Consider the following 49,146-nt stretch of genomic DNA (forward strand, 5'->3'; position numbering starts at 1 on the left):
CGCCCAACGACTCCGCCAGGAAACCCTCACCACCCCCGGCCCCAACCAACTCGTCCCCGAACTGGAAAGACTCACCGCCCACCACCGCGACACGGCGGGCTGAGGCCGGGCGCGGGCGATCAGACGACGTGGACCTCGGGCACGTACAGGATCCACCTGCCGCCCGCCTCACGGAAGGCGCGCTCCTTGGCCATGATCTCCTCGGCGTGGTTCCAGGCGAACAGCAGCGCGTAGTCGGGGTACGGCTCGGCGAACGCCGAGGGCTCGCGGACCGGGATGTGCGATCCGGGGGTGAGTCTGCCCTGCTTGGCGACGGTGGTGTCGCAGACGAACGGGACCAGCTCCGGGCCGATGCCGCAGTAGTTGGTCACCGTCGCGCTCTTGGCGGTCGCCCCGTAGCCCACGACCCGCTTGCCGTCGTCGCGCAGGTCGCGCAGCAGGGCGACGAGGTCGTCGCGGATCCGCTCGACGTTGCGCGCGAAGCCCTTCAGCGTGGGCATGGCCGCGAGGTTGCGCTTGTTCTCGTCCGCCAGCAGCTCGGCCACCGCGGCCGTCGGCGTCCTGGTGCCCGCGTGGGCCAGCGTGTAGCGGACCTCGCCGCCGTGCACCGGGAGCCTCTCGACGTCGACGAGCTCCAGGTCGAAGCGGGCGGCCATCGCCTGGACCGCGCGGACGGTGAAGAAGTAGAAGTGCTCGTCGTAGATCTGGTCGAAGGACGTGCGCTCGACGATCTCGGAGAAGTAGGGGTCCTCGAACACGAAGACGCCGGTCGGGGCGAGCAGCGCGGTCACCCCGCGCAGGATCGACTCGATGTAGGGGATGTGGCACAGGGTGTTGGCGGCGTAGATGACGTCCGCCCTGCCGTCGACGGCGAGGATGTCCTTCGCCGTCGTCTCCTCGAAGAAGTCCTTGCGGACGCGGATACCCTTGGCGTGCGCCATCTCCGCCACCCCTCCGGACGGCTCCACCCCGAGGTGCCTCACCCCGGCGTCGGCGATCGCCTTCAGCATCACCCCGTCGTTGCAGCCGAGTTCGACCACGAACGGGTCCTCGCCGGTCAGCTCGGTGGCGAGCAGCCGCCTGGCCAGCTTCTCGAAGTGCGCGCGCATGACGGCCGACCCCGAGGACACGTACGGGTAGTCCTCGTGGAACATGCGGTCGCGGGGGATCTCCTCCATGAGCTGAACCATCGTGCACGCCTCGCATATCCCGACGGCGAGCCGCACGAAGAATTCGTCCGCGAAATCGCCTGGGCGGACGAACGCGTCGGAGAGCGGCTGGCGCCCGAAGTCGAAGAATTCAGCGAGGGATCCGGCGCAGACACGGCACCGCGACGTGGCAGACATACTTTGCTCCTCGATTCTGGATGGCACGGGGTGAATCAGCTGTAAATCGCAGCGCGGCCCGCCGCCTGCGTGCGAAACAAAGAGGCGCGGCAGCGTTTTATCAGGGCACGGGGACGCGGCCGGCGGCCACTTTCCTCGCTTTTCATGTTCATATCGTTATCCGCCGGGCCCTCTCGCGGATCGCGTCGACGAGCTCGGCCTGGGCGAGGGCCGGCTTCGTGTGCTCGGCCTGCCCGTCGCCCTCCCGCACGGATCGCGCGAAGGACTCCAGGATGTTGACGAACTGGCGGTCGGCGGCGAGCGTCCGCTCCTGCACGAGGTCCTGCCGCTCGATCCGCACGACGGGGCGCATCGAGTCAGGAGGGGTGTAGGCGCGGTCCAGCAGGATCGACCCCTCCGAGCCCCACAGCGCGTACGAGCTGCGGTAGGAGTGCTCGAACCCGAACCTGATCTGCGCGGTGACGCCCCCGGGCGAGCACAGCAGCGCGCTTCCCTCGACGTCCACCCCGCTGGCGGCGTCGTAGCGCAGGAACGCGCCGCAGACCTCGAGGTCGTCGCCGAGGAAGAGCCGCGCGGCGCGGATCGGGTAGACGCCGACCTCGAACAGGGCGCCGCCGCCGAGTTCTGGCCGGTAGCGGAAGTCGCGGGGGTCGCGCGGGGGGATGCCGAAGTCGCCGGTGAAGGAGCGCAGCCGCCCGATCGTCCCGTCGTCGAGCAGCCGGCCCACCTCCTCGTGCTGGGAGTGGTGCGGGAAGACGAGGTTCTCCACGAGGAGCAGGTCGCGCTCCTCGGCGAGGGTGAGCAGCCTCTCGGCCTCGGCACGGCTGGTGGCCAGCGGTTTCTCGGCCAGCACGTGCTTGCCCGCCCGCAGCGCGCGGTCGACCCACTCGGCGCGCAGCCCGGTGGGCAGCGGGATGTAGACCGCCTCCACGTCGGGGCGCTCCAGGAGGTTTCCGTACCCGGTCACCGCGTCGCAGCCGAAGCGCCGGGCGAAGGTCTCGGCCTTGGCCGCGTCGCGGCTCGCGACCGCGACCGGCAGCACGGCCGGGGCCTCCGCCATCGCCGGGAGCGTGCGCCGCCAGGCGATGTCCGCGCAGGAGAGCACGCCCATGCGCACGGGTGAGGTCGTCGTCAACGCTCTCCTCCCCAGAGTCCCTGCAGGCAGGCGACGAGCGTTCTGGCCTGGACGTTGAGGTAGTAGCTGTGCCGCAGCAGCCCGGACAGCTGGCCGACGGTGACCCAGGTGTAGTCCTCGGGCACCTCGACGGGGAAGTCGTCGTCGGCCTCGATCACCAGGTATCTGATCACCGCGCCCATGAAGCGCCCGCCCTCCTCCGACAGCAGCGACTCGAAGCGGATCCGGGAGCGGTCGGCGTTCAGCACGTAGTCCATGAAGTACGGGCGCCGGTCGGCGGGCACCCCCTCGTAGCTCTCGGGCGCGCACTGCAGGGTGGCGGCCAGCTCGACCATGTCCGGCAGGCCGCCCTCCATCCTGGCGTGGACCAGCACGTGCAGCACGCCGTGGATCCGCTTGACGACGAAGGCGACCACACCCTGGCCCACCGGCACGAACAGCGGCTGGCTCCACGAGCCGACCTCCCTGCCGGCCCCGCTCACCGCGACCGCGGCGACCGTGAAGTACTTTCCCTCCTCGTGGGCGATCTCGTCGCGGGACCGCTTCCAGCGGGTGACCTGCTCCAGGTTCACGCACCAGCGGTCGACGAGCTTGCTGCTTCTCGCCGCGGTGAACCAGCTCAGCAGGCTGGAGGTGGTGTGCAGGGCGGCCCCGCCGCTCACCACCGAGCGGCGCAGCGCTCCTACGAAATCCTCGCAGTCCTCGCCGCTGCCGCCACCGTCGGCGAGGATCGCGCCGTCGAAGGGAACGCACGCGAGCACGGTCCTGGAGTCCATGTTGACGAGGTTGTCGACACGCAGCAGTTCCTGCAGCTGGCCGATGGTGAGCCAGCGAAAGCCGTCGCGGACCTCGATGTCCTCGGTCACCTCGACGACCATGTTGCGGTTGCGTTTGCACCAGAACCAGGAGCCGTGCTCGGACTGGAGCACGTCGACGAGCACGCTGCCGGGCCGGGGCCGGGTGAAGTACTCCAGGTAGGGCACGCCCGCGCCGCGGTGCACGCCCACGTAGTTGCTGTGCGTGGCCTGCACCGTGGGCGACAGCTGCACGGAGTTGACGTTCCCCGGCTCCATCTTGGCCTGCATGAGGAAGTGGACGACGCCGTCGATCTCCTTGGCGAGGATGCCGAGGATGCCGATCTCGGACTGGTTGATGATCGGCTGCGACCAGCCCTCCGCCGGGTCCGAGCGGGTGCTGACCCGCAGCCCCTCCACCGAGAAGAACCGTCCGCTGCGGTGGACCAGGTTGCCGCTGCCCGGCGTGAAGCTCCAGCCGTCGAGGTCGGCGAAGGGGATCCTGGTGACCTCGGCGCGCTCCGTGCGGTGGCGTTCGGCGAACCACTCCCTGAACTCGGCGAGCGGCAGGACGGCGCTGTCCCTGGCCATGGACGATTTAGTGAGGCGGGCTCTGAATTCGTTATTCTCCCGGCGCAGAGAATGTGATATCTGGGGGAGGCTGGTCATATTCCGACCCTCCGGTCTTTGGATCGCACGGCCTTCGCCGGAGAGTAATTATATAAATCTCGTTAGTCCATTGCATTCGTTCTTCCGGAGGGCTTCCAAGGCGCCGAGAATCACTTGACCGCCGGGTTCTCGAAAAATAGCGTTTGTCCCGCTGGCGAGACGGGACGGGGCGGAACGACCCCTCGTCCGAGGGAGGGTGGAGGCTCGATGAGTTCTTCGGTGAACGGCGGCGAGGACCTCGCGGTCGGCAGGGTCGAGCCATGCCGCCTCGTCGAGCTTCCGGAGATCGTCGACCCTCGGGGCAGCCTGTGCGTGGTCGAGTCCGGCAAGGAGATCGACTTCGACGTCAAGCGGGCCTACTACATGTTCGACATGCCGCCGGGCACCCGGCGCGGCGGGCACGGCCACCGCCGCCTGCGGCAGCTGATCATAGCCGTGCACGGCCGCTTCGAGGTGAAGGTGGACGACGGCTTCAACCGGCGCACGTTCGTGCTCGACCACCCCCGGCTGGGGCTCTACATGACCCCGATGGTCTGGCGGGACATGGTCGACTTCGCACCGGGGACGGTCGGTCTGTGGCTGGTCTCCGAGCCCTACGACGAGGGCGACTACTACCGCGACTACGACGAGTTCCTGCGAGACGCGCGGAGCGGGGCGTGAAGGTCCCCTTCCTCGACCTGCGGGCCCCGTACGAGGAGTTGCGGGACGACCTCGACGCGGCGCTCCAGCGGGTACTGAGCTCGGGCTGGTATCTCATGGGTCCCGAGGTGGAGGCGTTCGAGGCGGAGTTCGCGGCCTACTGTGGCAACGCGCACTGCGTGGCGGTGGGCAGCGGCTGCGACGCGCTGGAGCTGTCCCTGCGCGCGATGGGCGTGGGCCGGGGCGACGAGGTGATCGTCGCGTCCCACACGTTCATCGCGAGCTGGGTGGCGATCTCCAGGGTCGGCGCGCGACCGGTGCCGGTGGAGCCGGACGAGCGCACCTGCACCCTGGACCCCGCGCGGATCGAGGAGGCGGTCACCCCCCGCACCAAGGTGATCATGCCGGTGCACCTGTACGGCCACCCCGCCGACCTGGGGGCCGTCGAGAAGATCGCGGCCAGGCACGGCCTGCGCGTCCTGGAGGACGCGGCACAGGCCCACGGCGCCCGCGAGCACGGCCGCCGGGTGGGGTCGGGCTCCGCCGCCGCGTTCAGCTTCTATCCCGGCAAGAACCTCGGCGCCCTCGGCGACGGCGGCGCCGTCGTGACGGGGGACGCGGAGCTGGCGGCGCGGGTGCGGCTGCTGCGCAACGTCGGGGCCCGCGAGAAGTACCGGCACGAGGTCGTGGCCGCCAACTCCCGGCTGGACGAGATGCAGGCCGCCACGCTGCGGGTCAAGCTGGCGTCGCTGGACGAGTGGAACGACCGCCGCCGTGCCGTGGCCGCGCGCTACCTGGACGAGCTCAAGGGCGTGGGCGACCTGCTGCTGCCCGTGCCGGCCCCGTGGGCCGAGCCGGTCTGGCACCTGTTCGTGGTGCGCACCGCCCGCCGGCGGGAGCTTCAGGAGCGGCTCGCCGCCGCCGGGATCGGCACGCTCGTGCACTACCCGATCGCGGTGCACCGCTCCCCCGCCTACGCCCGCGAGGGGTACGCGCCCGGATCGCTGCCGCTGGCCGAGCGGCTCGCCGACGAGGTGCTGAGCCTGCCGATCGGCCCGCACCTCGACGACCGGGCGGTGGACGCGGTCGTCGCCGCGACCCGCGCGGCCTGCCTCTGAGCGGAGGCGCCCGGCACCGGTCGCGCCCCGAGCCCGCGGCGCGAGCGATACTCCCCTGGCCCGCCATGAGCCTGCGCCATGAAGCCGCGGCCGATCGTCAGACGGTCCGAGACCGGCATCCTCGCCAAGGAGCCTGTGCCGTACCGCGACCATGGCCGCGCCGGCCCCTCACGGACCGGCGCCGCCCGGCCGCCGGTCAGCTGGAACCGCTGTCGGGCTGCTCCAGCCACCAGGGGTTGGCCCGCGCCCAGTCGATCGTCCTGGCCAGGCCGTCCCGCAGGGTGGTGGTGCTGCGCCACCCGAGCACGGCGAGCGCCTTGGAGGTGTCGGGAACGCGCCGCGACAGGTCCTGGTAGGCGTCGCCGAAGCCGTCGCGCGGGTCGACGGGGACCGCCTCGTCCCCGCCCGTCAGCTCGACCACGAGCTCGATCACCGCGCGGATGGTCGTCTCGACGGAACTGCCGATGTTGAAGCACTCCCCCAGCGCCGCGGCGGCGGTGCCCGCCTCGATCGTGGCCTCGATCGCGTCGTCGACGAAGGTGAAGCAGCGCGTCTGCCCGCCGCCGTCGTACAGGATCGGCGGCAGGCCGCGCAGGGCGCGGTGGACGCTGCGGCTGACCACGAAGCCCGGCCGCTGGCCGGGCCCGTAGACGTTGAAGTAGCGCACGATGGTGGCGTCGAGCCCGCGCTGGCGCATGTAGGCGAACGTCAGGTGCTCGGCCAGCGCCTTGCTCGAGGAGTAACTCCACCTGTCGGTGGCGGTGCTGCCGAGGACGCGGTCGTCGTCCTCGGCCCACGGGACGGCCGGGTTCTTGCCGAACACCTCGCTGGTGCTGGCCAGGACGACCCGGGCACCGGCCTTCTCGGCGAGTTCCAGGACGTTCTTCGTCCCCGACAGGTTGATGTCGATGACGTCGAGCGGCCGGTCGATGTAGCGGTCGACGCCGACCACGGCGGCGAGGTGGTAGACGGTGTCCACGTCGCCGGTGATCGCGCCCGCGAGCGCCTCCGCGTCCCTGATGTCGCCGCCGACGTGGCGGGGGGCGCCGCCGTCGCGGCCGGGCGGGGGCGGCCCACCGTCGAAGACCGCGTCGAAGACCGTCACCTCGTCCCCGCGCCGGGAGAGCGCGTCGGCGAGATGACCGCCGAGGAAACCGAGACCGCCGGTGACCACCACGTTCGCCACGGCCCCTACCTCCCGATCCCGCGGTAGGCGAACCCGGCCTCGCGCAGCAGCTCTATGGTCTCGCGCGGATAGTAGGCGCGGCCGTCGACCACCGCGCACGAGGGGGCGACCCGCTCGCGGAGCGCGGCGAGGTCGATGTCCTCGAACTCCCGGTGCCAGGCGAGCACCGCCAGGCAGTCGGCTCCGCGCACGGCCTCCTCCAGCGAGGAGGCCCTCGGCAGCCCGAAGAGCTTCTCCGCCTCGTCGCCGTCGACCAGCGGGTCGTACAGGCTCACCTCCGCGCCCGCTTTGCGTAGTTCCTCGACGACCGGTCTGACCGGTGTCTCGCGCAGGTCGCCGGTGTTGTTCTTGAAGGCGAGCCCGAGGACCGCCACCTTCGCGCCCACCGGCGACCTGCCGAGCTTGGCCAGCTCCTGCACGATGAGGTCGCTGGTGTAGTGCGGCATGGAGTCGTTGACCTCGCGGGCGGCCGGGATGGTCAGCAGGTCGATGCCGCGCTGCCTGGCGGCTCGCCAGACCATCCAGGGGTCCTTGGTCAGGCAGGAGCCGCCCACTCCCACGCTCGGCAGCAGGATGTTGACGTTGCCGTTGCCCTTGGGGATCGAGTTCGCCGCGGAGATGATGTCGAGGACGTCGACCTCCAGCGCGGCGCAGAGCCGGGCGAGCTCGTTGGCCAGGGCGATGTTGTGGTCGATCCACCAGTTGTCGGCGAGCTTGACCATCTCGGCCGCCTCCAGGGAGGCCACCGGGATCACCTCCACCCCGACGGCCCGGCGCCAGAACGCCACCGCCGCCTGTGTGCTGTCGGCGCACCAGCCGCCGACGATGATGGGGAAGCTGAGCAGCTCGCGCAGCGCGGTCCCCTCGGAGAGGCGCTCCGGGCAGAAGGCGAGGCCGAAGTCCGCACCGCAGACCAGGCCACCGCGCTCCAGCAGCGGCAGGGCGAGCGAGCGGGTCACCCCCGGCGGGACGGTGCTCTTGAACACCAGGAGCTGACCCGGCCTGATGTGCCGGCCCAGTTCCTCGCAGGCGCCGCGCAGCTGGCTCTCCTTCATCACCCCGCGCTCACCGGTGGGGGTGCCGACCGCGACGATGACGACGTCCGCCTCGGAGACGCTCTCGTAGCTCGTGGTGACGCGCAGGCGGCCGGTGCCCGCGTGGCGGGCCACGAGCTCGGGCAGCCCGGTCTCGCTGAACCGGCAGTGCCCGGCGTTGAGCTCCTCGACGAGCACGGGGTCGGTGTCCACCCCGATCACGTTCACGCCGCGGTCGGCCAGGACGGCGGCGACGCACGAGCCGACGTATCCCAGGCCGAGGACCGCGGCAGTGATGTTCTCCCGATCAGGCAGGAAACGCATGTCATCTCCAATGGTCTCGGCTTTACCGGGTGAGGACACGGCGCAGGCGCCAGACGCCGAGGGCGAACAGGACGGCCGCGTAGCAGCTCAGGACACCGAACTGGGGCAGGATGTCGACGATGGTGCCGCCGTTCCTGACCAGCTCGGCGAAGGCCTCGTAGGCCCAGGCGTGCGGGGTCAGGTGGGCGACGACCTGCATCACGCCGCCGAACGACTCCAGGGGCAGCATGGAGCCGCCGAGCGCGGCGAGCCCCAGTCCGAGGATCATGGCGACGGAGATCGCCGCTCCCGGCGTCTTGAACGCCGATCCCAGGAGCATGGCGGCCCCGCTCCCGACCAGGGAGAAGACGACGACGAGCGCCGCCGCCGCCAGCGGGTCGCCCCAGTCGACCCCGAAGATCAGCGCGGAGCCGAGCATGATCAGCAGCGCCTGCGTCAGCGCGATGACCATCCGGCCGAGCGCCTCTCCGGCGACGATGGCGCGGGCCGAGATCGGGGTCGCGTACATCCGGCGCGCCACTCCGAGCAGCCGGGTCTCGACGAGCCCGATCGCGGCGGTCAGCGAGGTGAGGAAGGTGAACAGCAGCAGCAGCGGCGGAGCCGAGGCGGCGAAGGGGTTGAACCCCTCGGGGAACAGGCTCCGGCCCGTGGTGGTGACGCGCACCTGGACCTCGGCGACGCTCGCCTGCCCCGCCCTGCTCAGGCTCTCGTCGAAGCTTCCCGCCCCCTCCTGCTGCCCGAAGCGGGCGGCCCGCAGCAGGGCGGCCTGCTGGGGAACGACGGAGCGGACCCAGGTGCCGATCTCGGCCGCTCCCGGATCCTGCTGCCGGGTCAGGTAGCGCACCTCGACCTGGCCGCCCTCGCGGATCCGGGCGTCGTAGTCGGCCGGGACGACCACGCCGGCCCGCAGCTCGCCGCGCTCCACCGCGGTGCGCAGCGCGGACTCGTCCCCGATCCTTTCGACCGTGACGCGCTCGCCGGAGCCCAGCGCCCCGACCAGCTGCTGCGTCAGCGGTCCCGAACCGCTCACCACGCCCAGCCTCAGCTGCTGGTCGACGCCGAACATCTGCCCGAGCACGAAGACCATCAGGAACGGCGCGACGATCACGAAGAAGATGTTGGTGCGGTCGCTGAAGACCCGGCGGAGGTTGACCATCCCTATGGCGAGGGCCTTCACGCGTGCACCATCCTTCCGACACGGGACAGGGCGAGGGCGCCGCCCAGTACGGCGAAGCCGAGCAGTGCCGCGACCGGGACCGCCACGGCCTGCACCGACCCTCCGCCGGCCAGGTCGGCCAGCCCCTGCATGAACCACTTGTGCGGCGTGAGATAGCCGAGCGCGGTGAGCCCGCCGAGTTGCGCGCTGGGGAAGAACACCCCGCCGAGGATGCCCAGCACCATCGCCACCACCGACTGCCAGTTCGACGCCTGCTCGGCGGTACGGGCGAACGTGGCGAGCGCGGCCATCAGTCCGGTGGCGGCGAGCACGCCGGAGATCACCAGCGCGGCCACGCCGAGCGGATCGCCCCAGCGGGCACCGATGACGAGGGTGGTGACCACGACGAGGATCGTCATGCTCACGATGCCCACCAGGACGCCGCTGAGCAGCTTGCCCAGCACGATCGCCGGCCGGGAGATCGGGGCGGCCAGCATCCTGGTCAGCGTCCCCGCCCTGCGCTCGTCGAAGACGCTGGTGATGCTGAAGACGACGGCGAAGAAGAGGAAGAACATCGCCATGCCGGCGGCGTAGTAGGTGGTGACGTCCAGCTGCCGCCGTACGGCGGAGGCGTCCTCGCGCACCGACACCGGCACCGGGAGCGCGCCGGCCCGCTCCGCGAGCCGGGCGGCCCGCTCCGCGTCCGGCGCCGTCCCCGAGGGGGAGACCACGGCCACGGCCAGCTGGACCGAGCGCAGCCCGGTCGCGTAGGCCTGCCCGACCTCGCGGGCGACCTGGACCGCGACGGGCGCGGCGACACTTCCGATGATCTCCAGGGTGGCGGCGCGTCCCGCCCGCACGTCGGCGGAGAAGCCGGCGGGGATGACGAAGGTGGCCTCCACCTCGCCGCGCTGCGTCAGCGCCCGTCCCTCCTCGGCCGTCGCCACCGGCCGCAGGGTCACGATGCCCGAGTCGCGCATCGGCTCAAGGACCTGCTGGACGAACCCGCCGCCGGCGGCGCGGTCGGCGTCGGCCACCGCGTAGCGGGCCGTGAAGCCGCCGCCCGTGCCGCCCAGGACCGCGTTGAGGATGAACGCCATGCCCAGCGGCAGCACGATCGCGAAAACGATCAGGGTACTGTCCTTCGCCCGCTGGCGCAGGTCCTTCAGCAGGATGATGATCATTCCACGCACCGTAGGCCCCGTCCCACTCAGTCCCGAAGCGCCTTACCGGTGAGGTGCAGGAAGACCGCCTCCAGGTTGGGTTCGCGCACCTCCGCGGACCGGATCGCCGCGTCCTGACCGGCCACGGCCTCGAAGAGCCGGGGCAGGATCGCCCTCGCCCCCTCGACGAGCAGTTCGATGTGCGGGCCCTCGCCGCTCACCTTGCGGACCCGCGGCAGCTCGGCGAGCGCGCGCCTCACCCGGTCCAGGTCGCCGTCCACCTGCAGGATCACCTGGTCGTTCTCCCCCACCATGTCCACCAGCTCGCGGCGGGTGCCCTCGGCCTTCATCTGGCCCTCGTCGACGATGCCGACCCGGTCGCAGAGCCGCTCGGCCTCCTCCATGTAGTGGGTGGTGTAGAGCACGGCCACCCCCTCCCCCGCCAGGCGCCGCACGCTCTCCAGGATGGAGTTGCGGCTCTGCGGGTCGACTCCGGCGGTCGGCTCGTCCAGGATCAGCAGGCGTGGCCGGTTCAGCAGCCCGATCCCGATGTTGAGGCGGCGGGCCATGCCTCCCGAGTAGGCGGAGACCGCCTCGTCGGCGCGGTCGGCCAGCCCGATCGTCTCAAGCACCTCGCCCACCTTGCTCCTGCCCTGGCGTCCTCGCAGGCCGTACAGCTGCCCGAAGAACCAGAGGTTCTGACGTGCCGTGAGATCCTGGTAAAGCGCGAGCTCCTGTGGCACGTAACCGATCAGCGCTTTCGTCTTCGTGTTCCGCGCGTCGTGCGGCTGCCCGTCGACGAGAACCGTGCCCTCGTCGCGCTCGACAACTCCGACAATCATCGAAATCGTCGTCGTCTTTCCCGCCCCATTCGGACCGAGCAGGCCGTAGACCTCGCCCTCCGCAATGGAAAAACCGACTCCGTCGACCGCGACCATCTGGCCATAACGTTTACGCAGTCCTTCGCACGCCAGAATGATGTCGCTCATGGGGCCCAATTGAACACGGCCCCTTCTCGAGGCACAAGGCGAGAGAAAATCGGAAAGGATCGCGGCGCGTTTTGCCGTCTCATCGGCGGTCGCGCGGCCCGTCACGGAGTGTGGTGCCCCGCCTCGGGGAGGGCACCCGGCGCCCGGCCGCGAGATCCGCGTCCACCGGGTGTGCCGGTGACCGCGAACGCGGGGGGAGGCACGAGACCGCCCCCCGCGAACACGGAGGAATCAGCAGGTGCTGTTGCTGATGGTGCTACTGGGGAGATCGGCGTACTCGGGTGCGACGTCGATCTCCTGCAGCTCAAGAATGTTGGACAGGTCCATTAAGACACCTCCTTCGAGGGCTCGAAAGTCAGACCGGCCGTGTGGCGGCCCCGGGCCGGCCGGGTCTTCCTCTCTGACACACCGCCGCCCTCGCCGGCTTCGGAGGGTGAACCGCGCGCATTCCACGGATTTCACGGAGTCTGCACCGTGACACCTGCACCGAAAAACGATGACGAGCGAAAGCGCCATAAAGGCGTTAATCCCGGCCGTTCCGCTGACGAAACATAGTTATGGAACCCCGGAATGCGCAACGGCCTGTCCTAAAACGGCCATCCCCGGCGTTTCCATAAGTCGGAAACGACGACGGTCCCGAGACTTTAGCCATGACATTATATTTTCATGCGCCACGCCGATACAAACAGCAGCGAGGATCGGATAATCACACCACAGGAACTGCGTGAAGTGTTTTCCCGGATGGCGGAGAGCCGGTATCGGGAAGTCCTGGTGGTGCTCTCCGACGATCCGCTGGGGCGCTTCCTGTCCGGCCGGGTGGGAGAGCTGCTCGTCGAGGGGAATTGCCCGGTGTCCGTCGTGCGCGCCGGGGGCGGCGAGGAGAGCGAACCTCTCGCGGCCCCTTCCTTCGATCCCCGGCACGCCCGGACCAGGACGCTGCCTTCGGTCCCACTGTCGGCGGTGATCGCCGACCGGCGGGTGGCGCTGCTGAGCCTGCGGCCCCCACCGGGAGAGGTGGCGCCCGTGACCCTGGTGACGCGGGCCGGTCACCTCTCCACGCTGCTGGCCATCTTCGGCCATCTGTGGGGCACCGCGCACGTTCCACCACCCCAGGAGACCGGGGCCGGGCAACGGCGCGGCGCCGTGCTGAGCCTCCTGGCCGAGGGACTGACCGATGGCGGCATCGCGGCCCGGCTGGGGGTCGCGGAGCGGACGGTCAGACGCGAGGTGAACGGGCTGATGCGCTCGGCGGGCGCGACCAGCAGGTTTCAGCTGGCGTTGCGGGCTCAGGAACTCGGCTGGCTGCCCCGTCCCGCCGGCGAGACAACGCCGGATAACGATTCCGCATTTCACGGGCGCGCCGCTTTCTCATAGCCGCGGATAGCGAAACGTTGACGACCTGGGAACGCCAAACCTAGTGTCCAGATATCGACGAGCTCAGGACGGTTCGATCCCCACGGGACCATCGGGTCCGGAAACCATCGCCGCCGAAAGAATTCAAGGTGACACAGTCGTGCTCATTCCCCATGTCGAGACTCAGCGGACGGCGCTCACCATCGCCGACCCGTCGGACGGGGTCGCCCTCTACGAGCTCCTTCTCGGCCTGGGACTGCACAGCATGCCGCCGCTCAAGGTATTCGTTGACCAGCTGAAAAAGCAGGACATCTCCGCGATTTTCGCGATCAGGCTGCGGCACAGCGGGGAGACCGTCGGATTCGGGACCCTGCACGAGATGGACCCGGCCGGACACATCCAGGTCGGTATATTCACCGACACCGACAAGGCCAGATACGGCCTCGGCGGCGAGGCGATGATGCTTCTGGTGAATTACGCGTTCGCCACCTGGGAAGACATAAGAAAAGTATATTTCGTCACCACGGACGCCAGTATCGACCGGATCGGCTGGGTCGGTGACCTCATTCCCAAGGAGGCGACCCTCCCCAAGCACATGTTCTTCCGGGGATGCCTCTGGGACGTGCATTTCTACGCCATTTATCGGCATATGTGGGAAAAGCAGGGCGCGGATGTTCTCACCCGGCTGGTCCGGGGGCCGGAGGCCGAGCGCCCGAGGGGCATCAGGGCGCTCATCCACCACCTCAGGTGGCTCGTCACCAGGCCGAAGCCCGCCCCGAGCCCGAAGGAGTACGCGCGGTGACCGACACACCGGCCGACCGCCGGCCCCCCGAGTTCGGCGGCGAGCGCCTGCTCGTGATCGGTACCGGCGCCATCGCCGCGATGTACCTGCCGTTCTGGCTCAACTGGCTGATCACGGCGTACCGGGACCTTGAGGTGCAGGTCGTCCTCACCCCGAGCGCGGAGCGCTTCGTGAGCGGGGAGGCGTTGAGCGTGCTCGTCCGCCGGGAGGTCGTGCGGGACCGGTGGCCCGAGGAGGCGCGGTCGGACGCCCTGCACGTGCGGCTCACCGAGTGGAGCGACAGCGTGATCGTCTATCCGGCGTGCGTGAACTTCATCTCCAGGCTCGCGCTCGGGCTCGCCGACACCCCCGCGCTGCTGTCCCTGCAGTGCACCTCCGCCCCCATCGCGGTGGCGCCCTCGCTGCCCCCCGGGGCGATGGACAACCCGACGCTGCGGGGGCATCTGCGGACCCTCTCCGAACGGCGCAACGTCGTGGTGGCGCCGGTACGGGCGACGAGGAGCCTCAGCACCGGACGCCAGGACGCGGCGGGCGCGCCCCCGCTGTCGACGATGATCGGCCTTCTGGAACGACTGCGCGGGTCCCTCTCCGCCGACGGCGAGAGCGACACGGACGGCGGAAGCAACGGGGACCGCGAGAGCAGAGCGGACGGCAGGAGCAACGGGGACCGCGAGCGCGACAGTGGCGGCGGGGACGGCGCGGGAGCGACGAGCACGGGCGAGGAGCACCACGCGTGCAGGACATGATGCAGATCTACACCCTGGCCGACCCCCTCTTCTTCGAGGAGCCCACCCGCTGGTCGGGCGGGGTGGGCTTCATCCGGGACCACGCGTTCACCGTGTCGGGCACGGCCGTTCCCGAGGGGTGGGTGCGCAAGGAGCGCGGGGTCTGGGTGTCCCTGCGCCCACAGGGCCAGACCACCGCCGAGCAGGGCTGGAAGGTCCACCTGTCCGCGACGCTGGAGAACGCCGACCGGCTCTGCTCCGCCGCCTGGGACTACTGCGTCGAGCGCGGCATCCCCTTCAAGCACCTGCGCGACCGCAACATGCTGCTCGTCTTCAACGCCAAGTACTCGCCGCGCGGCTCCAGCGGAAAGCTGGTCACCGTCTACCCGCGCGACGAGGAGGAGTTGCGGGCCGTGCTGACGGACCTGTCGGTGGAACTGAAGGGCGAGCAGGGTCCGTACATTCTCAGCGACCTGCGCTGGGGCGACGGTCCGCTGTACGTCCGCTACGGCGGTTTCACCGAGATGACGTGCGTGGACGAGCACGGCGAGACCGTCTTCGCGGTCCGTCACCCCGACGGCACCCTGCTGCCCGACCGGCGCAGGCCGTTCTTCGACCCGCCCAAATGGGTGGAACTGCCCGGCTTCCTCCAGCCACACCTGGACTCCCGTCGCGACGGTGCGGGCGCCGAGCTCCCCTACCTGGTGCGCCGGGCCCTGCACTTCTCCAACGCCGGGGGCGTCTACCTCGCCACCCGCCGCACCGACGACAGCCAGGTCGTGCTCAAGGAGGCCCGCCCGCACGCGGCGGTGGACGCCAACCATCACGACGCGACGACGAGGATGGAACGCGAGAGCTGGGCCCTCACCGCGCTGCGCGGCATCCCCGGGGTCCCCGCCCTGTACGACGAGCTCGACGTGGCGGGGCACCGCTTCCTGGTCGAGGAGTACGTCGAGGGGCAGCCGCTGAACGTGTGGTGCGGCACCGCCCATCCCTGGGTGGTCATGGCCGAGCCGTCGGCCGAGGACATCGAGTCCTACACCCGCAGGGCCGTGCGCATCACCGACCGCGTCGAGGCGCTGATCGCCGAGATACACGCCCGCGGGGTGGTCTTCGGCGACCTGCACCTGGGCAACGTCATCGTCCGGCCCGACGAGACGGTGGCCCTAGTCGATTTCGAACTGGCGTTCGATGCTGCGGACACCGACTGGCGGCCGGGACTGGCCGCGACCGGTTTCGCCGGCCGGAACACGAACGGTGTGGCCCGCGACCTGTACGCCCTCGCCGCGTTGCGCCTCACCGTGTTCCTGCCGTTCAGCAAGATCACCGCGCTGCGGCCCGACCGGGTCCACCGGCTCGTCCGCACGATGTGCGACAACTTCCCGGTTCCCGCCGGCTGGGCCGAGACGATCCTCTCCCACCTCGCTCCTTCGCGAGGACTCCCGGACTCCCCCGCCACCGAACCGGTCGAGGTGGAGGTGGGGCCCGCCGGTCCTGACGCCCCCGCCGTGGACTGGCGGGCGGTGCGCGAGTCCCTGGCCAGGGGAATCCTGAGTTCCGCGACCCCCGAGCGCGAGGACCGCCTGTTCCCCGGCGACGTGCACCAGTTCGTGTCCGGCGGGCTCGGGTTCGCCTACGGCGCCGCCGGGGTGCTGTGGGCCCTGGAGGTGACCGGCCACGGCAGGCATCCGGAGCACGAGAGGTGGCTGCTCGACGCCGTGCGGCGCGACAGACCGCGCCGCCCCGGCTTCTACGACGGGACCGCCGGCATCGCCTACACCCTCGACCACCTGGGATACCCGCAGGAGGCGGCCGAGCTGCTCGACCGGCACCCGGTGCCCGATCGCGCGAACATCTCGATGTTCTCCGGGTACGCCGGCATCGGGGCGGCGCTGGCGCACCTCTCGGGCACCCAGGGCAGGCCGGAGCATCTCACCGCGGCGCTCGCCGTCGCCGACCGGCTGGCCGACGCGGTGGAACGCGGAGACCCCGGCACGGCACGCGGCCCGGGGCTCCCGGCCCCCACCCGGCCCCTGGAGGCCGGCCTCATGCGGGGCTGGTGCGGAGTGGCCCTCTTCCTCGTCCGGCTGTTCGAGCGGACCGGCGACCCCGCCCTCCTCGACCACGCCGTCCGAGCCGTCGGGCTGGACCTCGACCGGTGCGTGACGACCGCGGACGGCTGGCTCGTGGTCGAGGAGGCGGGGGTGCGCACGATGCCCTACCTCGACGTCGGCAGCGCGGGCATCGCCCTCGTCGCCGCCGAACTCCTCGCCCACCGCGAGGACGACCGGGTGCGCGCGAGCCTTCCCGGCCTGCTGCGCGCCTGCCGGACGCGCGTCTCGCTGCAGGCCGACCTCTTCCGCGGCATGGCCGGGCAGGTGGCCGTACTCTCCCGGCTCGCGAACGGCACACCCGACGGCGGGACGGACGACATGACGGGCGACGCGGCGGAGGACCGGCGGCTGCGGGACCTGTGCGAGCACGCCGTCTCCTTCCAGGGGCACCTCGCGTTCACCGGCACCAGGGGCTTCCGGATCTCCATGGACCTGGCGACGGGTGGCGCGGGCGTCCTGCTCGCCATGTCGCAGGCCACCGGGAGCACCGGGGGCACTGGGAGCACCGGGGGCACTGGGAGCACCGGGGGCACTGCCCCCTTCCTGCCGTTCTTCTCCCCTCGCGGGGGGCGGTGAGGTGGACGACGGCGCGGCGGTGTCCGTGAGGGGACTGCGCAAGGAGTACGGGAAGATCGAGGCCGTCAGGGGCGTCGACTTCGACGTCGCCCCCGGCGAGGTGTTCGGCCTGCTGGGTCCCAACGGGGCCGGCAAGAGCACGACGATCAACATGTTGTGCACGCTGATCCGGCCCAGCGGGGGCAGCGCGACCGTCGGCGGGCACGACATCGTGCGGCGGCGCGACGAGGTGAGGCGCGACATCGGCCTGGTCTTCCAGGAACCGACCGTCGACGGATACCTCACCGGTGCGCAGAACCTGAGCTTCCACGCCGAGCTGTACGGCCTGCCGAAGAACGCCATCGACGACCGGATCAGACGGGTCCTGGACATCGTCGGCCTGTGGAAGCGCCGCGACGACCGGGTGCACACCTACTCCGGCGGCATGCGACGGCGCCTGGAGATCGCCCGCGGCCTGCTGCACTCCCCCCGGGTGCTCTTCCTCGACGAGCCGACGGTCGGGCTCGACCCGCAGACCCGCGCGGCCATCTGGGGATACATCACCGAACTCCGCGACCTGGAGAAGATCACGATCTTCATGACGACGCACTACCTGGAGGAGGCCGAGCACTGCGACCGCATCGCGATCATCGATCACGGTTCCGTCGTGGCACTGGACACCCCGGAAGCGCTCAAGGCCGCGGTGGGCAGGGACAGGATCCGCATCCAGACCGGCGACGACCCGGCCGCCACCGTCATGCTGCGGGAACGCCTCTCGGTGGAGGCCGTGGCACGCGACGGGGGACTCACCTTCTCCGTCCCCAGCGGCGAGGAGTTCGTCCCGCGCCTGTTCGCCGAGCTGGGCGTCCCCATCCTCTCCGTGCAGATGACCCGCCCCTCCCTGGACGACGTCTTCCTCTCCTACACCGGCTCGACCATCCGCGACGCGGAGGACACCGACGGCACCGACGCGGAGGACAGCGCGGAGATCGGGAGAACCGGCGGCCCCGGACAGGTCGGCGCGAAGGTCTCCGCGGAGACCGGGAACGACACGAACGGCGAAGCCGAGCACACCGTGAGCGCGAAGACCCCCTCTGAAATCGGGGACGACGCGAACGCCGAAACCGAGCACACCGTGGACGCGAAGACCCCTTCCGAGAGCGGGGACGACGCGAACGCCGAAGCCGGGCACACCGTGGGCGGGAAGGCCCACGACGAGGAGGTGCCGGCCCATGGTCGCGGCTGAGACGGCCACGCACCGCGTCCCGCTGCGCGGCGCCGCCCACAACCTGCGCGCGGTGAAGGTGGTGCTCCGCAGGGAGCTGATCCGCTTCGCCACCGACGGCAAGCGGGTCACGGCGATGCTCTTCCAGGCATTCATGTGGATCTTCATCATCGGCACGGGATTCGGGTCCCTGATGCCGGGGGTTCCCGACGGCGTGGACCTGAAGACCTTCATGTTCCCCGGCGTGATCTCGATGACGGTGATCCTGACGGCGATGTTCTCCGCCTCGTCGATCGTCTGGGACCGCGAGTTCGGCTTCCTGCGGGAGATGCTCGTGGCCCCGGTGAGCCGTACCGCGATCGTGGTCGGCAAGATACTGGGCGGCGCACTGGTCGCGACGCTGCAGAGCCTGGTGATCGTGGCCATGGCGGGACTGGTCGGCGTACCCTACGACCCGGTCCTCATCGTCTCGCTGGTCGGGGTGATGTTCCTGACCGCCTTCACCATGTCGGCCTTCGGCGTGCTGGTCGCCGCGCGGATGACGAGCATGGAGTCGTTCCAGGGGATCGCCCAGATGGCGATCATGCCGCTCATGTATCTGTCGGGGGCTCTGTTCCCGCTCACCAACCTGCCCGGGTGGATGAGCACCGTGACGCTGCTGAACCCTCTGACGTACGCGGTCGACCCCGCGCGCCAGGTCGTCTTCGCCCACCTGTCCGTCCCGCCCGAGGTGATGGCCGTGTACGGTCCCGGGGTGTCCTGGTCGGGATGGACCGTCCCGGTGGCGCTCGAACTCCTGCTGGTCGGCGGCGCGGGCCTGCTCATGCTCGCCCTCGCCGTCGCCCGCTTCCACCGGACCGGCTGAAACCCGCCGGCCACCTCCACCGGACCGGCTGAACCCGTCAGCCGGTTTCACCGGACCGGCTGAAAACCAGCTGAAAGGTTGTCACCCGCTCCCACCGAAACGCAGGAAAACCGGGGCCCGCGACCCGCGCCCCCGGTGGCGGCCGGGTCAGACGGACTGCGCGTCGACCGTGCCGAGCAGTTCCCCGAGCCGGTCCTGCTGCTCGGGGGTGAGCACGGAGAACAGCTCCTCGGCCACCCGCCTGCGCGCCTCACGCACCTGTTCGTACCGCTTCCTGCCCTCGCCGGTGACCGTGAGCAGGGTGGAGCGGCGGTTTGCGGGATCGACCTCGCGGCGGACCAGCCCGGCCTCCTCCAGCGCGTCGACCACCGGGGTCACCGAGCGGGGCACGATCCGCAGTCTCTCGGCGAGCTGCACCATCTTCAGCGGCGGCTCGGAGTCGACGATGACCCGAAGCGCCCGCGCCTGACCGGGGCTCAGGCCGAGCGGCCCGAGCCGCTCACCGTACCCCTGCCGCAGCCGACGGCCGACGCCGTGCACCAGGTCGGCCAGTTCCGTCTCCACAGCGCCGAACCTATCCCAGTGCCATAGGGAATGAATGTGAGTTAACCTCTGTTTGAGACTACATCAGAAAGGAGTTCCGTGGAGGAACAAACCAAAAGTGCCATACGGCACGAAACACCCGAGGTGAACGACGAACCTCGCGCCCCCCTACGACGCGTCATCGGTCTGTTCCGCCCCTACCGGGGCCGCCTCGCCATCGTGGGCATCCTCATCGGACTGTCCTCCCTCGTCTCGCTCGCCTCCCCGTTCATGCTCCGCGCGGTGCTCGACGACGCGATCCCGCACGGCAGGACCGGCCTGCTCACGCTGCTCGCGCTCGGCATGGTCGCGGTCGCCGTCGTCACCAGCGTGCTCGACGTCGTCCAGACGCTGATCTCCACCGGGGTCGGCCAGCGCGTCATGCACGACCTGCGCACCAGCGTCTACGGCCACCTGCAGCGCATGTCCATGGCCTTCTTCACCCGCACCAGGACCGGCGAGGTGCAGTCGCGCATCGCCGGCGACATCGGCGGCATGCAGCTGGTGGTCACCTCCACCGCGGCCTCGATGGTCTCCAATCTCACCACCGTGGTGGCGACGATCATCGCGATGCTCGTGCTGGACTGGCGGCTCACCATCGTGTCGCTGCTGCTGCTCCCCGTCTTCGTCGCGATCAGCCGCAGGGTCGGCAGGGAGCGCAGGAAGATCACCTCTGAGCGGCAGCGGAAGATGGCCGCCATGTCGTCGATGGTCCAGGAGTCGCTCTCCATCAGCGGCATCCTGCTGGGCCGGACGATGGGCCGCGGCCCCGAGCTCGCCGGGCGGTTCTCCGCCGCCTCCGACGAGCTCGCCGACCTGGAGGTCCGCTCCAGCATGGCCGGGCGCTGGCGGCAGTCCACCATCCAGATCATCATGGCGGCGATGCCCGCGGTGATCTACTGGGCCACCGGGCTCACCTCGGTCGTCTCCATCGGCACCGTCGTCGCCTTCACCACGCTGCAGATGAACCTGTTCCGGCCCGCCGTGTCGCTGCTGCGGCTCGGCGTCGACGTGCAGAGCTCCCTCGCGTTGTTCGCCCGGATCTTCGAGTATCTGGACCTGCCGGTGGACATCCACCCCGGCACCCGCACGCCGGAGACCGTACGCGGCGAGATCCGCTTCGAGCACGTCGACTTCGCCTACGGCGACACCCCGACCCTCTCCGACATCGACCTCACCGTCCCCGCCGGCACCACCCTGGCCGTGGTCGGCGAGACCGGCTCCGGCAAGACCACGCTGAGCTATCTGCTGCCCCGCCTGTACGACGTGACCGGCGGCCGGGTCACGATCGACGGGGTGGACGTGCGCGACCTCACCTTCGAGGCGCTGGCCGAGACGGTCGGCGTGGTCTCGCAGGAGACCTACCTGTTCCACTCCTCCATCGCCGACAACCTCAGGTTCGCCAACCCCTCCGCCACCGACGAGGAGATCGTCGCCGCCGCGCGGGCCGCGCGGATCCACGACCACATCGCCGCACTGCCCGACGGGTACGACACCGTGGTCGGCGAGCGCGGCTACCGCTTCTCCGGCGGCGAGAAGCAGCGCCTCGCCATCGCCAGGACCCTGCTGCGCGACCCACCCGTGCTCATCCTCGACGAGGCCACCAGCTCCCTCGACACCCAGACCGAACGCGCCGTCCAGGAAGCCCTGGACACCCTGTCGCGGGGCCGGACCACCATCACGATCGCCCACCGCCTGTCGACGATCCGCGACGCCGACCAGATCGTGGTCCTCGACCACGGCCGCGTCGTCGAACGCGGCACCCACGACGAACTCCTCGCCGCGGACGGCCCCTACGCCGCCCTCGTCAACCGCGACCGCTCCCTCACCTCCGCCTGACCCGAGCCGTGTTCGCCCCCGGAGCCCGCCAGGCCGGTCGTTCCCGCCTCGGTCACCACACCCGTTTCCGGCCTCGCGTGATCGGTCGAAGCCATCGGCCCCCAGCGGAAATCTTGCGACCAAAAAATGATCCGGTTGCCCCGGAATGACCGGCCGTAAAGGGCGACACACCATAACGAACATGCCGACAAGGGGCATTGTCGCTGGTAAGCAAGGGATATAGTCTGCCGCGTGTGGTGGAACGAGACGACTACGCGGCCATCCGTGACCGCATCACGGCTCTCGCCCGCGACCACGGTCTGCGGTGCGACTGGGCCGAGACGACCAGAAGGCAACGCTTCCTGCTGCTGTGGGACGTCGCAGGCCGCGTCGTGGCCCGTGCGATCGTCCCGCTGTATCCGGGCGAGACACCTCACGTTGTGGAAAATCTCGAACGAGGGCTCGCGTTCCTGTTCGGTGATGACTGGCTGGAGGACTGATGGGCGCCCAGGACAGCGTTGACGTTCATGTCACCAAGACCGGCGCGCTGTGGCTCGCGACCGTACAGGGCGTGGCGGGCGGCATGTCCGCACGGTCCCTGAAAGAGCTGCACGGCGACATCGCAGAAGGGTTTCCCTTCCTCTTCGCCGACCGCGACCAACCACCCGCCCCGGTGTTCCACTACACCCTGCCCGGTCTCACCGAAGACGACCTGAACGACTTCGCCGAGCTCCAGCGACGGGCCGCCGCGATCGCCGACGACTACACCAGGACGGCCAGGGCCCGTGTCGACCAGCTGGCCGGGCTCGGCCTGTCGGACCCCGACATCGGGGAGCTGCTCGGACTGAGCAAGCAGCGGATCCAGCAGATCCGCACGAGCAGGAACGAAGACCGCCAGACCGCCTGATGCCCCTTCCCTGCTCGTGACCAGGCAGCCGAAAGGTCACGCCTTGGCGGACGGGATCCGGTCGAGGGTGATTCCGAAGTGGTCGCGGTAGGCGGGGAGGAGTTCGGTCTCGTCCAGGTCACGTTCTGTGCGCTCGCCGTCCACGGTGTCGATCAGCTTGCGGTCGCGGAGCGTGATCCGGCCCTCGGCCGTGCGCATCGAGCAGACCGGCGCCTTGGTGAAGTGCGACTTCGGAGAGGTCTGCTGCCACCAGCACATCGGGACGAAGTCCGCCAGCTCGTAGGGCCGTACGGTCAGCCGGTAACCCGGGTCGCCATTGTGTGTGACGTCGAGGTCGCCGTGGTCGCCGGGGGCGAGCCCGACCAGGAACGCGCCACCGCCGTTCTTCTGCTCCGCGCGCCCGTCGAGCCGCAGCGGCTCGTCGGAGAAGTCGCCGAACCCGACGTCGACCAGCCACGGCTCGTCGAGATCGACGCGCAGCGCGAGGTGGTCGAAGAGCGGCCCCGGCACACCACCACCGCCGAAGACACGGGCGGCGAGCAGCGTCACGCGGTAGCCGAGCGCGGTCAGCAACTCGGCGAGCAATCCGTTCAGCTCGTAACAGAAGCCACCGCGACGGCGGATGACGATCTTGTCGTACAGAGCGTCAAGGTCGAGCGAGATCGGCTCACCGAGATGAATGCTCAGGTTCTCGAACGGCACCGCCCTGAGGTGTGCGAGCTGCAGGGTCCGCAGGCCCTGGACATCCGGCTCCGCGGGGCGGTTCGTGCCCAACCTGTCCAGGTAACGAGTGATCCGCGATTCGTCCATGGGGCAAGCAAACCACGCCGATACCCGCCAGATGCGCCACCGACGAACACCTGTCCCGGCGGACGGAGAACCGCTACCGGGCGAAAGAAGCCGTTACTTCGCGGGAAAGGATGCGCGCCCCGCGATATACGTCATCACTTATCCGACACTGGCATGACACCCCACCATGAAGTAGCGTTCCGAACATGAGCGACATTGGCGCCACCAAAAGAGTAATCCTGTCGTGCTCCGCGATTGTTTTCGTGTCGGCCTGCGCCGGGCAGGCGGGAGAGGGCGGCGGCCCTCGCGTGGCAGCAGATCAATGGCGAGATTTTCCATACGCACGCGATCCACGTCCAATAATCATCATTGATGATCTTCCCAAACGTTCGGGGAACGCCAAGCCGGTAACGCGCTTCACTTTACGGACGCAACTGTCCGACGAGCCGCCCAAAAAACAGGAGATCTCCCTCCACGAAGGCAGGGCAAGCCTTGCTCAGATATCGGCCGCAGATGCTTTCGACAGTCTATCCGAGCGGCTTCGGTCGTTACCCGGCGAGACCACGACCGTCGTCGGGGCGCGTCTAAATCAGTTGGAGTGGATGACGGACAGGGGCTCGCTGTCCCTTCCCTCGTGGAGCTTCTATACGGAAAGCGGAGAGTCGGTAAGCTGGCCGGCAGTTACCCCTGACGCATTTTGGCGCCTAGGTCAGACAAGGAGGTCGGCGGCGATCGGCAGCGTTTCCCTGGACGCGTCGAAAACCTCGCTTTCCTTTAAAGTTACCGTCGCTCCGAGTTCCTGCGATGGATCAACGGGCGACGATCCTTTCGAAGCCAGCCAACTCCAGTCCGCCGTGGTGATCCTTACCGGTGAATCAAATACCGCGCAGCCCGAATGCGATCGGCCGGCCTTCGCCATACTGAAGAGCGGAACCATACGAATAGATCGCCCCCTGGAGGGAAGGGTCGTCGTCGATCAGCAAGGTAACCCCGTAGCGGTTGAAACGTCGTGAGATCACCGCGGCCGAAGGGATTTCCCCGGTCGCGGTGATCCAAAGTAATCAGTAGGTTCGCATTTGTATCGGAAAGTCTGCCAGCGCGGTGTATATATCCTGGAGTATCAGGCCGGTGCCACCCCCGCCTGATCCAGATGTCACGCCGACCGGGTGAACCTGCCCGGCCGTGTCCGGGTAGAAAACCGGCCCTCCGCTGTCACCACCGCGCGACCCCTGTCCGTAGAGCTGATTGGTACGGAACAGGTCGTAGTAGCACTCGTAGTTACCGTACGCGTCGTTACCGCAGTAGGCGTAATCGCCGCTGGTCACCACCTGGTAGTTACAGACCGCACCGCTCGTCTGCCCGGACTGGCAGAGCCATTGTCCTTCGTACACGTGGTCCCAACTTACGATGCGCTTCGTGAACTCACCCGAGGTGTTCCACCCTCCCACCACTCCGCCGTCCCACATGTGCCTTCCCACACCGTTCTGGGCATGAATCAGCGCCAAATCGTGGTCGGCTCTTTCGAGGAGCGTTTGGCCGATGTAAACGGAGCCGTTGCCGTTTCGCCAGTTCGTATACATGCCGGTGCAGTGCCCCGCGGTCAGCAGGTACTGGAAACTGGGATTGCTTGTCGCCGTCACCGGCCATCCCGCGGTGCAGGCCGGGCCGTCGTCACTGACAATGCGCATTCCTCCGTAGAACGGCGCGGTGTCGTTCATGCGCCCGGCGGGAACTCCTCGCTTAGCGATCTTGATTTCAATGGGCACGGAAGAGTCGAGCGATCCGTATGTCTTACTGAGATCCGTCTTGGCCTGTGAGGCCTCGGTCTCGACGTAAACCCCACTGCCGTCGGACTCTACGCCGACAGCATGGAGTGGCCCGCTGGGGTTGTCGGCCAGCTCTTTCCTTATCGCCACTGCGGTTTCCCTGAGCTCCTCCCGTGAGAATCGAGCCGAACCCACCTTCACCTGAGCGTTCAGACGCGCCTCGGCAAGAACCGGCTCCACCTGAGCGGGAACATCTCCCCTCCACCAGACCTGAACGAAGTCGTCTTCCAGCTTGATCCCGGCGAACCCCAGGTCTTTCGTGCTGGAAAGCACAGCGTCCATGATCGGTTTAGCTGCCCGCCGAAGTGGTTCCTGCGCGTCCATTCTTTTCTTTGTCTCGGGCGAGAGGTAGCTGAAAGGCTCCTTCTCGACCTGCTCGCCAGGTTTTGGCGGATCGTCCGACGAGAGCGCCTGCGCCGAGGTAGCCGTATTGTTGAACGCGAGCGCGAGGACGAGCAGCAGCATCGAAAGTTTGGGTAATCGCACCGGAAACCTCGTTTCATGGGGATCTGAATGCCGATTCGATCACACTTCACAGAGATGATCAACAGATTGACACCATCGTTTCCTGCGATACCCTAGATGACTTTTTTATTTGGTCTCAAAAAACGGCCACATGTCGCGACGACGTCGAGAAGGTTGCGAAATCATGAATTCTTTCTCAAGTCTTGGATCTGATCGTCCCGGGAAGTCTGGTCTCAAAATCAAATCCGGTCACCGTGAAGCTCGGCATCGGGGTCTCACACGTCGTCGTCGGCGAGCGAGCCTGGCAGGCTGGCACTTTCACGGACGTGGCGCAGGGCCGTGGTGGCACTGACGGCGAAGCCGGCGACCAAATGTCGTCTGCCAGGGCAAGATCAAGCATCGCGTGGTTACGACATGTGAGCAGGCCCCTCAGGACGGGAGTCATTCCACGCGTAGGAAGCGGCACTTACTCGGCCGCGAAGCGACAGGCGGCGACGCGTGGCCGATCGAGTGGTCCTCGCGGCGATCGTGGCGTCTTCCCAGGAAGGCTCGTCGGCCATGCGGGTGGCGAACTCGATGCGCCAGCGGGTCTTCATCCGCTTGGACCTCGGGGCGGTGAGATATGCCTCGCAGCGGCAGGCGAAACCGGTCACCAGCCGGGTCCCACGCAGTCGAACATCAGGCCCTGCTCTCACACCCACTCGACCAGGGCGCGGTTCGCCTGGCGTCCGTGGTTGACGTAGGTCAGCATCGCATTACCGGCCCGCCGACAGCGTGCCCAGAGAGACCCGGCCGTTGCCCTCGACCGACTTCTCGGCGACGACACCGACCTCGACGTCCATCACGCCGACCATATCGACCACGTGTAGACGAAAGAAAGTGGGGTCGAAACCGGCGTCCCGCACGTCGAGCCGACTGTACAACTCCTCCATGAGCTCGTCCCGGACAGCGAACATGGCGCAGAACGGCGTGACCGCCCAAATGCCTGTGCAGTGCCGTTGTCTCGACCGAGGAGCCCTTAAGGATCTCCCCCCATACCTCCACGCGACTCTGGTTGTTCGTCTGCTGCTCCCGAGCGGCATCACTATGCCGTATCGAGCGGTGCCGGGTCGATGTCCCGCGCGTAAAGGCACCTCCCCGGTCGAGCCTTCCAGGCCTGAACGCGGGCCGCGCCACAGCTCCTGCCCTCCGGCCGATAGGTTCTCCTCCATGCCGGATCGCGACGTCTCCCCGTTGCGCGTGTCGTATTTCGTCCTCAACCGGAAGATGGGCCGACGCATCCCCGAGTGGGGAAGACCCAAAGGCTAAACGTCACGAACGTGGTCGTATCACTCCCCAGATCATCGACACCTTCATCGTGGCCAACCCCGACGCGCTCGCGACGGTTCGAGCGTGTCTTGACCGATGAACGTTCACTGGCATGAAACGTAGAGATGTTCATGCGGTGACTCGTGGCGTCGCCCACGCCATGGCCGGACTCAGGCCGCCGTCGCGTGTCTCACGGGGCGGAGAAGTCGAACTCCCCATCCTTGACACCACCGACAAACGCCTCCCACTCCGCACGGGTATAAACGATCACCTCACCATCAGGCCGATGACTATGCCGCACCGCGACCCGCCCACTACCGTCCCCCAACGGACCAGCCTCAACGCAATTCCCGCCGCCGTTCTCGCTTCTCGTACTGATGCGCCAGGCGACGCCGGCCAGATCACCGGAACCGAGCACCTCGTGCCCCTCCATCCCGTTCACCTCGGCTCCCTCCACTGTCGGTGAGTTTCCACGATGTCTCACGGGGCGGAGAAGTCGAACTCCCCGTCCTTGACGCCGCCGACGAACGCCTCCCACTCCGCACGGGTATAAACGATCACCTCACCATCAGGCCGATGACTGTGCCGCACCGCGACCCGCCCGCTACCGTCCCCCAACGGCCCAGCCTCAACGCAGCTCCCGCCGCCGTTGTCGCTCTTCGTACTGATGCGCCAGGCAACGTGGGCCAAATTCATGGAATCGGGCATTTCACACCCTTCCCTCGCGTTTACCGCAATAGCTCCTCTGCTATCGCGGAGATCAATACAGCCGACTCCTCGGGAGTCAAAGCCAGCTCCCGCAGTTCATCGTACGTCCGCACGAAACGCTGAGCATCTGGCGATTCAATATAAATAGCCCCTTTCGGAGTCTCCGCGTAGCCGACCTCAGGAAACGGCTTCTCCATCGTGAAAATCCGGAACGCACCGGCCGGACTGGCATGCGCCCCAGCGCTGAATGGCAGGACGCGGACCTCGATGTTGGGCTGAGCGGCATGCCTGGCCAGTTCTCCGAGTTGCTTCGCCAGGCATACGGCACCACCGACCTGCCTGCGCAGCACAGACTCATCGATGATCGACAGCAGACGGGGTGGGTTGTCTCCCGCGAGGATCCCTTGACGAGTCGTGCGAAGCTCGACCCAGCGGTCGATCTGCTCGCCTTTCGCGTCATACTCAGCCGCCGTGATCGCCGCCCTCGCATACTCCGAGGTGTGGAGCAGGCCGGGCAGCAGAGTGTTATCGAAAGCCCGGATCTCACGCGCCCGGGACTCCAGCCACACATAGTCGACGAACGCACCGGCGACCTCGGTGGCGTACCCGTCCCACCAGCCCTTCTGCCAGACCTCCTGGCTGAGCTTCATCAAGCTTTCACGCCGTCCGCTGTCCGCCACGCCGTACAGATCAAGGAGGGCGAGCAGGTCAGGGCGCCGGATCGGATACTCCCCCGATTCGAAGCGACCGGCGGTGGACGGATCTCGCTGGAGGTACTCAGCCACATCTTTGAGCAACAGAGAGTTGGCCTCACGTAGCTCACGGAGTTGCTGGCCGAGCCACTGAGCTCGGAGCGTTACCCACTTGGGAGCAGCCATGCTCACCTTCCAGGCCGGGCTGTACAGGCCAGCGCTTTCAGCAACCTGGCAGATACAGCTTGTGAACTTCGGTAACCGCATGTCACCATACCCAAAGTAGTGACCCGATCACAGAGAGATGAAGAAAAGGCGTGTCCGACCACGAAAAGGGTCGCGTGATCACAGAAAGACCACCAAAAAGAAGAAGGCCGGGGCGGGCTTCGCTTGGAGGCCCTGCTCGCCCCGGCCACAAAGCCGGAAGGAAGCACCCGAGATGGAGCACTTCAACGGTTCAGACAACCCGACTGTCTACCATGGCGCGAGCTCGTGGGAGAGCGCAACCGGAAGTGACGGCTACGCCCTTCCCAATGGAATCGACCACGGTCCCACCAGGGAGGACGTGAGGGCGTTGGCCGGTGGTCTGCCTCGGGTGTTCGCCCTGGTCCAGGAGTTCGGCGAGGACGTCCCCGAGGTGGTGGCGTACGGGCTGGCGCTGCCGGGCGGAGAGGCGGCCACCGTCGGTGTGACCGCTCGGGGGTTCGGCAGCTGGCGGAGCGCCGACAGCGCCGCGTACCGGCTCCACTCCGACCTCGTCTGGCTCGGAGAGAACGGAGAAACCTCCGCCTGAAAGAACGGCGGACCGCGTCCCCGTACGGCGACGACCCAGCCGCGCGAGGTGACCACTCGGCACCGCACGAGCCTGGACAAGGAGCCGCCCGCCTCACCTGGTCTCACCGACCGCGCTCGGTGCCACGCGGGCCCGGACAGGGACGCCCCTCAGCGGATCTCCCCGTCCAGGCTCGCGCGCAGGCCCGTCAGGATCGCGTTCAGCCCGTACTCGAAGTCGGCGTCGGCCGCCTCGCGCGACTCCCCCTCCGCCGAGCGACCGGCGCTCGCCTGCTCCTCGACCACCCACCCGACGATGTAGCGGCCGATGACGAGAATCACCCGCCGGGCCTCCTCGGGAGGAAACCCCGCCTCGCCCAGCACCTCGACCACGGACTCGGAGGTCACGACCTGGTTCCCGACCGGCCGGGCACCGACGTGCAGCCGCGCGCCGTCGCGATAGGTGAGCAGGCCCCGGCGCAGTGCCCGCCCCCGCTCGGCGAGCCAGTCGGCCCAGTCCTGGCCGGGCCCCGGGCGGGCCAGGTGCGCGAACGCGTCCTCGATCATGGTCGCGGCCATGTGGTCGAGGAGTTCCCGCTTGCTGCCGAAGTGTCGGTACAGGGCCGGTGAGCGTACGTCGAGCTCCTGCGCGAGCCCCCGCGTGGTCAGGCCGTCCAGCCCGACCTCGTCGAGCAGCCGCAACGCTGCCCGCATCACCGCCGCACGCGTGTGTCGCATCCCCGCCTCCCCACGTCGTCCCCCGATTCCCCACGTTCCGTTATCGACGATAACTTCGTGTGACGGAGAACGCGCGGGGCGTGGATCCGTACGGGGCCGGAACCGACCCGTAGGCGGGTTCCTCACCCTCCCGCGCCCGCTCTCCGCGCGCTACGGCGGGCCACGAGGAAGAGAGCGAGCGCGCCGAGGACGAGGACCGTCTGGCCGATCAGGTTGGCGGTGGTCGCGGTGCCGTGAAGGAACAGCAGAAGGAAACCGAGGAACGCCTGAGTCAGCAGCGCACCCCCCGCCAGCGCGAGCCGGTGCCTGGCGTCCCAGCCGTCACCTCGCGACCACCGGCCGACCACGACCGCCGTCACGGCGATCAGCGCGATGCCCGCGGCGGTCCCCCACCAGTCCTCGGGACGGGCGACGAACGCCGCGGACGCGACGAATCCCGCCGTACCCACCAGCCAGGGTTTCGGCGACCGCGCATCCTTCGCCGGCCGGGAGCGCCAGCCGACGAGGAACGCGGCGACGGCCAGGAGCACGACCACGGCGGCGGCGCCGATCCTCTGCGGCGGCGAGGCCATGAATCCGCTGTCGTCGCGGATGCCGCCGAAGAGCACGAGGGAACCGAGGACGAACACGACGCAGGTGACGATGAGGCCGGGTATGCCCAGCCAGGGAGTCGTGGCGCGGCGGGGCACCAGGGCCTCGACGACGACGATCGGCACGCCGATGCTCCAGACGGCGTGTCCCACGGTGAATCCCAGAGCGTTGACCGCGCTGAACCCCAGCGCCGGAATGAGGGTGGAGGTGCGGGAGACGTCCCCCTCGAACAGCGGGGCGGGGTTGAAGAGGGTCTGGTCGATCAGGGTCGCCTCCAGCACTCCGTACGCGCACCCGAGCAGGATGATCGTCGGCCAGCCGCGCCCGGCGCGGCGCGCGACCTCGCGGATGATGATCGCACCACCGCCGTACATCGGCGCGAGGACGACCAGGCCCCAGAGCTCGGACGGGGGAACGTTGCCGAGCAGGTACTCCGCGACCAGCGGGGAGAGGAGGAAGAGCCCGAGTGCGGGCGCGACCCGGCGCAACGGCCCCGGACGCCCGCCGGGGGCCGCCTGAGCCGTCCGCGTCCCCCTGGCTGCTTGGTCCGCCTCAGCCGCCTGAGGCGTCCGAGGTGTCGGGGCCGGCTCGAAGGTCCGGGCCGCCTCAGCGGTCCTGGAGGGCTCAGAGGTCCGAGCCGTTCGGTCCTTATGGGTCGCGTGCCGTCGGTCGTCGGGAGGATTTCCGGTCATGGCGGCGACGCTAGGTCCGGACGGCCCTCGCGCACATCGAACGCGGGATCGGCCTTCGTCCCCTCCTCGGGATCGAGTCCGGCCACACGTCTCCCTCCTCGGACGGAGACGGCGGCACGCACCGGGCCGCTCATCCGCTCATCCACGGACAAGTGATCCGTGGGTAAGCGCGACATGGACCCGCCCCGCAGCTTTTGTGACGCTTGCTTTGACCGGAAATACCCTCCGAGCAGGGAGTTGTTATGAAAGACGTGTCCGTGCCCGATCTGACCGGGAAGCTCGCCGTGGTGACCGGTGCGAGCGACGGTGTCGGCCTCGGCCTGGCCGTACGCCTGGCCCGAGCGGGCGCCGAACTCGTGCTGCCGGTCCGCAACCCCGTGAAGGGCGAGGCGGCCGTCGCACGCGTCCGGGCGGCGGCTCCCGGAGCCGTGGTCTCCCTCCGCGAGCTCGATCTGGCCTCGCTGGCCTCCGTGGCGGCGCTCGCGGAGAAGCTGAACGCCGAGGCCCGGCCGATCGACCTCCTGATCAACAACGCGGGCGTCATGGCCCCGGCCACCCGGCACACCACGGCCGACGGCCTGGAGTTGCAGTTCGGCACGAACCACATCGGCCACGTGGCACTGGTCGGCGGGATCCTGCCGCTGCTGCGCGCCGGCCAGGCCCGGGTCACCACCATGTCCAGCAGCGCCGCCCGCACCGCCGGGATCGACTGGGACGACCTGCAGAGCGAGCGGAAATACTCCCCGATACGTTCGTACGGGCTGTCGAAGTTGGCCAACCTGATGTTCGGCCTTGAGCTCGACCGGCGCAGCAGGGCCGGCGGCTGGGGCGTCGTCAGCAACGTCGCGCACCCCGGCACGACCCTGACGAACCTCTACGCGTCCGGCCCCAACCTGGGCAGGACGCGTCCCTCACCGCTGAAGGCGATCATGACGCGACTCTCCCGCGTGGGCCTGTTCGTGCAGACCGTCGACAGGGGCGCGCTCCCCGGTCTGTACGCGGCCACCGACCCGCGGGCGCGGGGCGGCCGCCTCTACGGCCCTGACGGCTTCGGCCAGTTCACCGGGGATCCGACCGAGTTGCCCATCTACAAGCCGGCCCGTGACGAGGCCGCGGCCGCTCGGCTCTGGGACGTCTCCGAGCGGCTGGCCAGGGTCGAATTCGCCGCCGCCTGAGACCTCCACGGCGGCCGTTCCAGGAAAGGGGAGATCACCTCATGGACAGGGCCGAACTGGCCGAGTTCCTGCGCACCCGGCGGGAGGCGCTCCAACCCGAGGACGTCGGACTGCCTCGTGGGCAGCGGCGGCGCACCGGCGGGCTGCGGCGCGAGGAGGTCGCCGCGCTGTGCGGCATGTCCGCCGACTACTACAGCCGGATCGAGCAACGACGCGGGCCCAACCCGTCCGAGCAGATGCTCGCCGCGATCGCCAGAGGGCTGCATCTCTCCCTTGAGGAGCGCGACCACCTGTTCCGCCTCGCCGGCCACGCCACCCCGCGACGGGTCTTTCGCGACGACCACATCAACCCCGGGATGATGCGCATCTTCGACCGGCTGGAGGACACCCCCGCACAGGTGATGAGTCATCTCGGCGAGACGCTCCGGCAGACCCGGCTCGCGGTGGCGCTGATGGGCGACGAGAGCGTCCACACCGGGATGGCACGCAGCATGCACTACCGCTGGTTCACCGACCCTGCCGCGCGGCTGATCTATCCCGAGGACGACCATCCGACGCACGACCGCCTCTTCACGGCCAGCCTGCGCGACGCGTACACGCGGGACGGCAAGGGCTCGCGCGCGGCCGCGCTGGTCGACGCGCTGCTGGCGACGAGCCCGGAGTTCGCCGCGCTCTGGCACGAGCACCCCATCCTGGGCCCGTTCTGCGGGCCGAAGCGCATCCTGCACCCGCGGCTCGGCCTGTTGGAGCTGCACTGCCAGACCCTCGTCGATCCCGACCAGTCCCAGATGCTGCTGGTCTTCACCGCCGTACCGGGCAGCGAGAGCCACGAGAAGCTCCAGTTGCTCCCGGCCCTCGGCGACCTGCGCGTCTGAAGCGGCCTCCGCCGGGGCCGCCCGGAGTACGGCTCATGGAGAACGGGGCCTGGTCTCAGGTGGAGCGCGGGCGCACGAGTCCCACGTCGTAGGCGAGAACGACGGCCTGGACCCGGTCACGCAGACCGAGCTTGCGCAGCATCGAGGAGACGTGCGTCTTGACCGTCGCCTCGGTGAGCACGAGTCGCTCGGCGATCTCGGAGTTGGACAGCGCGAGCGCGACCAGCCGCAGCACCTCGACCTCCCGCCCGGTCAGCGAGCCGAGGTCGGGCGGCGCGGCACCGGGATCAGGCAGAACGGTGACGAACCGGTCGAGCAGCCTGCGGGTGACCGACGGCGCGAGCAGCGCGTCGCCGCGCGCGACCACGCGGACCGCCTCCACCAGTTCCGCGGGCCGCACGTCCTTGAGCAGGAAGGCACTCGCCCCGGCGCGCAGGGCGGCGAACACGGACTCGTCGACGTCGTAGGTGGTCAGCACGATGACCCGGGCCGGACTCCCCGAGGCGACGATCCTCCTGGTCGCCTCCAGGCCGTCGACCCCGGGCATCCGCACGTCCATCAGGACGACGTCGGGCCTCAGCCGCTCGACCAGGGCCGCGGCCTCCTCACCGTCCCCGGCCTCGCCGACCACCTCAAGGTCCGCCCTCGCCTCCAGGATCATCCGGAAACCGCCGCGGACCAACGCCTGGTCGTCGGCGAGGACCACCTTGACGCTCATCGCGGCGCTCCCAACGGCAGGCGGGCGCGCACGCGGAATCCGCCTCCGGGTCGCGGACCCGCGTCGAGGGTGCCGCCCAGCATCACGGCGCGCTCGCGCATCCCCGCGATCCCGTGACCGCCGCCACCGTCGCCCATGCCGTCACCGCTCCCGTCTTCGCCGCCCAAGCCGCCGTTGCTCCCATCGCCACCGCGGCCCACACCGTTACCGCCTCCGCCACTCCCGCCACCACCGCTGTCCACACCGTCACCGCCTCCGCCACCGCGCCCGTCGTCGAGAATGTCCACTTCGAGCATCCCCGAGGTGGCACGGACGGTGACCTCCGCGCGACCGGCGCCCGCGTGGCGCAACGTGTTGGTGAGCGCCTCCTGAACGATCCGGTAGGCGGCGAGATCGACCCCCGGCGGCAGCGCGCCAGCGGCACCGGTGTCCTCCCGGCGCACCGCGACCTGCAGACCGGCGGCGCGGAACGGCTCCACGAGTTCCCCGAGCCGGTCGAGTCCCGGCCGGGGAGACCCCGGGGCGGCATCCCCGGCCGGCCGCACCACGGCCAGCAACCCGCGCAGCTCCCCGAGCGCCTCACGCCCCGCCGCCTCGATCGAGCGCAGCGCGGCGCGTGCCTGGTCGGGATGTTCGTCGAAGACGTCGTCGGCGGCGGCCGCCTGTACCACGATGACCGAGACACTGTGCGCGATCACGTCGTGCAGCTCGCGGGCGATCCGCGCCTGCTCCTCGCTGACCGCCCTGCGCGACTCCTGGTCGATCGCCACACGCCGGTTGCGTACGACCTCGCCGAGCGCCCAGGCGAGGACGGGGAACGCCATCGCGAACTGCGCGTCCTGGCTGGGAGCGGTGCGGAAGTTCAGCGCGGTGAGAGCGAGCAGCGCCGCGAGCGCGGGCAGCGACACGCGGGGCGGGCGGAGCGCGGCCAGCGAACCGATCGCGAAGAGGCCCGCGAACGGGAAGAGCCCCTGCGGCGCGAGGTAGTGGACGACAAGCCCTCCGGCGAGCGCGACCGCCATCACCGTCACCGGATGGGAACGCCGCCACCACAGCGCCACGCCCTGCGCCGCGCCCGCGATCATCCCGAGGACCACCAGCGGTCCCGGGCGCGCCACCGCCTCGTCCATCACCAGGGCGACGAGATAAAGCCCGACGACGAGCGAGACGGCAATGTCGGCGATCAACCGGAGAGTGCTGCGGGACGAACGTCGCACTCGCGGAGTATCCCAGATCGACCACCACGTTTCCGTTGTCCCCGGTCCGCCCGCCGGTCTCCTGTACGGGAGCGAACACGTCCGGCCAAGAGATCCGCGACCCGGCCCGACCGTCACGCCTCCAGTACACCGACAGCATCCGATCCCCACTCCCTCGTACGAAGGACCTCATCCACATGAGTGAGACTGTTCCGCGCGGTACCGCAGCGGTTCGCGCAACAGGTCGCCGGGTACGCCGCGCCGCGCTCGCGAGCGTGCTGGTGGCCGTCCTGGGCGCCTCGACGGTGAACGGCGCCCTCCCGGCCGGCGCGGCCGAGACCCCCGTGTCGCAGGGCCGGAGTGCCGTCGCCTCCTCGGTCGAGCGAGGCGACCTGTCCGCCGCGGCCGCGGTCGACGGCAGGAGCGACACCCGCTGGTCCAGCGCGTTCAGCGACCCCCAGTGGCTGCGGGTGGACCTGGGCAGGCCCACCGCGATCAGCAAGATCGTGCTGAACTGGGAACACGCCTACGCCACCGCGTTCCGGATCCAGACCTCCAACGGCGACGGCCGGTGGAAGACGATCCACAGTACGACCGCGGGCAGGGGCGGCGTGCAGACCATCAACGTCTCGGCCACCGGCCGGTACGTGCGGCTTCACGCCACCCAGCGGGCCGGCCGGTACGGTGTCTCGCTCTGGGAGTTCCAGGTCTTCGGCAAGGACTCGGCCGCCCCCGTACCGGGCGTCACCCCGACCGCGCCGACGCCGAGTCCAAGCCCGAGTCGCCCCCCGACCGTCACGCCGACGCCGAGTCCCGCCCCCAGCAGGACCCCGGCCACACCGGTCCCCGAGGTTCCCGTGGGAACCTCCGCCAAGAAGGGTGTGGGTGTGTGGCAGGCGCCCGGTGTCAGCGCGGCCCTCGCGGCCTCCGGTGCGAGCTGGTACTACACGTGGTCCACGAACCACAACGGCGTCACGACCCCGAAGTCGGCCGAGTTCGTCCCGATGATCTGGGGAGCCGACAGCGTCACCGACCAGAATCTCGCCCAGGCGAAGAACGCCGGCCTCTATCTGCTCGGTTTCAACGAGCCGGACATGGCCGAACAGTCCAACATGACCGTGGAGAAGGCGCTGTCGCTGTGGCCGAGGCTCACCGCGACGGGCCAGAAGATCGGCAGTCCCGCCGTCGCCTACGGCGGTGACCGGGCGGGCGGCTGGCTGGACCGCTTCATGTCCGGGGCGGCCCAGAGGAACTACCGCGTCGACTTCGTCACGCTGCACTGGTACGGCGGGGACTTCCGCACCGAGGCGGCGGTCGGCCAGCTCAAGTCGTACCTCCAGGCCGTGTACGAGCGCTACCGCAAGCCGATCTGGCTCACCGAGTACGCCCTGATCGACTTCTCGAACGGTGTCCGCTTCCCCACCGACGCCCAGCAGGCCGCCTTCGTCACCGCGTCCACCGCGATGCTGGCCTCCCTGCCGTACGTGCAGCGCTACGCCTGGTTCGGCCTGCCCTCCTCGGACAAGGAGCCGAACAGCGGCCTGTTCCTGAGCAACGGCGTCGCCACCCCCGCGGGCCGCGCCTTCCAGGCGGCCAAGTGAGCTGAGCAGCCCGTTTGACTATGATGCGCAGGATCGGGCGACTCGATGACCGCACGTGTCACCGCCTGTCCAGACGATCACCCCCGCCTTCCCTTTCACGCCGGAAGGCGGGGTTCTCCTGCGCAGAAAGGACTCCTCGGATGAACACCCCCTCCCGGACCACACAGCCGGTCTTCCGCGCGGCCACCGTCGCGGACGTGCCCGCCCTGGTGCGCCTGGTCCACTCCGCCTACCGGGGGGAGTCGAGCCGGGCCGGGTGGACGACCGAGGCGGACCTGCTGGACGGGCGGCGGACGGACGTGGAGAGCGTGACCGCCGAGTTGGAGAAGCCGGAAAACCACATGATCCTCATGGAGGTGGACGGCGAACTCGTCGCCTGCTGCCAGGTGGAGCATCGCGGCGAATACGCATATTTCGGGATGTTCGCCGTACGCCCCACCCTGCAGAACGGCGGCTTCGGCAAGGCGCTCCTCGCCGAGGCCGAGCGCTTCGCCCGCGAGACCTGGGACGTGCGCGAGATGCGCATGACCGTGATCTCGGTCCGCGAGGAGCTCCTGGCCTGGTACGTACGCCGCGGCTACTCCCGCACCGGTGAGACGGCCCCCTTCCCCTACGGCGACGAGAGCTTCGGCCTGCCGACCAGGGACGACCTGGAATTCGAGATCTTGGTCAAGAAACTCGGCTGAGCGGAAAGCGGCACCGGCGGCCGGGACACCCTTGCCGGTTCGGCTGCCGTCCGCTCGGCGGCGATCCGTCGAACGGACGGCAACCGCGCGTCGGCGGGTTACGGCCACGACCGGCCGCCGGCGAAGGTAGCGTGACACGAATGAGCGAGTCCTATCTCGACCCCGCCGAGTGGTACGCGTCCCTGCCCACCGTGTTCGTTTCTGCCTGCATGCTGCTCACCGACGCGGAGGACCGTGTCCTGCTGGTCAAGCCCAACTACCGGCCCGGCTGGAACTTCCCCGGCGGGATCGTCGAGGAGGGGGAGGCACCCCACGACGGCGCGACGCGCGAGGTGGCCGAGGAACTCGGGGTGTCCGTCAAGGCGGGCGACCTGCTCGTGGTCCAGTGGACACCGCCGGCGAAGGACCGTCCCCGCCCGGTGATCCACTTCATGTTCGACGGCGGCGTCCTGGACGACACCGTCCACATCCGGTTGCAGGCCGAGGAACTCGACGAGGCGGCGTTCCTCCCCTGGGACATCGCGATGTCCCTCCTGCCGGGAGACATCGCCCCACGCCTCGCCGCGGGGCGCCTCGCCCGCGAGAGCCAGCGTCCCGTCTACCTGCCGAGCGGCCTCTCGGACGTCGGCGGCTGAGCCGGCCGATCACGGGCCCACCGAGTAGGGGACGAACACCTGACCTGGGATTCAAGGCGATAAAACGGGTAGGGCCGCGGTATGAGTGAAATGCCCCCAGACCGCGAGGGTCTGAGCGACGAGCAGGCGGTCGAGGTCGAGGAGTGGACCGACGACCTCGGCCTCAACCACGAGATCGTCGAACACGACGACGAGCACCGTGACACCCTCGACGAGCGCCTCCGGCGCGAGGCACCGGACCGCGAGAGGGCCCCGCGCGACGATACCCGCCTGGTGGCGCCAGACGAAGGGTTGAGCCCCGACGAGACGTCCGAGGAGTACGCCTCGGATGTGGGCCCCGACGACGGCGACCTGTCGGCCGAGGAGCGCGCCGTCCACATCGAGCCGGACATCGAGTACCGCGACACCTGAGCACCGGGAGCACGCCACCCGCTCGGGCACCGCGACACATGAGGACCCCGGGGCCCCGCGAAGCCGCAACTCGGCGATGCGGTCAGGTCCCGGGGCCGGCTCGGTCTCGTCCCCGGGGCGGTCAGCGGGCGAGGGCGGCGGCCAGGGCGTGCAGGTCGTCGACCACGTGGTCCGCCTCGGCGGCGCGGGGGCGCTCCGCGTGGAGATGCCCCCAGGGGCCCCGGCGGATCAGCGCGGTCCGCATGCCCGCCGCACGGGCGGGCAGGACGTCGTTGTCCAGCCGGTCGCCCACGTAGAGGATCTCGCCGGGCTCGCGACCCGACACCGCGACGACCCTGGCGAAGAACTCCGGGGCCGGCTTGGAGACACCCCAGCCGTCGGAGGTGTGGATCGCGTCGACGGGCAGGTCCATCGCGACGAGCGCGTCGCGCGCCTGCGGAGGCTGGTTGCCCGCGATGATCAGCTCGTATCCGAGGTCGCGCAGCGCCGCGAGGGCGGGCCGTACGTCCGGATAGAGATCGTCGGCGTCGAAGTTCACCCGGAGCCCGGTGGGGTCGTCGCGCTTCCACGCCTCCTGCTCGGCCTCTACCTCGAACCCGGGCCGCAGCAGCCGGAACGCGTCCTCGAACGACCGGTCGAGCGCGGCCATGCCGCCGAGCACACCGAGCATGGTGAACCGGGTGACGCCCAGCCTGTCGGCCCAGCGCGACCAGATGCGCGTCTCGTCGATCAGCGTCTCGCCCACGTCGAACACCAGCGCCCGGACCACGGTGCCTCCCTTTCCCTTTCAGGCCCACGATCGTAGTCCGGCCGCCCGGGACGACACCGAGCGGGACCGCGTCACCCGCCTCCCTCACCGAACGGGACCGGGGACACCCGCAACCCGGCCATGCTCCCGGCCCCGCCTCCACGCCCGCGCCACGTCGCCCCAGGCCGACCCGCGACCACTGACCATACGCGTCGCGCCGCACCACACCACCATGCGAGACTTAGAGTCATCACTCGGACACGGAGGGAGAGACCTCATGGTGACAACGGCACGCGGCCGTCCCGCCCGCCATGTTCCCCGGAAGAATCCGTCGCCGGCTCACACGGCGCGGGATCTTCTCGAAACCCTGCCCCCCACCCCCGGCTTTCGCGCCGAAGTCATCGACGGGAACCTGATCGTGAGCCCCGTGGGCACCCCCGAACACAGCTGGAGCGCGACACTCCTCTCCTACGCGCTGCAGCCGGTCGTCATGGAGCGGAAGTGGCACGCCCACCTGGGCGGAGTGAACGTCTGCATCGATGGCCCCCGAGACAGCCTCGTCCCCGACCTCGCACTCGCCCCCGCCGACTGCCCACGCTGGGGCGCACTGGAGTTGCGCTCCTCCGGATTGATCATGGTCACTGAGATCGTCTCTCCAGGGAGCACACGGGTCGACCGTGACGACAAGCCTCGCATCTACGCCACGGGCGGGGTGCCCCTCATGCTGCTTGTCGACCCGATCGCCACCCCTCCCACGGTCACAGTCCTGAGCGATCCCGAGGACGGGACCTACCAGAGCGTCACACGCGTCCAGATGGGCAAGCCGCTCCGTATCCCCTCCCCCGTCGACTTCGACCTCGACACCTCGATCTTCCTTTAACGCGGCCGACCGTCCACCCGCCGGACGGCGACCTCGGCGCCCCGTTCACGGAAGGCCCCCGCGTCCGGCTCGCACGGTCGCGGCACCTCCGACCTTTCCGCTTGCCCCGGATTCCCTGTTCACGAAAGCCTCCGCATTCGGCGCCGGAAACTCCGCCGCGGCCCGCGCACAGGGTTCATTTCTCTCCCACCACAGGGGGCCTTGTGCCACACTCAGAGTGCATGTTCGGACACGGAGGGATACAAAACCGATGGTGATGACAGCGTCTCAGCGATCCGTCCCGCGCACCGCACCCCAGCCACCCGCTCAGCCCTCCGTCCCAGAAGAGCAACCATTCCCTCGCACCCCGAGGGAGATCTTCGAGTCCCTTCCCCCTATCCGCGGCCTTCGGGCCGAAGTCATCGACGGGAACCTGATCGTGAGTCCTTCCGCGACCCCCCGGCACGCGCGCGTAGCCAGATCTCTCAGCAGAGCCCTGATTCCTGTGGAGGACGAGAACGGCTGGGAAAGTTTCTCCGGCGATGTCGACATCTGTGTCGAAGGTCCTCGTGACACCATCGTGCCCGACTACTGCCTGGTCCCGGTGGACGCTCCGCTCTGGGGTGAGCGTGAGATCCTCTCCTCGGGGCTCATCCTGGTGGCGGAGATCGTCTCACCCGGGAGCATGGAGATGGACCGCGCCACGAAGCCCAGGATCTACGCGGGCTGCGGCGTCCCGATCATGCTGATCGTCGATCCGGTCGCCTCCCCGCCGTCGGTCACGGTCCTGAGTGACCCCGAGGAGGGCACCTACCGGACCATGACCCACACCGAGATGGGCAAGCCGCTCCGCATCCCCTCCCCCGTCGACTTCGACCTCGACACCTCGATCTTCCTGTAGCTCCCGCGCTCCGGCGGAGCCTCAACCTGCGGCAACGCACTCCGGAGCCGAGCGTCGGCGGTTCCTGCTGGGACAGCCCTCAGAGTTTCTCCATCGCCTTGCGGATGCGCTTGTCGGAGATCGAGTACGGAGTCCCGAGGGTCTGCGCGAAGTAGCTCACCCTGAGCTCCTCGATCATCCAGCGGATCTGGCGGACGTCGTCGTCCGAGCGGCGGGCCGGTGGGAGCTTCTCGACCAGTTCGTGATACTCGTCCTCGATGTCGTGCACCCTGTCCATCCGCTCCCCGTCGCGGAACGCGTCCTCGTGCACCTTCTCCAGCCGCCGTTCGGCCCCCTTGAGATAGCGGAGCAGGTCGGGCAGTCGCCTGTAACCGGTGTCGGTGACGAAACCCGGGTAGACGAGGTTGGCCACCTGGTCGCGGATGTCCTCGATAGCGGGGGTGGAGCGAGACTCGGGCAACAGGGTCGAGACGGTGTGCCAGACCTTGAGGACGCTCTCGACTCGGGCGACCACCTCGGCGGTGGTGTCGAACAGTTCGGCCCTGACCCTGTCGTGCAGGGTGGTGAAGGCCGTCTCGTCCCAGACCGGGCCCCCGTGCTCGGCCATGAGGTGATCGGCGGCGCAGGCGATGCAGTCGTCGAACAGCGCGGTGGCACCGGCGTGCGGGCTGCGGCTCAGGGCGAGCTTGGACTGGTTGCCGAGGCGGCCGAGCACCCATTTGGCCGGTGACGGGGTGTTGAGCAGCAGCAGCCTGCGGGTGCCCTCCCACATGGCCCGGCGCTGCTCGGTCTCGGTCTCGTACATCCGTACGGCCACGGTGGCGCCCTCGTCGGCGAGCGCCGGGTACGCCTTCATCCTGCGCTCTTCGAACGTCTTGGGCAGCGCACCCACGGTCCATCCCGTCAGGCCGGTCTTCTCCAGGCCGGCGGCTTTGGACAGGGTCTGGCGGAGCTTGGGGGCGAGCCGCCGTTTCAGCTCGGCCAGGTCCTTGCTCTCCGCCAGCTTGTGCCTGCGCCCGTCGATCACCCGGAAGGTGATCTTGAGGTGGTCGGGGACGAGGTCGGGCTGCCATGCCTCGCGCGGCACCTGGACGCCGGTCAGGTTCAGCAGCTCGCGCTCCAGCACGGCGAGCAGCGGCTCCTGGGTGGGCTCGGCCCGTTCCAGCGCCTTCTTGGCGTAGTTGGGGGCGGGGACGAAGTTGCGCCGGATGTGCTTGGGCAGGCTCCGGATGAGCGCGGTGAGCAACTCCTCGCGCAGCCCGGGGATCTGCCAGTCGAAACCCTCGACGTTGACCTGGTTGAGCAGCGCGAGCGGGATGTGCGCGGTGACGCCGTCGGCGTCGGTGCCGGGTTCGAACTGGTAGGTGAGAGGGAAGCGCAGGCCGCCCTGGCGCCACACGTCGGGGTAGTCGCGTCTGCTGACGTCGCCCGCCGTCTCGCTGATCAGCATCGACTTCTCGAAGTTGAGCAGGTCGGGCTGATCGGCGCGAACCTTCTTCCACCAGGAGTCGAAGTGGCGTCCGGAGACGACGTCGGCGGGGACGCGCTGGTCGTAGAAGTCGAACAGCGTCTCGTCGTCGACGAGGATGTCGCGGCGCCGTGCCCGTTCCTCCAGCTCCTCGACCTCTTCGAGCAGCCTGCGGTTCTCGGTGAAGAAGGCGTGGTGGGTCTCCCAGTCGCCCTCGACCAGGGCGTGCCGGATGAACAGCTCCCGGCTCAGCTCGGGGTCGATACGGCCGTAGTTGACCTTGCGCTGGACCACGATCGGGACGCCGTACAGCGTCACCTTCTCGTAGGCCATCACCGAGCCCTGCTTCTTCTCCCAGTGCGGCTCGGAGTAGGTGCGCTTGATCAGGTGCTGGGCGAGCGGCTCGACCCACTCGGGCTCGATCTTGGCGTTCACCCGGGCCCAGAGCCTGGAGGTCTCCACCAGCTCGGCCGACATCACCCAGAGCGGCTGCTTCTTGGCGAGCGCGGAGCCGGGGAAGATCGCGAACCGGGCGTTGCGCGCGCCGACGTACTCGGTCATGGGCCTGCGCGGCTCGTTCGGGGGGCGGCGACCGCCGCCGGCGTCGGCGGTCTTCTTGTCGATGTCCTTGACGCCGACGTGCGACAGCAGACCCGACAGCAGGGAGATGTGGATCTTCTGCTCGTCGCCGGGGGTGCTGTTGAGGGTGACGCCCAGGGTCTTCGACATCTGGCGGAGCTGGCCGTAGACGTCCTGCCACTCGCGGACGCGCAGGTAGTTGAGGAACTCGGCCTTGCACAGTCGCCGGAACGCGCTGGAGGAGAGCTCCTTCTGCTGCTCCTGCAGGTATTCCCACAGGTTCAGGTACGAGACGAAGTCGGACTCCTTGTCCGCGAAGCGGCGGTGTTTCTCGTCGGCGGCCTGCTGCTTGTCGGCCGGTCGCTCGCGCGGGTCCTGGATCGACAGCGCGGAGGCGATGACCATGACCTCGCGGACGCAGCCGTTGTGGTCGGCCTCCAGCACCATGCGGGCCAGTCGCGGGTCGACCGGCAGGCCCGCCAGCTTGCGGCCGAGCGGGGTCATCCGCCGCCCCTGGTCGAAGGCACCCAGCTCAAGCAGCAGGTCGTAGCCGTCCTTGACCTGGCGCTGGTCGGGCGGCTCGACGAACGGGAAGGCGCCGATGTCGCCCAGGCCGATCGAGGTCATCTGCAGGATGACCGAGGCGAGGTTGGTACGCAGGATCTCCGGGTCGGTGAACTCCGGCCGGGTGACGAAGTCGTCCTCCTCGTACAGCCGGATGCAGACGCCCTCGGAGACGCGGCCACAGCGGCCCTTGCGCTGGTTGGCCGAGGCCTGGGAGATCGCCTCGATGGGCAGGCGCTGGACCTTGGTGCGGTGGCTGTATCGGGAGATCCTGGCGAAGCCGGGGTCGACCACGTACTTGATGCCCGGCACGGTCAGCGAGGTCTCGGCCACGTTGGTGGCGAGCACGACCCGGCGGTTGGTGTGCGTCTGGAAGACCCGGTGCTGCTCGGCGGCGGACAGCCTGGCGTACAGCGGCAGGATCTCCGCGTCCTTGCGCTTCGACAGCGCCTCGGCGGTGTCGCGGATCTCGCGCTCGCCGCTGAGGAAGACGAGGATGTCGCCGGGTCCCTCCGCGCACAGCTCGTCGACCGCCTTGCCGATCGCCTGGATCTGGTCGTCATCCTCGGCGATCGGCCGGTAGCGCACCTCGACGGGGTAGGTCCGGCCGGAGACCTCCACGATCGGCGCGTCGCCGAAGTGCCGGGAGAATCGCTCGGGGTCGATCGTCGCCGAGGTGATGATCACCTTCAGGTCGGGGCGGCGCGGGAGCAGCTGCTTGAGGTAGCCCAGGATGAAGTCGATGTTGAGGCTGCGCTCGTGCGCCTCGTCGACGATGAGCGTGTCGTACTGGTCGAGGTCGCGGTCGTTCTGCAGCTCGGCGAGGAGGATGCCGTCCGTCATGACCTTGACGAGGGTGCCGTCGCCCACCTGGTCGGTGAAGCGCACCTTGTAGCCGACGGCGTCGCCGAGCGGGGTGTCGAGCTCCTCGGCGACGCGCTCGGCCACGGTGCGGGCCGCGATGCGGCGGGGCTGGGTGTGCCCGATCAGGCCCCTCACGCCCCTGCCCAGCTCAAGGCAGATCTTCGGCAGCTGGGTGGTCTTGCCGGAGCCGGTCTCTCCGGCGACGATCACGACCTGGTTGTCGCGGATCGCCTCCAGGATGTCGTCCTTGCGTTGACTGACCGGCAGCGCCTCCGGATAGGTGATCGCGGGGACACCGGCGCGGCGCCGGGCGACGCGCCGTTCTGCTCGCTCGATGTCGGAGGTGATCTCCGTGGCGATCTTCTGCTGCGCGGCGCGGTTTCTGACCCTGCGTGCCCCGTCGAGCCTGCGGCGAAGCCGCCGCTGGTCACGCAGCGTGAGCTCGGGCAGGCGTGCGTGCAGGTCGGAGAGAGACGATGTCAAAGGAGGCGTTCCCATACTGAACCCAGGATACTTTCGGCCCACGTGTGAAGGCTCACCCGCGGTCGTGAGACGCGTGTGGAGCTCCACACCTGAAGGCCCCTGTGCGAAGGCCCAACCGCCCATGCTGCCCGAGACACCGCGCCACCGCATCCCAATATCGGACCGTACGGAGGCCCGCCCTCGGCCCCAGGGCCGATCCCCGTGCCGAAGACGAGCGCGCGGTGGCGGGAGGCCGGGAAAAGGCGACCGGAGACCCTCGGGAAGGTGGCGGCCCCGAGGAGAGGCCGGGACTTCAGGAGGAAAGGAGGCGGCCCCGCCTCCCCGAAATCGGAATTCGGGGTGACGGGGCCGTCGTGTCGAGCCTCACCCGGATCCCGCCGGGGCGGGATCCGGGGTCAGCGGGTTACGGGAGGGGAGGGTAGGCGTTCTGCAGCAGCTGGCGGAACTGGGCGGAGAACCACTGGCCGGAGACCGGGGCGTCACCCAGGGCGCCGGTGGGGTTGTTGCCGTTGCGCTCGTTACCGCCGTAGGTCGGGTCGCACATCCGGTCGAAGCCCTTGCCCTCGTTGTTCGGGATCTCCTTGCTGGAGCCGTCGGACTCACCCGGAGGCTTGACCCAGACGTAGGCGTCCAGACCGGTGGCGGGGTTGGCCTGCGGGCGCTCGCCCAGTCCGGCACCGTTCTGGTTGCACCAGTTGCCGGCGTGGACCCTGCGGTCGACGCGCGACTCGTTGACGAAGGTGTTCACATTCGTCGAGGTGCTGGGAGCGGCCGGGCGGGCCGAGCCTCCCCAGCCGTTGCGGGAGGTGTCGATCAGCATGCCGATGTTGGACTTGAAGCCCTTCTGGATCAGCGTGTTCCTGAACGCCTGGGCGAAGGTGAGCTCGTCGACGTAGAAGTTCCAGTCAACCCAGGTCGACTGGCGGACGCTCTGGCCGTTGACGTTGGTGTTGATGGTGAAGTGCGGCTCACGCAGCGCCGAGTAGTTGGCGGTGTTGGTGATGAAACCGTCCACGCTGTCGAAGCCCGCGGTGGTGCCGGCGACGGTGGTCGCGAACAGGTCGGCGGACGGACCGAAGTTGGAGTCCCAACCGAGCCAGCCGTGGTGTCCGGCGTCGACGTAGGTGTAGACGTTCTTGATCGCGTGCAGCTTGTTCAGGGCGTAGCGGACGCCGTCGACGTAGGCGCCGCTGCTCTTGGCCTCCTGGCACTTCGCCAGGTTGAGGTTGGTGACCAGGTTGGGCAGCGAGTCGATCTCGACGATCGTCGAGATCCGCAGGCCCGCGTACTTCGACTCGGCCATGATCGCGGCGATCGGGTCGATGTACTCGGTCTTGTAGCGGTTCAGGCCGTTCTCGGAGATGAGCAGCTCACCGTTGGAGGCGAGCGCCGAGCAGTCGCGGTTGGGCAGGTTGTAGATGACGATCTGGATCGTCAGCGGCTTGCTGCCGTTGGCCGCGTCCTGCAGCAGGGCCTCGTCCAGGTGGGCGCGCAGGCCCCTGCCCGAGGAGGTGCCCTCGATGGCGGCGATCCGGTCCAGCCACACGGCGGTGGAGATCTTGGAGACCGCGGTGCCACCGGGCTCGGCGGCGGCCTTGGTGGACCAGTCGGGGTTCACGTAGCCGTCGGCGCCGTCGTAGGGGTTGTCGACGTGCACCGGCGTCGGGTCGGTGCCGTCGTCGTCGGCCTCGGTCACGGCGACGGTGGCGGCGGTGTGCCCGGCGGCGGTGGCCGTGATGGTGGCGGTGCCGTTGGTCTGGTCGGCGTCCTGGGCCGCCGAGACCGTCACGTTCTGCGCCGTGTTCCAGTTGGCGGTGGTGAAGGTCAGCGTGCTGGGCGCGATGGTGATGTCGCTGTCACCCGTCTTGGCCAGGCTGACCGTGACGTTGGCGCTCGGCGCCTGGCTGAGCCGGAAACCAACCGTCCTCGACGAGCCCTCGGGAACGCTGAGGGAGGTCGGGGAGGCGACGATCGACGGCGTCGTGTTGCCGCCGCCCACGGTGAAGGGCACCGCGGCGGTCTGGGTGGAGAGCGCCGGGGAGGCGTTGTCGTACGCCTTGGCACTCGCGGTGTGCGCGCCGCTCGCCAGACCGGTGGCGGAGTAGGAGTAGGGGGCGGTGGTGTCGGTGTTGACCAGCGTGCCGTCGACGTAGAACTCCACCTTGCTGATGGAGCCGTCGTCGCTCGCGGTCGCCGCGAGCGGCACGGCGGCACCGGCCTGGTGGGTGGAGCCGGAGGCGGGGCTGGTCAGGCTGACCGTGGGGGGCTGGTTGACCGGGTTCTGCCCGCCGCAGGTCACGCCGTTGACCGTGAAGGAGGTGGGCTTGGGGTTACTCCCGTTCCACGATCCGTTGAAGCCGATGCTGGTGGAGGCGCCGGTGGCGAGGGCGCCGTTCCAGGCGAGGTTCTTCGCGGTGACCTGGGCGCCCGACTGTGCCCAGGTGGCCGACCAGCCCTGCTGGATCGTCTGCCCGGCGCCGAAGGTGAAGCCCAGGGTCCAGCTCGTGAGCGGGTCACCGAGGTTCTTCAGGGTAACGTTGGCGGTGAATCCGCCCTGCCAGTCATTGGTGGTGTAGGCGACGTCGCAGGCGACCGCGGCGTGCGCCGTGGCGGCCTGCCCGGTGGCGAGACCGGCGGCGGCCACGAACATGGCCGCCATGGTCGCCACCCGGTTGCGCCAGGTATGGCGGCGCGGATTGACTGTCATTCGTAATCATCTCCAGGACGATGGTGGGAGCGCTCCCATAGTCCGGATGTTTCGAGGATGTGTACAGCTTGTTGCACGTCGGAGCCCTTGGATTGGCACCCTCCCGGCCCCTGACCTCACCGAACGGGTTTCGAACCCGATGAAAGTTTCAGACCTCTGTCCTCAAGTGCTCCAAAACGGTGCGCGGCCACCGGTGAACGGCCCCCGGGGCACCGCGAATCTCTCCGGGGCCCCGCCTCCGGATCGCCTCCATGAAGCACACACCCGAGCCGCACCATGTGCCGCCGACCCGGACCGGGTGCTCCACGACATCCATCCGGCACCGAACCCGGGCGGCCTGCCGGCGGTCATCGAGACGGACGCGCCGCGCGCTTCCCGCCCGACGACACCGGCCTGAAGGCACGCCGCCCCGAGGCGGCTGCACAGGCGGGCCCACCGCGCTCGCCGAGGCCGAGACAGGCGATCACCACGCGCCGCCCGCCTCGGGGGCCAGAGCCGGCCTGCGGCGTTGAAATAACCGCAGCATCGGCACCGTTGCACAGCACTCAGGGGGGTGCACGCTCCTTTCTCCCCGTGACGAAAGGCTTGCTCTCCATGGCTCTTCCACTCTCCATCCTTGATCTGGCGCACATCGGCGAGGGAGAGACGGCCGCCGACAGCCTGCGGGCCACCGTGACCCTGGCCCGGCGCGCGGAGGAGCTGGGCTACCGGCGGATCTGGTACGCGGAGCACCACAACATGCCCAGCATCGCGTCCTCGGCGACCGGCGTGCTCATCGCCCACGTGGCCGCGCACACCCGGACGATCCGCCTCGGAGCCGGCGGCGTCATGCTTCCCAACCATTCCCCGCTGACCATCGCCGAGCAGTACGGAACCCTCGAAACCCTGCATCCGGGGCGCATCGACCTCGGTCTCGGCCGGGCGCCGGGCAGTGACCAGCAGACCGCACGAGCCCTGCGTCGCGACCCGATGTCCGCGGACGACTTCCCGCAGGACGTCTTGGAACTGCAGGGATACCTGACCGGCGAGTCCAGAATCCCCGGTGTCGACGCGACGCCGGGCAAGGGCACCGACGTGCCGCTGTACATCCTCGGCTCCTCCCTATTCGGAGCCGGGCTCGCCGCCGCCCTCGGGCTGCCGTACGCCTTCGCCTCCCACTTCGCGCCGACCGCGCTCCAGGACGCCGTCTCGCTCTACCGGCGCGAGTTCAAGCCGTCCCGGCAGCTGGACCGCCCGTACGTCATCGCCGGCGTCAACGTCCTCGCGGCCGACACCACGGCCGAGGCCCAGGAGCAGTTCCTGGCCATGAAGCGGAGCCGGGTCAGCCTGCTGCTCGGCCGGGGCCGGAAGTTCACGCCGGAGGAGGCGGACAGCATCCTCGCCTCCCCCGCGGGGCGGCAGATCCTCCAGATGACCACCTACTCCGCCATCGGGACCCCTGCCGAGGTGACCGACTACCTCGACCGCTTCGCCGAACACGCCCAGGCCGACGAGCTGATCACCGTCTCCGCCACCCCCGACCGGACGGCCTGGCTGCGCTCCTTCGAACTCCTCGCGGAAGCCCACGGTCTCCTCACCACCTGAGCAAGCCACTCCC

45 protein-coding genes and 1 pseudogene are annotated in these 49,146 nt (G+C 69.2%); 22 read left to right on the top strand and 24 right to left on the bottom strand.

The window, feature by feature from the left end; all coding sequences use genetic code 11:
* Nucleotides 1-119: 119 nt before the first annotated feature.
* From AB0B96_RS38035 to AB0B96_RS38045, 3 genes are all read right to left on the bottom strand, one after another.
* Nucleotides 120-1,346, bottom strand: coding sequence for a class I SAM-dependent methyltransferase (locus tag AB0B96_RS38035; protein WP_350946102.1), 1,227 nt, complete (start codon nucleotides 1,344-1,346; stop codon nucleotides 120-122).
* A 148-nt stretch (nucleotides 1,347-1,494) separates the two neighbouring features.
* A complete protein-coding gene (locus tag AB0B96_RS38040) occupies nucleotides 1,495-2,481 on the bottom strand; it encodes a Gfo/Idh/MocA family oxidoreductase (RefSeq protein WP_362906804.1) in 987 nt (328 codons plus the stop codon).
* Nucleotides 2,478-3,866 carry an NDP-hexose 2,3-dehydratase family protein gene (locus AB0B96_RS38045; protein ID WP_362906806.1) on the bottom strand — a complete coding sequence of 463 codons (1,389 nt, stop codon included), beginning with the start codon at nucleotides 3,864-3,866 and terminating at the stop codon, nucleotides 2,478-2,480. The genes AB0B96_RS38040 and AB0B96_RS38045 overlap by 4 nt, the downstream gene beginning before the upstream one ends.
* A 285-nt stretch (nucleotides 3,867-4,151) precedes the next feature.
* On the opposite strand from AB0B96_RS38045, the gene AB0B96_RS38050 reads away from it, so the two are divergent.
* Entirely contained in the window at nucleotides 4,152-4,604 is a 453-nt protein-coding gene (locus tag AB0B96_RS38050; protein WP_350946099.1) for an FdtA/QdtA family cupin domain-containing protein, read from the top strand.
* Nucleotides 4,601-5,701 carry a DegT/DnrJ/EryC1/StrS family aminotransferase gene (locus tag AB0B96_RS38055; protein ID WP_362906808.1) on the top strand — a complete coding sequence of 367 codons (1,101 nt, stop codon included), beginning with the start codon at nucleotides 4,601-4,603 and terminating at the stop codon, nucleotides 5,699-5,701. Before AB0B96_RS38050 ends, AB0B96_RS38055 begins: the two co-directional genes overlap by 4 nt.
* Nucleotides 5,702-5,897: 196 nt before the next feature.
* Here the strand turns inward: AB0B96_RS38055 and AB0B96_RS38060 are convergent, their stop codons facing one another.
* The 6 genes from AB0B96_RS38060 to AB0B96_RS38085 all read right to left on the bottom strand — a co-directional run bounded on the left by AB0B96_RS38060 (nucleotide 5,898) and on the right by AB0B96_RS38085 (nucleotide 11,880).
* The gene (locus tag AB0B96_RS38060) at nucleotides 5,898-6,887 is read right to left on the bottom strand and encodes an NAD-dependent epimerase/dehydratase family protein (RefSeq protein WP_362906810.1); all 990 of its coding nucleotides are present in this window, start codon (nucleotides 6,885-6,887) and stop codon (nucleotides 5,898-5,900) included.
* Nucleotides 6,888-6,892: 5 nt separating this feature from the next.
* The gene (locus AB0B96_RS38065; RefSeq protein ID WP_362906812.1) at nucleotides 6,893-8,245 is read right to left on the bottom strand and encodes a nucleotide sugar dehydrogenase; all 1,353 of its coding nucleotides are present in this window, start codon (nucleotides 8,243-8,245) and stop codon (nucleotides 6,893-6,895) included.
* A 22-nt stretch (nucleotides 8,246-8,267) separates the two neighbouring features.
* Entirely contained in the window at nucleotides 8,268-9,422 is a 1,155-nt protein-coding gene (locus AB0B96_RS38070) for an ABC transporter permease (protein ID WP_362906814.1), read from the bottom strand.
* Entirely contained in the window at nucleotides 9,419-10,585 is a 1,167-nt protein-coding gene (locus AB0B96_RS38075) for an ABC transporter permease (protein WP_362906816.1), read from the bottom strand. Before AB0B96_RS38075 ends, AB0B96_RS38070 begins: the two co-directional genes overlap by 4 nt.
* Nucleotides 10,586-10,611: 26 nt before the next feature.
* Nucleotides 10,612-11,553, bottom strand: a complete 942-nt coding sequence (locus AB0B96_RS38080; RefSeq protein ID WP_362906818.1) for an ABC transporter ATP-binding protein — start codon at nucleotides 11,551-11,553, stop codon at nucleotides 10,612-10,614.
* Nucleotides 11,554-11,784: 231 nt separating this feature from the next.
* Complete coding sequence (locus tag AB0B96_RS38085; protein WP_350946092.1) at nucleotides 11,785-11,880, bottom strand: class III lanthipeptide; 96 nt, start codon at nucleotides 11,878-11,880, stop codon at nucleotides 11,785-11,787.
* A 414-nt stretch (nucleotides 11,881-12,294) separates the two neighbouring features.
* Between AB0B96_RS38085 and AB0B96_RS38090 the strand changes: the two genes are divergently transcribed.
* The 6 genes from AB0B96_RS38090 to AB0B96_RS38115 all read left to right on the top strand — a co-directional run bounded on the left by AB0B96_RS38090 (nucleotide 12,295) and on the right by AB0B96_RS38115 (nucleotide 19,192).
* Nucleotides 12,295-12,927: a LuxR C-terminal-related transcriptional regulator gene (locus tag AB0B96_RS38090; protein WP_362906820.1), complete on the top strand. Its 633-nt coding sequence runs from the start codon at nucleotides 12,295-12,297 to the stop codon at nucleotides 12,925-12,927.
* 139 nt (nucleotides 12,928-13,066) lie between these two features.
* Nucleotides 13,067-13,708, top strand: coding sequence for a GNAT family protein (locus AB0B96_RS38095; protein ID WP_362906822.1), 642 nt, complete (start codon nucleotides 13,067-13,069; stop codon nucleotides 13,706-13,708).
* Nucleotides 13,705-14,454: a flavoprotein gene (locus AB0B96_RS38100; protein WP_362906824.1), complete on the top strand. Its 750-nt coding sequence runs from the start codon at nucleotides 13,705-13,707 to the stop codon at nucleotides 14,452-14,454. The genes AB0B96_RS38095 and AB0B96_RS38100 overlap by 4 nt, the downstream gene beginning before the upstream one ends.
* Entirely contained in the window at nucleotides 14,451-17,123 is a 2,673-nt protein-coding gene (lanKC, locus tag AB0B96_RS38105; protein ID WP_362906879.1) for a class III lanthionine synthetase LanKC, read from the top strand. Before AB0B96_RS38100 ends, lanKC begins: the two co-directional genes overlap by 4 nt.
* Nucleotide 17,124: 1 nt before the next feature.
* Nucleotides 17,125-18,348, top strand: coding sequence for an ATP-binding cassette domain-containing protein (locus tag AB0B96_RS38110; RefSeq protein ID WP_362906826.1), 1,224 nt, complete (start codon nucleotides 17,125-17,127; stop codon nucleotides 18,346-18,348).
* On the top strand, nucleotides 18,335-19,192 hold the full coding sequence (locus tag AB0B96_RS38115) for an ABC transporter permease (protein ID WP_362906829.1): 858 nt from the start codon (nucleotides 18,335-18,337) through the stop codon (nucleotides 19,190-19,192). Before AB0B96_RS38110 ends, AB0B96_RS38115 begins: the two co-directional genes overlap by 14 nt.
* 147 nt (nucleotides 19,193-19,339) lie before the next feature.
* On the opposite strand, the gene AB0B96_RS38120 is transcribed toward AB0B96_RS38115, so the two are convergent.
* A complete protein-coding gene (locus tag AB0B96_RS38120; protein ID WP_362906831.1) occupies nucleotides 19,340-19,756 on the bottom strand; it encodes a MarR family transcriptional regulator in 417 nt (138 codons plus the stop codon).
* Nucleotides 19,757-19,879: 123 nt separating this feature from the next.
* Here AB0B96_RS38120 and AB0B96_RS38125 point away from each other — a divergent pair, with 123 nt between their 5' ends.
* From AB0B96_RS38125 to AB0B96_RS38135, 3 genes are all read left to right on the top strand, one after another.
* Nucleotides 19,880-21,613 (top strand): ABC transporter ATP-binding protein, encoded by a 1,734-nt coding sequence (locus AB0B96_RS38125; protein ID WP_362906833.1) that lies wholly within the window; start codon nucleotides 19,880-19,882, stop codon nucleotides 21,611-21,613.
* Nucleotides 21,614-21,846: 233 nt separating this feature from the next.
* Entirely contained in the window at nucleotides 21,847-22,092 is a 246-nt protein-coding gene (locus AB0B96_RS38130; RefSeq protein WP_362906835.1) for a hypothetical protein, read from the top strand.
* The gene (locus AB0B96_RS38135) at nucleotides 22,092-22,499 is read left to right on the top strand and encodes a hypothetical protein (RefSeq protein WP_362906837.1); all 408 of its coding nucleotides are present in this window, start codon (nucleotides 22,092-22,094) and stop codon (nucleotides 22,497-22,499) included. Before AB0B96_RS38130 ends, AB0B96_RS38135 begins: the two co-directional genes overlap by 1 nt.
* A gap of 36 nt (nucleotides 22,500-22,535) precedes the next feature.
* Here AB0B96_RS38135 and AB0B96_RS38140 read toward each other — a convergent pair whose 3' ends face one another.
* On the bottom strand, nucleotides 22,536-23,309 hold the full coding sequence (locus AB0B96_RS38140) for an arylamine N-acetyltransferase (RefSeq protein ID WP_362906839.1): 774 nt from the start codon (nucleotides 23,307-23,309) through the stop codon (nucleotides 22,536-22,538).
* 185 nt (nucleotides 23,310-23,494) lie between these two features.
* On the opposite strand from AB0B96_RS38140, the gene AB0B96_RS38145 reads away from it, so the two are divergent.
* Nucleotides 23,495-24,301, top strand: a complete 807-nt coding sequence (locus tag AB0B96_RS38145; protein ID WP_362906841.1) for a hypothetical protein — start codon at nucleotides 23,495-23,497, stop codon at nucleotides 24,299-24,301.
* A 48-nt stretch (nucleotides 24,302-24,349) separates the two neighbouring features.
* Here the strand turns inward: AB0B96_RS38145 and AB0B96_RS38150 are convergent, their stop codons facing one another.
* The 5 genes from AB0B96_RS38150 to AB0B96_RS38170 form a co-directional block, all read right to left on the bottom strand.
* Complete coding sequence (locus tag AB0B96_RS38150; RefSeq protein WP_362906843.1) at nucleotides 24,350-25,579, bottom strand: hypothetical protein; 1,230 nt, start codon at nucleotides 25,577-25,579, stop codon at nucleotides 24,350-24,352.
* 755 nt (nucleotides 25,580-26,334) lie between these two features.
* Complete coding sequence (locus AB0B96_RS38155; RefSeq protein WP_362906845.1) at nucleotides 26,335-26,535, bottom strand: hypothetical protein; 201 nt, start codon at nucleotides 26,533-26,535, stop codon at nucleotides 26,335-26,337.
* A gap of 542 nt (nucleotides 26,536-27,077) precedes the next feature.
* Entirely contained in the window at nucleotides 27,078-27,320 is a 243-nt protein-coding gene (locus tag AB0B96_RS38160) for a DUF397 domain-containing protein (protein ID WP_362906881.1), read from the bottom strand.
* 47 nt (nucleotides 27,321-27,367) lie between these two features.
* Nucleotides 27,368-27,595 carry a DUF397 domain-containing protein gene (locus AB0B96_RS38165; RefSeq protein WP_362906847.1) on the bottom strand — a complete coding sequence of 76 codons (228 nt, stop codon included), beginning with the start codon at nucleotides 27,593-27,595 and terminating at the stop codon, nucleotides 27,368-27,370.
* Between the two features lie 20 nt (nucleotides 27,596-27,615).
* Nucleotides 27,616-28,473, bottom strand: a complete 858-nt coding sequence (locus AB0B96_RS38170; RefSeq protein WP_362906849.1) for a helix-turn-helix transcriptional regulator — start codon at nucleotides 28,471-28,473, stop codon at nucleotides 27,616-27,618.
* Nucleotides 28,474-28,726: 253 nt separating this feature from the next.
* Here AB0B96_RS38170 and AB0B96_RS38175 point away from each other — a divergent pair, with 253 nt between their 5' ends.
* Entirely contained in the window at nucleotides 28,727-29,080 is a 354-nt protein-coding gene (locus tag AB0B96_RS38175; protein WP_362906851.1) for a hypothetical protein, read from the top strand.
* A 149-nt stretch (nucleotides 29,081-29,229) separates the two neighbouring features.
* On the opposite strand, the gene AB0B96_RS38180 is transcribed toward AB0B96_RS38175, so the two are convergent.
* Nucleotides 29,230-29,796: a TetR/AcrR family transcriptional regulator C-terminal domain-containing protein gene (locus AB0B96_RS38180; protein ID WP_362906853.1), complete on the bottom strand. Its 567-nt coding sequence runs from the start codon at nucleotides 29,794-29,796 to the stop codon at nucleotides 29,230-29,232.
* A gap of 122 nt (nucleotides 29,797-29,918) precedes the next feature.
* Nucleotides 29,919-30,875 carry a hypothetical protein gene (locus AB0B96_RS38185; protein ID WP_362906855.1) on the bottom strand — a complete coding sequence of 319 codons (957 nt, stop codon included), beginning with the start codon at nucleotides 30,873-30,875 and terminating at the stop codon, nucleotides 29,919-29,921.
* A 446-nt stretch (nucleotides 30,876-31,321) separates the two neighbouring features.
* On the opposite strand from AB0B96_RS38185, the gene AB0B96_RS38190 reads away from it, so the two are divergent.
* Together AB0B96_RS38190 and AB0B96_RS38195 are read left to right on the top strand one after the other, a co-directional pair.
* Nucleotides 31,322-32,254 carry an SDR family oxidoreductase gene (locus AB0B96_RS38190; RefSeq protein WP_362906857.1) on the top strand — a complete coding sequence of 311 codons (933 nt, stop codon included), beginning with the start codon at nucleotides 31,322-31,324 and terminating at the stop codon, nucleotides 32,252-32,254.
* 41 nt (nucleotides 32,255-32,295) lie between these two features.
* Nucleotides 32,296-33,129, top strand: a complete 834-nt coding sequence (locus tag AB0B96_RS38195) for a helix-turn-helix transcriptional regulator (RefSeq protein WP_362906859.1) — start codon at nucleotides 32,296-32,298, stop codon at nucleotides 33,127-33,129.
* 55 nt (nucleotides 33,130-33,184) lie between these two features.
* On the opposite strand, the gene AB0B96_RS38200 is transcribed toward AB0B96_RS38195, so the two are convergent.
* Nucleotides 33,185-33,847 carry a response regulator transcription factor gene (locus tag AB0B96_RS38200; protein ID WP_362906861.1) on the bottom strand — a complete coding sequence of 221 codons (663 nt, stop codon included), beginning with the start codon at nucleotides 33,845-33,847 and terminating at the stop codon, nucleotides 33,185-33,187.
* A complete protein-coding gene (locus AB0B96_RS38205; protein WP_362906863.1) occupies nucleotides 33,844-35,064 on the bottom strand; it encodes a histidine kinase in 1,221 nt (406 codons plus the stop codon). Before AB0B96_RS38205 ends, AB0B96_RS38200 begins: the two co-directional genes overlap by 4 nt.
* A 176-nt stretch (nucleotides 35,065-35,240) precedes the next feature.
* On the opposite strand from AB0B96_RS38205, the gene AB0B96_RS38210 reads away from it, so the two are divergent.
* The 4 genes from AB0B96_RS38210 (at nucleotide 35,241) to AB0B96_RS38225 (ending at nucleotide 38,376) form a co-directional block, all read left to right on the top strand.
* Nucleotides 35,241-36,644 (top strand): glycosyl hydrolase, encoded by a 1,404-nt coding sequence (locus tag AB0B96_RS38210; protein ID WP_362906865.1) that lies wholly within the window; start codon nucleotides 35,241-35,243, stop codon nucleotides 36,642-36,644.
* A 140-nt stretch (nucleotides 36,645-36,784) separates the two neighbouring features.
* On the top strand, nucleotides 36,785-37,330 hold the full coding sequence (locus AB0B96_RS38215) for a GNAT family N-acetyltransferase (protein WP_362906867.1): 546 nt from the start codon (nucleotides 36,785-36,787) through the stop codon (nucleotides 37,328-37,330).
* Between the two features lie 140 nt (nucleotides 37,331-37,470).
* On the top strand, nucleotides 37,471-37,965 hold the full coding sequence (locus AB0B96_RS38220) for an NUDIX hydrolase (protein ID WP_362906869.1): 495 nt from the start codon (nucleotides 37,471-37,473) through the stop codon (nucleotides 37,963-37,965).
* An 81-nt stretch (nucleotides 37,966-38,046) separates the two neighbouring features.
* Nucleotides 38,047-38,376 (top strand): DUF5709 domain-containing protein, encoded by a 330-nt coding sequence (locus tag AB0B96_RS38225; protein WP_350946069.1) that lies wholly within the window; start codon nucleotides 38,047-38,049, stop codon nucleotides 38,374-38,376.
* A gap of 121 nt (nucleotides 38,377-38,497) precedes the next feature.
* Here AB0B96_RS38225 and AB0B96_RS38230 read toward each other — a convergent pair whose 3' ends face one another.
* Nucleotides 38,498-39,145, bottom strand: a complete 648-nt coding sequence (locus AB0B96_RS38230; protein WP_350946068.1) for an HAD family hydrolase — start codon at nucleotides 39,143-39,145, stop codon at nucleotides 38,498-38,500.
* A gap of 256 nt (nucleotides 39,146-39,401) precedes the next feature.
* Here AB0B96_RS38230 and AB0B96_RS38235 point away from each other — a divergent pair, with 256 nt between their 5' ends.
* Together AB0B96_RS38235 and AB0B96_RS38240 are read left to right on the top strand one after the other, a co-directional pair.
* Entirely contained in the window at nucleotides 39,402-40,004 is a 603-nt protein-coding gene (locus tag AB0B96_RS38235; protein ID WP_362906871.1) for a Uma2 family endonuclease, read from the top strand.
* Nucleotides 40,005-40,260: 256 nt separating this feature from the next.
* The gene (locus tag AB0B96_RS38240) at nucleotides 40,261-40,884 is read left to right on the top strand and encodes a Uma2 family endonuclease (RefSeq protein ID WP_362906873.1); all 624 of its coding nucleotides are present in this window, start codon (nucleotides 40,261-40,263) and stop codon (nucleotides 40,882-40,884) included.
* A gap of 79 nt (nucleotides 40,885-40,963) precedes the next feature.
* On the opposite strand, the gene hrpA is transcribed toward AB0B96_RS38240, so the two are convergent.
* The 3 genes and pseudogenes from hrpA to AB0B96_RS38255 form a co-directional block, all read right to left on the bottom strand.
* On the bottom strand, nucleotides 40,964-44,857 hold the full coding sequence (gene hrpA, locus AB0B96_RS38245; RefSeq protein ID WP_362906875.1) for an ATP-dependent RNA helicase HrpA: 3,894 nt from the start codon (nucleotides 44,855-44,857) through the stop codon (nucleotides 40,964-40,966).
* A gap of 388 nt (nucleotides 44,858-45,245) precedes the next feature.
* Entirely contained in the window at nucleotides 45,246-47,141 is a 1,896-nt protein-coding gene (locus AB0B96_RS38250; protein ID WP_362906882.1) for a glycoside hydrolase family 6 protein, read from the bottom strand.
* 3 nt (nucleotides 47,142-47,144) lie between these two features.
* A pseudogene (locus AB0B96_RS38255) lies at nucleotides 47,145-47,549 on the bottom strand (cellulose-binding domain-containing protein); the annotation flags it as partial.
* A gap of 594 nt (nucleotides 47,550-48,143) precedes the next feature.
* Here AB0B96_RS38255 and AB0B96_RS38260 point away from each other — a divergent pair.
* Nucleotides 48,144-49,133 carry an LLM class flavin-dependent oxidoreductase gene (locus AB0B96_RS38260; protein ID WP_362906877.1) on the top strand — a complete coding sequence of 330 codons (990 nt, stop codon included), beginning with the start codon at nucleotides 48,144-48,146 and terminating at the stop codon, nucleotides 49,131-49,133.
* Nucleotides 49,134-49,146: the final 13 nt, after the last annotated feature.

The sequence above is a fragment of the Streptosporangium sp. NPDC049046 genome (assembly GCF_040649155.1).
GTDB lineage: Bacteria > Actinomycetota > Actinomycetes > Streptosporangiales > Streptosporangiaceae > Streptosporangium.

What these genes read in the sequence shown, in the direction of transcription:
- AB0B96_RS38035 (WP_350946102.1), bottom strand. Translation starts at nt 1,346, where the DNA reads ATGTCTGCCACGTCGCGGTGCCGTGTCTGCGCCGGATCCCTCGCTGAA.
- AB0B96_RS38045 (WP_362906806.1), bottom strand. Translation starts at nt 3,866, where the DNA reads ATGGCCAGGGACAGCGCCGTCCTGCCGCTCGCCGAGTTCAGGGAGTGG.
- AB0B96_RS38050 (WP_350946099.1), top strand. Translation starts at nt 4,152, where the DNA reads ATGAGTTCTTCGGTGAACGGCGGCGAGGACCTCGCGGTCGGCAGGGTC.
- AB0B96_RS38065 (WP_362906812.1), bottom strand. Translation starts at nt 8,245, where the DNA reads ATGCGTTTCCTGCCTGATCGGGAGAACATCACTGCCGCGGTCCTCGGC.
- AB0B96_RS38075 (WP_362906816.1), bottom strand. Translation starts at nt 10,585, where the DNA reads ATGATCATCATCCTGCTGAAGGACCTGCGCCAGCGGGCGAAGGACAGT.
- AB0B96_RS38080 (WP_362906818.1), bottom strand. Translation starts at nt 11,553, where the DNA reads ATGAGCGACATCATTCTGGCGTGCGAAGGACTGCGTAAACGTTATGGC.
- AB0B96_RS38085 (WP_350946092.1), bottom strand. Translation starts at nt 11,880, where the DNA reads ATGGACCTGTCCAACATTCTTGAGCTGCAGGAGATCGACGTCGCACCC.
- AB0B96_RS38090 (WP_362906820.1), top strand. Translation starts at nt 12,295, where the DNA reads ATGGCGGAGAGCCGGTATCGGGAAGTCCTGGTGGTGCTCTCCGACGAT.
- lanKC (WP_362906879.1), top strand. Translation starts at nt 14,451, where the DNA reads ATGATGCAGATCTACACCCTGGCCGACCCCCTCTTCTTCGAGGAGCCC.
- AB0B96_RS38115 (WP_362906829.1), top strand. Translation starts at nt 18,335, where the DNA reads ATGGTCGCGGCTGAGACGGCCACGCACCGCGTCCCGCTGCGCGGCGCC.
- AB0B96_RS38135 (WP_362906837.1), top strand. Translation starts at nt 22,092, where the DNA reads ATGGGCGCCCAGGACAGCGTTGACGTTCATGTCACCAAGACCGGCGCG.
- AB0B96_RS38140 (WP_362906839.1), bottom strand. Translation starts at nt 23,309, where the DNA reads ATGGACGAATCGCGGATCACTCGTTACCTGGACAGGTTGGGCACGAAC.
- AB0B96_RS38145 (WP_362906841.1), top strand. Translation starts at nt 23,495, where the DNA reads ATGAGCGACATTGGCGCCACCAAAAGAGTAATCCTGTCGTGCTCCGCG.
- AB0B96_RS38150 (WP_362906843.1), bottom strand. Translation starts at nt 25,579, where the DNA reads ATGCTGCTGCTCGTCCTCGCGCTCGCGTTCAACAATACGGCTACCTCG.
- AB0B96_RS38155 (WP_362906845.1), bottom strand. Translation starts at nt 26,535, where the DNA reads ATGTTCGCTGTCCGGGACGAGCTCATGGAGGAGTTGTACAGTCGGCTC.
- AB0B96_RS38160 (WP_362906881.1), bottom strand. Translation starts at nt 27,320, where the DNA reads ATGGAGGGGCACGAGGTGCTCGGTTCCGGTGATCTGGCCGGCGTCGCC.
- AB0B96_RS38165 (WP_362906847.1), bottom strand. Translation starts at nt 27,595, where the DNA reads ATGCCCGATTCCATGAATTTGGCCCACGTTGCCTGGCGCATCAGTACG.
- AB0B96_RS38170 (WP_362906849.1), bottom strand. Translation starts at nt 28,473, where the DNA reads ATGGCTGCTCCCAAGTGGGTAACGCTCCGAGCTCAGTGGCTCGGCCAG.
- AB0B96_RS38175 (WP_362906851.1), top strand. Translation starts at nt 28,727, where the DNA reads ATGGAGCACTTCAACGGTTCAGACAACCCGACTGTCTACCATGGCGCG.
- AB0B96_RS38180 (WP_362906853.1), bottom strand. Translation starts at nt 29,796, where the DNA reads ATGCGACACACGCGTGCGGCGGTGATGCGGGCAGCGTTGCGGCTGCTC.
- AB0B96_RS38190 (WP_362906857.1), top strand. Translation starts at nt 31,322, where the DNA reads ATGAAAGACGTGTCCGTGCCCGATCTGACCGGGAAGCTCGCCGTGGTG.
- AB0B96_RS38195 (WP_362906859.1), top strand. Translation starts at nt 32,296, where the DNA reads ATGGACAGGGCCGAACTGGCCGAGTTCCTGCGCACCCGGCGGGAGGCG.
- AB0B96_RS38200 (WP_362906861.1), bottom strand. Translation starts at nt 33,847, where the DNA reads ATGAGCGTCAAGGTGGTCCTCGCCGACGACCAGGCGTTGGTCCGCGGC.
- AB0B96_RS38210 (WP_362906865.1), top strand. Translation starts at nt 35,241, where the DNA reads ATGAGTGAGACTGTTCCGCGCGGTACCGCAGCGGTTCGCGCAACAGGT.
- AB0B96_RS38215 (WP_362906867.1), top strand. Translation starts at nt 36,785, where the DNA reads ATGAACACCCCCTCCCGGACCACACAGCCGGTCTTCCGCGCGGCCACC.
- AB0B96_RS38220 (WP_362906869.1), top strand. Translation starts at nt 37,471, where the DNA reads ATGAGCGAGTCCTATCTCGACCCCGCCGAGTGGTACGCGTCCCTGCCC.
- AB0B96_RS38225 (WP_350946069.1), top strand. Translation starts at nt 38,047, where the DNA reads ATGAGTGAAATGCCCCCAGACCGCGAGGGTCTGAGCGACGAGCAGGCG.
- AB0B96_RS38235 (WP_362906871.1), top strand. Translation starts at nt 39,402, where the DNA reads ATGGTGACAACGGCACGCGGCCGTCCCGCCCGCCATGTTCCCCGGAAG.
- AB0B96_RS38240 (WP_362906873.1), top strand. Translation starts at nt 40,261, where the DNA reads ATGACAGCGTCTCAGCGATCCGTCCCGCGCACCGCACCCCAGCCACCC.
- hrpA (WP_362906875.1), bottom strand. Translation starts at nt 44,857, where the DNA reads ATGGGAACGCCTCCTTTGACATCGTCTCTCTCCGACCTGCACGCACGC.
- AB0B96_RS38260 (WP_362906877.1), top strand. Translation starts at nt 48,144, where the DNA reads ATGGCTCTTCCACTCTCCATCCTTGATCTGGCGCACATCGGCGAGGGA.